Annotated in this window: 59 protein-coding genes, 1 tRNA gene, 2 riboswitches and 1 other annotated feature (1 of these 63 running past the window's edge); of the genes, 40 read left to right on the plus strand and 20 right to left on the minus strand. The window is 40.5% G+C overall.

Annotation, left to right across the window (positions count from 1 at the left end):
* The first annotated feature begins 1 nt into the window (after nt 1).
* The 6 genes from FXF70_RS14620 to tsaD all read left to right on the plus strand — a co-directional run bounded on the left by FXF70_RS14620 (nt 2) and on the right by tsaD (nt 3,962).
* Nucleotides 2–72: transfer RNA gene (locus FXF70_RS14620), tRNA-Asp, on the plus strand.
* 278 nt (nt 73–350) lie between these two features.
* Nucleotides 351–1,328 carry a thiamine-phosphate kinase gene (thiL, locus tag FXF70_RS14625; RefSeq protein ID WP_148780503.1) on the plus strand — a complete coding sequence of 326 codons (978 nt, stop codon included), beginning with the start codon at nt 351–353 and terminating at the stop codon, nt 1,326–1,328.
* 12 nt (nt 1,329–1,340) lie between these two features.
* Nucleotides 1,341–1,817 carry a tRNA (adenosine(37)-N6)-threonylcarbamoyltransferase complex ATPase subunit type 1 TsaE gene (gene tsaE / locus FXF70_RS14630; protein WP_007496038.1) on the plus strand — a complete coding sequence of 159 codons (477 nt, stop codon included), beginning with the start codon at nt 1,341–1,343 and terminating at the stop codon, nt 1,815–1,817.
* Nucleotides 1,798–2,487 carry a tRNA (adenosine(37)-N6)-threonylcarbamoyltransferase complex dimerization subunit type 1 TsaB gene (tsaB, locus tag FXF70_RS14635; protein WP_148780505.1) on the plus strand — a complete coding sequence of 230 codons (690 nt, stop codon included), beginning with the start codon at nt 1,798–1,800 and terminating at the stop codon, nt 2,485–2,487. The genes tsaE and tsaB overlap by 20 nt, the downstream gene beginning before the upstream one ends.
* A gap of 25 nt (nt 2,488–2,512) precedes the next feature.
* Nucleotides 2,513–2,941 (plus strand): ribosomal protein S18-alanine N-acetyltransferase, encoded by a 429-nt coding sequence (rimI, locus tag FXF70_RS14640; RefSeq protein ID WP_008344382.1) that lies wholly within the window; start codon nt 2,513–2,515, stop codon nt 2,939–2,941.
* Nucleotides 2,934–3,962, plus strand: coding sequence for a tRNA (adenosine(37)-N6)-threonylcarbamoyltransferase complex transferase subunit TsaD (gene tsaD, locus FXF70_RS14645; RefSeq protein ID WP_017359857.1), 1,029 nt, complete (start codon nt 2,934–2,936; stop codon nt 3,960–3,962). The genes rimI and tsaD overlap by 8 nt, the downstream gene beginning before the upstream one ends.
* A 467-nt stretch (nt 3,963–4,429) precedes the next feature.
* On the opposite strand, the gene FXF70_RS14655 is transcribed toward tsaD, so the two are convergent.
* Nucleotides 4,430–6,352, minus strand: coding sequence for an ABC-F family ATP-binding cassette domain-containing protein (locus FXF70_RS14655; RefSeq protein WP_057078387.1), 1,923 nt, complete (start codon nt 6,350–6,352; stop codon nt 4,430–4,432).
* Nucleotides 6,353–6,490: 138 nt separating this feature from the next.
* On the opposite strand from FXF70_RS14655, the gene moaC reads away from it, so the two are divergent.
* Genes moaC through tatC form a run of 4 tightly spaced genes read left to right on the plus strand, consistent with a single transcriptional unit; the run spans nt 6,491 to nt 8,629 of the window.
* The gene (moaC, locus tag FXF70_RS14660; protein ID WP_026050052.1) at nt 6,491–6,982 is read left to right on the plus strand and encodes a cyclic pyranopterin monophosphate synthase MoaC; all 492 of its coding nucleotides are present in this window, start codon (nt 6,491–6,493) and stop codon (nt 6,980–6,982) included.
* Nucleotides 6,983–6,997: 15 nt separating this feature from the next.
* On the plus strand, nt 6,998–7,651 hold the full coding sequence (locus tag FXF70_RS14665; RefSeq protein ID WP_008355687.1) for a redox-sensing transcriptional repressor Rex: 654 nt from the start codon (nt 6,998–7,000) through the stop codon (nt 7,649–7,651).
* A gap of 27 nt (nt 7,652–7,678) precedes the next feature.
* Nucleotides 7,679–7,858: a twin-arginine translocase TatA/TatE family subunit gene (locus FXF70_RS14670; protein WP_012009077.1), complete on the plus strand. Its 180-nt coding sequence runs from the start codon at nt 7,679–7,681 to the stop codon at nt 7,856–7,858.
* Between the two features lie 6 nt (nt 7,859–7,864).
* Nucleotides 7,865–8,629, plus strand: coding sequence for a twin-arginine translocase subunit TatC (tatC, locus tag FXF70_RS14675; protein ID WP_007496023.1), 765 nt, complete (start codon nt 7,865–7,867; stop codon nt 8,627–8,629).
* A gap of 39 nt (nt 8,630–8,668) precedes the next feature.
* Here the strand turns inward: tatC and FXF70_RS14680 are convergent, their stop codons facing one another.
* The 3 genes from FXF70_RS14680 to FXF70_RS14690 are packed head-to-tail and all read right to left on the minus strand — an operon-like array spanning nt 8,669 to nt 10,278.
* Nucleotides 8,669–9,295 (minus strand): NUDIX hydrolase, encoded by a 627-nt coding sequence (locus FXF70_RS14680; RefSeq protein ID WP_148780507.1) that lies wholly within the window; start codon nt 9,293–9,295, stop codon nt 8,669–8,671.
* A gap of 57 nt (nt 9,296–9,352) precedes the next feature.
* Nucleotides 9,353–9,547, minus strand: a complete 195-nt coding sequence (locus FXF70_RS14685) for a YdiK family protein (protein WP_017366710.1) — start codon at nt 9,545–9,547, stop codon at nt 9,353–9,355.
* Nucleotides 9,544–10,278, minus strand: coding sequence for a CPBP family intramembrane glutamic endopeptidase (locus FXF70_RS14690; protein ID WP_148780509.1), 735 nt, complete (start codon nt 10,276–10,278; stop codon nt 9,544–9,546). Before FXF70_RS14690 ends, FXF70_RS14685 begins: the two co-directional genes overlap by 4 nt.
* Nucleotides 10,279–10,507: 229 nt before the next feature.
* Here FXF70_RS14690 and groES point away from each other — a divergent pair, with 229 nt between their 5' ends.
* From groES to FXF70_RS14710, 4 genes are all read left to right on the plus strand, one after another.
* Complete coding sequence (groES, locus tag FXF70_RS14695; RefSeq protein ID WP_003214120.1) at nt 10,508–10,792, plus strand: co-chaperone GroES; 285 nt, start codon at nt 10,508–10,510, stop codon at nt 10,790–10,792.
* A 56-nt stretch (nt 10,793–10,848) separates the two neighbouring features.
* Entirely contained in the window at nt 10,849–12,483 is a 1,635-nt protein-coding gene (gene groL, locus FXF70_RS14700) for a chaperonin GroEL (protein ID WP_007496015.1), read from the plus strand.
* A 370-nt stretch (nt 12,484–12,853) separates the two neighbouring features.
* Nucleotides 12,854–13,306, plus strand: coding sequence for a MarR family winged helix-turn-helix transcriptional regulator (locus FXF70_RS14705; RefSeq protein ID WP_008344363.1), 453 nt, complete (start codon nt 12,854–12,856; stop codon nt 13,304–13,306).
* 22 nt (nt 13,307–13,328) lie between these two features.
* A complete protein-coding gene (locus FXF70_RS14710; RefSeq protein WP_148780511.1) occupies nt 13,329–13,940 on the plus strand; it encodes an FMN-binding negative transcriptional regulator in 612 nt (203 codons plus the stop codon).
* 35 nt (nt 13,941–13,975) lie between these two features.
* Here FXF70_RS14710 and FXF70_RS14715 read toward each other — a convergent pair whose 3' ends face one another.
* Nucleotides 13,976–14,854 (minus strand): D-alanyl-D-alanine carboxypeptidase family protein, encoded by an 879-nt coding sequence (locus FXF70_RS14715; RefSeq protein WP_148780513.1) that lies wholly within the window; start codon nt 14,852–14,854, stop codon nt 13,976–13,978.
* A gap of 204 nt (nt 14,855–15,058) precedes the next feature.
* Between FXF70_RS14715 and FXF70_RS14720 the strand changes: the two genes are divergently transcribed.
* Nucleotides 15,059–15,484 (plus strand): hypothetical protein, encoded by a 426-nt coding sequence (locus tag FXF70_RS14720; RefSeq protein ID WP_039170032.1) that lies wholly within the window; start codon nt 15,059–15,061, stop codon nt 15,482–15,484.
* A 45-nt stretch (nt 15,485–15,529) separates the two neighbouring features.
* On the opposite strand, the gene FXF70_RS14725 is transcribed toward FXF70_RS14720, so the two are convergent.
* The 3 genes from FXF70_RS14725 to FXF70_RS14735 form a co-directional block, all read right to left on the minus strand.
* Complete coding sequence (locus tag FXF70_RS14725) at nt 15,530–15,880, minus strand: DUF4064 domain-containing protein (protein ID WP_017366717.1); 351 nt, start codon at nt 15,878–15,880, stop codon at nt 15,530–15,532.
* Between the two features lie 138 nt (nt 15,881–16,018).
* Nucleotides 16,019–16,486 carry a hypothetical protein gene (locus tag FXF70_RS14730; RefSeq protein ID WP_017366718.1) on the minus strand — a complete coding sequence of 156 codons (468 nt, stop codon included), beginning with the start codon at nt 16,484–16,486 and terminating at the stop codon, nt 16,019–16,021.
* A 321-nt stretch (nt 16,487–16,807) separates the two neighbouring features.
* Entirely contained in the window at nt 16,808–17,482 is a 675-nt protein-coding gene (locus FXF70_RS14735) for a hypothetical protein (protein ID WP_035703504.1), read from the minus strand.
* A 209-nt stretch (nt 17,483–17,691) separates the two neighbouring features.
* On the opposite strand from FXF70_RS14735, the gene FXF70_RS14740 reads away from it, so the two are divergent.
* Both FXF70_RS14740 and FXF70_RS14745 read left to right on the plus strand, forming a co-directional pair.
* The gene (locus tag FXF70_RS14740) at nt 17,692–18,060 is read left to right on the plus strand and encodes an RlpA-like double-psi beta-barrel domain-containing protein (RefSeq protein ID WP_003213878.1); all 369 of its coding nucleotides are present in this window, start codon (nt 17,692–17,694) and stop codon (nt 18,058–18,060) included.
* Nucleotides 18,061–18,133: 73 nt separating this feature from the next.
* Nucleotides 18,134–19,183: a hypothetical protein gene (locus tag FXF70_RS14745; RefSeq protein ID WP_148780515.1), complete on the plus strand. Its 1,050-nt coding sequence runs from the start codon at nt 18,134–18,136 to the stop codon at nt 19,181–19,183.
* A gap of 214 nt (nt 19,184–19,397) precedes the next feature.
* Here FXF70_RS14745 and FXF70_RS14750 read toward each other — a convergent pair whose 3' ends face one another.
* From FXF70_RS14750 to gabP, 3 genes are all read right to left on the minus strand, one after another.
* Complete coding sequence (locus tag FXF70_RS14750) at nt 19,398–19,772, minus strand: carboxymuconolactone decarboxylase family protein (RefSeq protein WP_057078383.1); 375 nt, start codon at nt 19,770–19,772, stop codon at nt 19,398–19,400.
* Between the two features lie 267 nt (nt 19,773–20,039).
* Nucleotides 20,040–21,569 (minus strand): multicopper oxidase family protein, encoded by a 1,530-nt coding sequence (locus FXF70_RS14755; protein ID WP_017359847.1) that lies wholly within the window; start codon nt 21,567–21,569, stop codon nt 20,040–20,042.
* 97 nt (nt 21,570–21,666) lie between these two features.
* Entirely contained in the window at nt 21,667–23,055 is a 1,389-nt protein-coding gene (gene gabP, locus FXF70_RS14760) for a GABA permease (RefSeq protein ID WP_017359846.1), read from the minus strand.
* A gap of 482 nt (nt 23,056–23,537) precedes the next feature.
* Here gabP and FXF70_RS14765 point away from each other — a divergent pair, with 482 nt between their 5' ends.
* The 5 genes from FXF70_RS14765 (at nt 23,538) to guaA (ending at nt 30,632) form a co-directional block, all read left to right on the plus strand.
* A complete protein-coding gene (locus tag FXF70_RS14765; protein WP_008344349.1) occupies nt 23,538–24,437 on the plus strand; it encodes a cation diffusion facilitator family transporter in 900 nt (299 codons plus the stop codon).
* A 102-nt stretch (nt 24,438–24,539) separates the two neighbouring features.
* The gene (locus tag FXF70_RS14770; protein ID WP_008344348.1) at nt 24,540–25,502 is read left to right on the plus strand and encodes an AAA family ATPase; all 963 of its coding nucleotides are present in this window, start codon (nt 24,540–24,542) and stop codon (nt 25,500–25,502) included.
* Nucleotides 25,499–26,689 (plus strand): DUF58 domain-containing protein, encoded by a 1,191-nt coding sequence (locus FXF70_RS14775; protein ID WP_148780517.1) that lies wholly within the window; start codon nt 25,499–25,501, stop codon nt 26,687–26,689. The genes FXF70_RS14770 and FXF70_RS14775 overlap by 4 nt, the downstream gene beginning before the upstream one ends.
* A gap of 9 nt (nt 26,690–26,698) precedes the next feature.
* Nucleotides 26,699–28,906, plus strand: a complete 2,208-nt coding sequence (locus tag FXF70_RS14780) for a transglutaminase TgpA family protein (protein ID WP_187424775.1) — start codon at nt 26,699–26,701, stop codon at nt 28,904–28,906.
* 184 nt (nt 28,907–29,090) lie between these two features.
* Nucleotides 29,091–30,632: a glutamine-hydrolyzing GMP synthase gene (gene guaA, locus FXF70_RS14785; RefSeq protein ID WP_017359841.1), complete on the plus strand. Its 1,542-nt coding sequence runs from the start codon at nt 29,091–29,093 to the stop codon at nt 30,630–30,632.
* A 79-nt stretch (nt 30,633–30,711) separates the two neighbouring features.
* Here guaA and FXF70_RS14790 read toward each other — a convergent pair whose 3' ends face one another.
* The 8 genes from FXF70_RS14790 to FXF70_RS14825 all read right to left on the minus strand — a co-directional run bounded on the left by FXF70_RS14790 (nt 30,712) and on the right by FXF70_RS14825 (nt 39,973).
* On the minus strand, nt 30,712–31,197 hold the full coding sequence (locus tag FXF70_RS14790) for a YbaK/EbsC family protein (protein WP_148780519.1): 486 nt from the start codon (nt 31,195–31,197) through the stop codon (nt 30,712–30,714).
* A gap of 88 nt (nt 31,198–31,285) precedes the next feature.
* A complete protein-coding gene (locus FXF70_RS14795) occupies nt 31,286–32,344 on the minus strand; it encodes a helix-turn-helix domain-containing protein (RefSeq protein WP_048002249.1) in 1,059 nt (352 codons plus the stop codon).
* Entirely contained in the window at nt 32,345–34,006 is a 1,662-nt protein-coding gene (locus FXF70_RS14800) for a 2-isopropylmalate synthase (protein WP_144684796.1), read from the minus strand.
* Nucleotides 34,007–34,062: 56 nt separating this feature from the next.
* Nucleotides 34,063–34,327: a binding site (T-box leader), on the minus strand.
* Nucleotides 34,328–34,712: 385 nt separating this feature from the next.
* Nucleotides 34,713–35,789, minus strand: a complete 1,077-nt coding sequence (locus tag FXF70_RS14805; RefSeq protein WP_144684798.1) for a hypothetical protein — start codon at nt 35,787–35,789, stop codon at nt 34,713–34,715.
* A 224-nt stretch (nt 35,790–36,013) separates the two neighbouring features.
* Nucleotides 36,014–37,123, minus strand: coding sequence for an SEC-C domain-containing protein (locus FXF70_RS14810; RefSeq protein ID WP_144684800.1), 1,110 nt, complete (start codon nt 37,121–37,123; stop codon nt 36,014–36,016).
* Between the two features lie 239 nt (nt 37,124–37,362).
* On the minus strand, nt 37,363–38,766 hold the full coding sequence (locus FXF70_RS14815) for a reverse transcriptase domain-containing protein (RefSeq protein WP_144684802.1): 1,404 nt from the start codon (nt 38,764–38,766) through the stop codon (nt 37,363–37,365).
* Between the two features lie 450 nt (nt 38,767–39,216).
* A complete protein-coding gene (locus FXF70_RS14820) occupies nt 39,217–39,783 on the minus strand; it encodes a GNAT family N-acetyltransferase (RefSeq protein WP_144684804.1) in 567 nt (188 codons plus the stop codon).
* Nucleotides 39,784–39,787: 4 nt separating this feature from the next.
* Complete coding sequence (locus tag FXF70_RS14825) at nt 39,788–39,973, minus strand: hypothetical protein (RefSeq protein ID WP_003214201.1); 186 nt, start codon at nt 39,971–39,973, stop codon at nt 39,788–39,790.
* 179 nt (nt 39,974–40,152) lie between these two features.
* On the opposite strand from FXF70_RS14825, the gene FXF70_RS14830 reads away from it, so the two are divergent.
* Together FXF70_RS14830 and FXF70_RS14835 are read left to right on the plus strand one after the other, a co-directional pair.
* A complete protein-coding gene (locus FXF70_RS14830) occupies nt 40,153–40,698 on the plus strand; it encodes a sigma-70 family RNA polymerase sigma factor (RefSeq protein ID WP_148780521.1) in 546 nt (181 codons plus the stop codon).
* Nucleotides 40,667–42,097, plus strand: coding sequence for a DUF4179 domain-containing protein (locus tag FXF70_RS14835; RefSeq protein WP_148780523.1), 1,431 nt, complete (start codon nt 40,667–40,669; stop codon nt 42,095–42,097). Before FXF70_RS14830 ends, FXF70_RS14835 begins: the two co-directional genes overlap by 32 nt.
* Nucleotides 42,098–42,115: 18 nt before the next feature.
* On the opposite strand, the gene FXF70_RS14840 is transcribed toward FXF70_RS14835, so the two are convergent.
* On the minus strand, nt 42,116–43,303 hold the full coding sequence (locus tag FXF70_RS14840) for an MFS transporter (RefSeq protein WP_148780525.1): 1,188 nt from the start codon (nt 43,301–43,303) through the stop codon (nt 42,116–42,118).
* 100 nt (nt 43,304–43,403) lie between these two features.
* Here FXF70_RS14840 and FXF70_RS14845 point away from each other — a divergent pair, with 100 nt between their 5' ends.
* The 16 genes from FXF70_RS14845 to purM form a co-directional block, all read left to right on the plus strand.
* On the plus strand, nt 43,404–44,282 hold the full coding sequence (locus tag FXF70_RS14845; RefSeq protein ID WP_148780527.1) for a LysR family transcriptional regulator: 879 nt from the start codon (nt 43,404–43,406) through the stop codon (nt 44,280–44,282).
* A 126-nt stretch (nt 44,283–44,408) separates the two neighbouring features.
* Nucleotides 44,409–44,510: riboswitch (purine riboswitch) on the plus strand.
* Between the two features lie 145 nt (nt 44,511–44,655).
* Nucleotides 44,656–45,981, plus strand: coding sequence for an NCS2 family permease (locus tag FXF70_RS14850; RefSeq protein ID WP_035703624.1), 1,326 nt, complete (start codon nt 44,656–44,658; stop codon nt 45,979–45,981).
* A 206-nt stretch (nt 45,982–46,187) separates the two neighbouring features.
* A complete protein-coding gene (locus FXF70_RS19095) occupies nt 46,188–46,349 on the plus strand; it encodes a hypothetical protein (protein WP_187424776.1) in 162 nt (53 codons plus the stop codon).
* Between the two features lie 18 nt (nt 46,350–46,367).
* Nucleotides 46,368–46,550, plus strand: a complete 183-nt coding sequence (locus tag FXF70_RS14855; RefSeq protein WP_008344304.1) for a YezD family protein — start codon at nt 46,368–46,370, stop codon at nt 46,548–46,550.
* Between the two features lie 217 nt (nt 46,551–46,767).
* On the plus strand, nt 46,768–47,559 hold the full coding sequence (locus FXF70_RS14860) for a hypothetical protein (RefSeq protein ID WP_148780529.1): 792 nt from the start codon (nt 46,768–46,770) through the stop codon (nt 47,557–47,559).
* A gap of 306 nt (nt 47,560–47,865) precedes the next feature.
* A complete protein-coding gene (locus tag FXF70_RS14865; RefSeq protein WP_008344300.1) occupies nt 47,866–48,420 on the plus strand; it encodes a DUF2179 domain-containing protein in 555 nt (184 codons plus the stop codon).
* A complete protein-coding gene (locus FXF70_RS14870) occupies nt 48,417–48,617 on the plus strand; it encodes an NETI motif-containing protein (RefSeq protein ID WP_008344299.1) in 201 nt (66 codons plus the stop codon). The genes FXF70_RS14865 and FXF70_RS14870 overlap by 4 nt, the downstream gene beginning before the upstream one ends.
* Before the next feature lie 79 nt (nt 48,618–48,696).
* A riboswitch (purine riboswitch) is annotated at nt 48,697–48,798 on the plus strand.
* Nucleotides 48,799–48,967: 169 nt separating this feature from the next.
* Nucleotides 48,968–49,456 carry a 5-(carboxyamino)imidazole ribonucleotide mutase gene (gene purE / locus FXF70_RS14875; protein ID WP_017359824.1) on the plus strand — a complete coding sequence of 163 codons (489 nt, stop codon included), beginning with the start codon at nt 48,968–48,970 and terminating at the stop codon, nt 49,454–49,456.
* Nucleotides 49,449–50,591, plus strand: coding sequence for a 5-(carboxyamino)imidazole ribonucleotide synthase (gene purK, locus FXF70_RS14880; protein ID WP_148780531.1), 1,143 nt, complete (start codon nt 49,449–49,451; stop codon nt 50,589–50,591). Before purE ends, purK begins: the two co-directional genes overlap by 8 nt.
* On the plus strand, nt 50,588–51,883 hold the full coding sequence (gene purB, locus FXF70_RS14885; protein WP_148780533.1) for an adenylosuccinate lyase: 1,296 nt from the start codon (nt 50,588–50,590) through the stop codon (nt 51,881–51,883). Before purK ends, purB begins: the two co-directional genes overlap by 4 nt.
* Before the next feature lie 72 nt (nt 51,884–51,955).
* Nucleotides 51,956–52,678, plus strand: coding sequence for a phosphoribosylaminoimidazolesuccinocarboxamide synthase (purC, locus tag FXF70_RS14890; protein ID WP_007496901.1), 723 nt, complete (start codon nt 51,956–51,958; stop codon nt 52,676–52,678).
* Nucleotides 52,671–52,925, plus strand: a complete 255-nt coding sequence (gene purS, locus FXF70_RS14895) for a phosphoribosylformylglycinamidine synthase subunit PurS (RefSeq protein ID WP_003214349.1) — start codon at nt 52,671–52,673, stop codon at nt 52,923–52,925. Before purC ends, purS begins: the two co-directional genes overlap by 8 nt.
* Complete coding sequence (gene purQ / locus FXF70_RS14900) at nt 52,922–53,605, plus strand: phosphoribosylformylglycinamidine synthase subunit PurQ (RefSeq protein ID WP_008344292.1); 684 nt, start codon at nt 52,922–52,924, stop codon at nt 53,603–53,605. The genes purS and purQ overlap by 4 nt, the downstream gene beginning before the upstream one ends.
* Entirely contained in the window at nt 53,589–55,820 is a 2,232-nt protein-coding gene (gene purL, locus FXF70_RS14905; RefSeq protein ID WP_008344291.1) for a phosphoribosylformylglycinamidine synthase subunit PurL, read from the plus strand. The genes purQ and purL overlap by 17 nt, the downstream gene beginning before the upstream one ends.
* A complete protein-coding gene (gene purF / locus FXF70_RS14910) occupies nt 55,796–57,226 on the plus strand; it encodes an amidophosphoribosyltransferase (RefSeq protein WP_148780535.1) in 1,431 nt (476 codons plus the stop codon). The genes purL and purF overlap by 25 nt, the downstream gene beginning before the upstream one ends.
* A 96-nt stretch (nt 57,227–57,322) precedes the next feature.
* On the plus strand, nt 57,323–57,671 hold the 5' end (the start) of the coding sequence (gene purM / locus FXF70_RS14915) for a phosphoribosylformylglycinamidine cyclo-ligase (RefSeq protein ID WP_017366751.1). 692 nt of this gene lie beyond the right edge of the window; only the first 349 of its 1,041 coding nucleotides appear in the window; its start codon is at nt 57,323–57,325; the stop codon falls past the right edge of the window.

Below are 57,671 nucleotides of genomic sequence, written 5' to 3' on the forward strand. Positions count from 1 at the left end.
GGTAGTTCAGTTGGTTAGAATGCCTGCCTGTCACGCAGGAGGTCGCGGGTTCGAGTCCCGTCCGGACCGCCATTTTTATAACTTGTAAACGAAAACGTATAGTTTCGTTTTTTTTTATGTCTTTTTCTTTCAATAAGTATCCTAGACGCAATGAAACTCCTTGTGTTTGGCTACACTAAATGTGATAAGAAAAGATCATGACTTCAACAAACAACGCCTGGTTTTTTTATACCAGGCTTTCTTTATATCGTTTTTAGTTGGAACCGAGGCTCATATTCGCTACACTAATACTAACTGTGTCTGACATCATGTTTGCTCAATCAGTTGATTGTATGAAGGGGCTGTCTTTTATGGATGAATTTGATCTTATTCGCCGAATTACACCAAAAGAAACGCATCAGCGTTCTTTGGTCATGGGCATCGGTGATGATGCTAGTGTTTATCAACCTCATTCACATTGTGAAGAGGTCGTTTGTGTTGATACAATGGTAGAGCATGTCCATTTTCGATTTGATTTTTCCACACCCTTTGAGGTTGGATTTAAAGCGCTGGCAGTGAATATCAGTGATATTGCAGCCATGGGAGGAACCCCTAAGTATTATCTTGTATCAATCGCGATCCCGCCTCATGGGGATGAAGCAATTGTTGCAGCTTTTTACGAGGGAATGAAAGCATTGGCTGACAGATATCATATGGATTTAATCGGTGGAGATACAGTAGCCACCCGCAGTGACTTTGTCATCACAGTAACGGTCATTGGTGAGATTCCAAAGGGATCAGCCTGTTACCGTCATAGTGCTCAGACAGGAGACGTTGTCTTTGTCACAGGTGAACTAGGTTCATCAGCTGCTGGGCTATCCCTTTTAATGAATGAAGTAAATGCTGCACATTCGATTGACACTGCTTTTTTTCTAGAGCGACACAAAATGCCGCAGCCGCATATTGCTGCTGGCCTTATTTGTTCAAGCTTCCCCCGGGTGACCTTGAATGATGTGAGTGATGGATTAGCGAGTGAGTTAAACGAAATAGCGGAAGCCAGTCGTGTGACGATTGAAATTGAAGCTGATCAGCTCCCAAAACATCCACATCTTCCGTTGTTACATAAAGAGTGGCTTGAATGGGTCTTGTTCGGTGGAGAGGATTTTGTCTTAACTGGTACGATCCCTGAAACGGATTGGAAGCGATTTGAGATGAAATGTAAAAAAGAACACATTCAGATCACGCGTATTGGACAAGTCAAAGATGATCGAGCGTCCAGTGTTATTTTAAAAGACCATGATCAACAAACAATTTTAATGAAAAAAGGATATAATCATTTTAAGAAATGAGGTGACTCCACCATGAAGTTAACGTGGACAACAAAAGGTGCGGATGAGACGAAACGAATTGCTGCTGCCTTGGCTACACTTGTGATGCCCGGCGATGTCTTAACATTAGAAGGAGACTTAGGCGCAGGTAAAACGACTTTTTCAAAAGGTTTTGCAGAAGGCTTAGGTATTACCCGTATCGTCAACAGCCCTACTTTTACAATTATTAAAGAATATACGGATGGCAGACTGCCACTTTATCATATGGATGTGTATCGTATGGAAGATGCGGAAGAAGATATTGGACTGGGCGAATATTTTGAGGGGGAAGGTGTATGTTTGGTTGAATGGGCACATCTCATTGAACCTCAATTGCCTTCATCGTATTTAAAAATTGAAATGCTGAGAACAGAACGTGAAGAAGAACGTCATCTCACGTTTTATGCAAAAGGGGAGCGCTATGAGGCCCTTTGTAAGGAGATGAAAGACATTGACCATACTGGCAATTGATACGTCAAACCATACACTCGGAATAGCTCTTGTCCGTGATGACACTGTGGTTGGGGAAAGTATTACGTACTTAAAGAAGAATCATTCAGTACGTGCAATGCCGACAGTTGAAGCACTGATGAAAGAATGCGGCGTAGCACCGAACGAATTAAGCAAAATTGTTTTAGCCAAAGGACCCGGCTCTTACACTGGCGTTAGAATCGGTGTGACCATTGCAAAAACACTTGCTTGGACGCTGTCTATCCCGATAGCTGCTGTTTCAAGTTTAGAAACGCTGGCGGCAAATGCTCGATATTTTGATGGAATGATTTCTCCTATATTTGATGCAAGAAGAGGACAAGTTTATACAGGGTTATATACATTTGAAGGTGGAAAGATAAAAGAAGTGAAACCAGATCAAAATATCCTGCTCACTGATTGGCTTCAAGAGCTAAAAAAAGAAGGGAACCCTGTTTTATTTCTTGGACATGATGTGCATCTTCATCAAGAGAATATACTCTCCATACTTGGAGAAACCGCCGTTTTAGCAGACGAGGCATTTCACAACCCAAGACCTTCAGTGCTCGCATTTTTGGGGGCAGACCGCCCTGCTGAAGATGTCCATCAGCTTGTTCCTAATTATATTCGTTTGGCAGAAGCGGAAGTGAAATGGCTTGAAGGACAAAAATAATCTCAACACAGTAGAGATGCGAAGAATGACAGTAGAGGACATCCCAGAGGTATATACGATTGAAGTGCATTCATTTACAGCGCCTTGGAAAAAAGAGTCGTTTGTCTATGAAATTCTCCATAACCAATACAGCCATTATTTCCTCATTGAAGAAGATGGTCAGCCTGTTGGGTATTGCGGCGTTTGGATTGTCATGGATGATGCACAAATTACGAATATTGCGATTCTCCCTGAGCACCGGGGAAAAGGATACGGGGAAGCGCTGCTTCGGTATGTCATGGAATTTTGCAAAGAAAAAAAGACAGATCATCTTTCACTAGAAGTGCGGGTATCAAATACGCCAGCACAATCCCTTTATGAAAAGCTAGGTTTTAAACCAGCTTCTATTCGAAAGAATTATTATACGGATAACGGGGAAGATGCATTAGTCATGTGGGTGAAGATAAATGAGTGAGAAAAAAGATCGATTCATATTAGGTATAGAAACAAGCTGTGACGAAACAGCTGCGTCCATTGTGAAAAATGGGAAAGAGATCGTAGCGAATGTTGTCGCCTCACAAATAGAAAGCCATAAACGATTTGGCGGCGTGGTACCAGAAATCGCTTCAAGGCATCATGTGGAACAAATGACGATCGTATTAGAAGAAGTCATGACGCAGGCCAATATGACCTTTCAGGATTTAGACGCCATTGCTGTGACAGAAGGACCGGGCTTGGTTGGTGCACTTTTAATAGGTGTTAATGCAGCCAAAGCACTGAGTTTCGCACATCAAATTCCGCTTGTAGGTGTTCATCATATTGCTGGACACATTTATGCGAACCAGCTCGTTGGTGAACTGGTGTTTCCTTGTTTAGCTCTAGTCGTCTCTGGTGGGCATACTGAGCTTGTTTTGATGAAAGAGCATGGGTCTTTTGAGGTCATTGGTGAAACGTTGGATGATGCGGCTGGAGAAGCGTATGACAAAGTAGCTCGGACAATGGGTCTGCCATATCCAGGGGGACCTCACATTGATCGATTGGCACATGAAGGGGAGCCAACGATTAAGCTTCCTCGAGCATGGCTTGAAGAAGGGTCCTATCATTTTAGCTTCAGCGGTTTAAAATCAGCGGTCATCAACACACTACACAATGCGTCTCAAAAGGGTGAAACCATTGCGCCAGAGGATTTGGCTGCAAGTTTCCAAGAAAGCGTGATTGAGGTGTTAGTCGGAAAGACATTAAAAGCGGCTGAAGCGTATGGTGTGAAACAAGTCGTTCTAGCTGGCGGGGTTGCTGCCAATAAAGGTCTTAGAGAAGCCCTTACTTCAGCATTTGCGAAGCTACCTGAAGTGAATGTCATGATTCCGCCATTGTCTCTTTGTACAGACAATGCAGCCATGATTGCTGCTGCGGGAACCATTGCATTTGAAAAGGGAATAAGAGGCGACATGGCAATGAACGGTCAACCTGGACTGCCGCTTGTCTCCTATGAATAAGAACTCCTGTTGATACAGGAGTTTCAGCGTGTAGACAAACCCTCGCATTCTTTGTCAGTCCTGCGTGCTGGTGCTCACGAATATCAAATTCGCTCCGCGCCAGTAATCGTCTTTCCTAGACTTCAAGGGCTTTCTATCACGCTGAAAAGAAGACAAAGGGCTAAAATCAAGTTCATTTTAGCCCTTTGTCAACAATTTGGAACTCCTGTGGATATACAGGATTTTTTTCTATTGAAATGAAAGCGATTTATTCACATGTAAACGTTATATATCCACAATTGTTAGAAAATTCGTTTTAAAATGAAGAGAATGTGTATAAATGTGATTTTTTATGTGGATATGTGATTAAAATACTGTGGATAAAGTGGATAACTTTAAAATATTTAAGAATAATCAAGATGTTATTGTGGGTATCATTGTGGATAAAGATTCTCACCTTAAAAAAAGAGCACCCGTTAGGGCACTCTTTATGCATCTGATAGATCTTCCCATTCCGCAAAAAGTGATTCCATCTCTTGATTGAGCGCATCATTTTCTGTTTGAATGGCTTGTACTTTCTCGTGATCTTGGAAAATAGCAGGATCACATAGAAGCTCTTCGTTTTCACCGAGCTTGTCTTCGATGACAGCGATACGCTCTTCAATTTCTTCAATTCGGCGCTGCTTTTGTCTTTCTTTCTTTTTGAGTTCTTTCTCTTCTGCATAGGAAAGTTTTGCTGTTTCGACTGGTTTTTCTGCTTGTTTTTTATGCGTCTCCTGAGTTTGGAGTGCTTCAAGCTCTAATTGTTCGTTTTTCTTTTCAAGATAGTAGTCGTAGTCACCGAGGTATTCTTTTGTTTCATTTGGTGACAACTCGAGAACTTTTGTTGCCAGGCGATTGATAAAGTAACGGTCATGTGAAACAAACAAGATGGTGCCTGGATAATCTATTAGTGCATTCTCTAATATTTCCTTACTGTCCAAATCAAGATGGTTCGTCGGCTCATCGAGAATGAGGAAATTGGCTTTTTGGAGCATCAGCTTTGCCAGTGCAAGTCGTGCTTTTTCTCCACCACTTAAAGCATGTACAGGCTTTAAGACGTCATCACCTGAAAAAAGGAAGTTTCCTAAACAAGTCCGAATGTCTTTTTCAGTCATATGGGGATAATCATCCCAAAGTTCATTTAACACTTTCTTGGAGGATGTCAGCTTGGCTTGTTCCTGATCATAGTAGCCAATCGTCACATGAGAACCAAAGCTGATCTCGCCTTTTACTGGTTTTAACGTATCCGTTAAGGTTTTTAAAAGAGTTGATTTCCCGATACCGTTAGGGCCGATGAGTGCCACGCTATCTTCACGTTTAATATGAAAAGATAGGGAGGAGAGGAGCGGCGTTTTTTCATCGTAACTAATATCGAGATCATGCACCTTCAGCACGTCATTTCCGCTTTGCCTCATAATATCGAAATGGAAGTTTGCGGATTTTTCATCTCCTAACGGCTTATCTAAACGATCCATTCGTTCCAGCTGTTTCCGTCTACTTTGAGCACGCTTTGTGGTGGAGGCTCTTGCTAAGTTGCGATCCACGAAATCTTGAAGCTTCGAAATTTCTTCTTGTTGTTTTTCATACAGCTTCATATCACGCTCTAGCTGCTCAGCTTTTTGGTCAAGATACTTACTATAGTTCCCTGCGAACTTTTTCATCGCTGTTCTTGACACTTCATATACATGGTTCACGACTTTGTCTAAGAAGTATCGGTCATGGGAAACGATGAGGATGGCTCCTGTATAATTTTGCAAATACTGCTCAAGCCATGATAAGGTATCAATATCTAGATGGTTGGTTGGCTCATCCAAAATCAAGAGTTCTGGTTTCATTAATAATAGCTTTCCAAGCGCTAGACGTGTTTTCTGACCGCCGCTTAAGGATTGGACGGTTGTATGGTCTTCAAAATGACTAAAGCCGAGTCCGTGTAAAATGGAGCGGACATCCGCTTCATATTGGTAGCCGCCTTGATCTTTAAATGCTTGCTGCAGCCTGTCATAGGTTTTCATTAGAGAATCTAATTCTGTTCCTGTGGAAGAAGCCATTTTCTCTTCTATGGTTCTCATCTCTTGTTCCATTTCTTTTAAATGATCGAAAACGGATAGTAGTTCGTCTTTTAGCGTACGTGTAGACGTCACATCTGTATGCTGTGCGAGATATCCAATGGATAGGTCTTTCGGTTTGATAATCTCACCTTGTTCGTAAGACATTTGACCGGCAATGATTTTTAAAAGCGTGGATTTTCCTGCACCGTTACGACCAACAATGGCAATACGATCCCTCGCTTTGACTTCCAATTTTATATTCGTTAAAACGGTATCAGCGCCAAACGATTTGGACAGCTGATTCACTTGTAGAATCATCATGTAACTTCACCTCTGCTATAATATGTTAAGTGTAGCTTATCAGCAGTAAACCGGCAAATCTTACATACGGCTGCCATGGTCAAATGAAAGACAGATAGGAAAAAATAGTGTATGATTTGAGTGAGGGAGCGTTGAAAGATGAGTCAATTTAGCCACTTTAACGAACAAGGAAGAGCAAAGATGGTCGACATTAGTGACAAATCGTCTACAGTGAGAACTGCCGTTGCTGTTTCAAGCGTTCGTATGATAAAAGAAGTATTTCATCAAATACAAAAGCATGACATTGGAAAAGGGGATGTACTATCTGTCGCACAGGTAGCTGGCATTATGGCAGCAAAGCAAACGTCCAGCATCATTCCAATGTGTCATCCGCTTGCATTAAAAGGTGTCGATATCTCCTTTGATTGGGAGGAAGACGGAAATGCGTACATTCTGAACATACAAGTACAGGTGAAAACAAAAGGAAGTACGGGTGTGGAGATGGAAGCGCTCACTTCTGCCTCAGTATGTGCACTGACCGTTTATGACATGTGCAAAGCAATAGACAAAGGGATGATCATCGGCCCGACCTATCTAGTAGAAAAAACAGGCGGGAAAAACGGTGATTTTCACAGAGCATCTGATATTTAAGTTGGAGGATCTTATATGAATATAGACCAGTCAAAAATTCCACAAGCGACAGCCAAACGTTTGCCGCTTTACTACCGTTTTTTAAAAAATCTGCATGCATCAGGAAAACAAAGGGTGTCATCGGCAGAGCTTAGTGATGCAGTCAAAGTGGATTCTGCCACCATTCGCCGAGATTTTTCTTACTTTGGTGCACTTGGGAAGAAAGGGTATGGCTATAATGTCGATTACCTCTTGACCTTCTTTAGAAAGACCCTTGACCAAGATGAAATGACGAATGTCATGCTCATCGGTGTCGGGAATTTAGGGACTGCTTTTTTACACTATAATTTCATTAAAAATAATAATACAAAAATTTCAATGGCTTTTGACGTCAATGAGAGTAAAATAGGAAGTGAGATAGGCGGCGTGCCTGTCTATGATTTGGATAAGCTTGAAGAGCATGTGCAAGAGGTAGGAGATATTCCTGTTGCGATTTTGACAGTGCCTGCCGTAGCAGCTCAATCCATTACAGATCGTTTGATTGCCCTTGGCATCAAAGGAATCCTTAACTTTACGCCGGCTCGATTGAATGTGCCGGAACACATTCGAATTCATCATATAGATTTGGCGGTTGAACTTCAGTCTCTTGTGTATTTCTTAAAGCATTACTCTGTTACACAGGAGGACTGACGAAAAGGGGTAAAGGGGGTGGAGCAAATGGGTCCGATTGGTCCTGGAAGTTTGGTTCTGATTGCGATTGTTGCGCTCATTATTTTTGGGCCGAAAAAGCTTCCTCAATTAGGAAGAGCAGCAGGAGATACATTACGTGAATTTAAAAATGCCACAAAAGGTTTAGCTGATGATCAGGAAGAAAATAAGAAAAAAGAAGATCAGTAGAATAGGATGAGCTTCATGAATGTCAAAGATATGCCGCTTATGGAGCACATTGTGGAACTGCGAAAACGTTTAGTGATCATTGCGATGTTTTTTGTTGCCTTTATGGTGGCAGGTTTTTTTCTCGCTAAGCCGGTCATTGTGTATTTACAAAATACCGATGAAGCGGCCACACTGACATTGAACGCATTTAAGCTCACAGATCCACTGTACGTGTTTATGCAGTTCGCTTTTGTCATTGCTCTTGTTTTGACGTGTCCCGTAATTTTATATCAGCTTTGGGCGTTTGTGAGTCCTGGCTTATATGAAAAAGAACGAAAGGTGACACTTGCTTATATTCCGATTGCACTGCTTTTATTTTTGAGCGGTGTGGCTTTCTCTTATTTTATTTTGTTTCCATTTGTCGTCGATTTTATGATACGGATGTCAAATGATTTACATGTGGAGCAAGTGATTGGGATTCATGAGTATTTTACATTTCTGATGCAGTTAACACTTCCATTTGGCTTTTTGTTTCAGATGCCTGTCGTGTTGATGTTTCTCACAAGACTTGGCATCATCACACCGATGTTTTTATCAAAAATCCGGAAGTATGCCTATTTTGTCCTCCTTGTCATTGCCGCACTGATTACACCGCCAGAGATCGTTTCTCACCTCATGGTTACCTTGCCAATGCTCGTTTTGTATGAAGTGAGTATTGTCATTTCAAGAGTGACCTATCGCAAAATGCAGCAAACAGAGACAGAGGAGAAAGAAAATGATGTTGTCTCATAAAAAAGCATCGTGATCCTAATAGGGGTCACGATGCTTTTTCTATTGTGAAAGAAATTGATTGATTGCTTGAAAGAGATGCTCATAATAGGCAGGTTCATGCGGGACAAAATCATGTACATGGACCTCTCTCTTTTCCTCACGTCGCTTGCCGTCTGCATCCACTTCAAAGCCCTCGATATTCATTTTTTCACATTCTCTATTTAAAAGCTGCTGTGCATCCATCAGCCTTGCTCTATAAAGTCCAGCAACTTCTTCTTTCTGTAGATGGACATCCATGTGCTCTTTTTGATCCATATAAAGATACACATGGCAAAACTCACGATCGGTAAACGAAGGCAGATGGATTTCATCTTTAATGACACCAGCAAAGGTAAGGTTCTCAAACGAGATGGAGAGACCAAGCTCTTCTTCGACTTCTCTGATGCCATCAGAAGGCTGTTCATCTGCGAGAAGGTGGCCTGCTGCTGTGATATCAAATAGAGAAGGGAAATCCTTTTTGGTGGGACTCCTCAGCTGAAAATAGAGAAACACTGTGTCATCTTCCTTTTTTAAAAGCCAGAAATGAAAGGTCTCATGCCAAAGGCCCTCAGCATGGATATCAGATCGAGCGGCTGTACCAATCGTTTCATGCTGATTGTTCATGATGTTCAGTTTTTCGTGTTCCATGAAAACATGACCTCCATAAAAAAACCATTTTCCAAACGGCGGAAAATGGTTTTTTGTTTATTTTTGCTGCTGTTTTTTCATTTTGACAGAAAAAGCAAACATTTTTAACGCGATATTAATATTATAGGCCGCAAACACCATCAGCAAAATGCTGTAAAATGACCACATGTCACCTGGATTTTGAATGGCCATATAGGTGAACGCCACACCTACGGCAAAATAAATAATGCCCCATACGACAGGGTTTCTCATGAGAAAAAGCCTCCAATAATCATTTGCATTGTTTGAGATTGTTCTTCAATCATTTTTCTTACTGGCTCAATCTGCACAAGAATGACGAGCGAGTTCATCAGCATGTGTGCGCCGATTGGCACAATGATTCGTTTTGTTTTCGCATATAAAAAGGCAAAGGTAAAGCCCATTGCGGTATAGAGCAAGATATGTGGGAAATCATTGTGTACAGCAGCAAAAACCACTGAACTGACAAGTGCGCCAATGAAAAAATTCGTTTTTTCATAAACCACACCAAAAATGATTTTTCGGAAAATGATTTCTTCTAATATCGGTCCAATCAGAGCGATGACGATGACAAGCCATGGAACTGCATCCATAATGGCTAAAATGTTTTGAGTATTTTCGGATTCTCGGCTAATGCCAAATGCATATTGTTCAATCGCCCCCGCAATGGATTGTGCAAAGAGGGAAAGAAAGAAACCGCCAATGATCCAAGCGATTGCCGCGCCGACTGATGCCGGTGCTTCATTTCGGAGTGAAGCTTTTGGTACAGTCCGAAGGATGAGCAGAATAATGATTAGTCCAATACAGAAGCTGATGATTGTCCAGGTTCCTGACAATTCAGAGAGCTCTGCTTGTGTCATCGGTGTCTGAATGTAACCTAACCACTTCATGATGAACACATACGGAAACGCAGAAACCTGCACCAATATATACGTTAAGATGATGTACCAATATTGTTTTTTCAAGTAACGAAAACCCCTTTACTAAAAGAACTAGATTTATTGTAACACAAGTCTTCTTTTTCGTTGAAAAGGAAAGAATCGGTGATAAAAAAAGATCATGAAAGCGTAAAAATTTTTAAAGGTTTTTACTTGAAATTACAGAAGACATTCTTTATTATAATAAATGTGTTAGCACTCACTAGTGATGAGTGCTAAAAAAGACTACATATAATAATTGAGGAGGTTGTTTCTTATGTTAAAGCCATTAGGCGATCGCGTAATCATTGAACTCGTTGAATCTGAGGAAAAAACCGCTAGCGGTATTGTCTTACCGGATTCTGCAAAAGAAAAACCGCAAGAAGGTAAAATTGTTGCAGCAGGTTCAGGTCGTGTACTTGAAAGTGGTGAGCGCGTTGCGTTAGAAGTAAACACAGGCGACCGCATTATCTTCTCAAAATATGCAGGTACTGAAGTGAAATATGAAGGAAAAGAATATTTAATCCTTCGTGAAAGCGACATTTTAGCTGTTATTGGTTAATCACATAAACAAAGATTGAGATATATTTCTAAAAAGACTGAGGAGGTTTCGTTATTATGGCAAAAGATATTAAGTTCAGTGAAGAAGCACGTCGTGCGATGTTACGTGGTGTAGATGCACTTGCAGATGCTGTAAAAGTAACTTTAGGACCTAAAGGACGTAACGTGGTTCTTGAGAAAAAATTCGGTTCTCCACTTATCACAAATGATGGTGTAACGATTGCAAAAGAAATCGAGTTAGAAGATGCATTTGAAAACATGGGTGCAAAACTTGTGGCAGAAGTTGCAAGCAAAACAAACGATGTAGCTGGTGACGGTACTACGACTGCAACGGTTCTAGCTCAAGCGATGATCCGTGAAGGTCTTAAAAACGTAACAGCTGGTGCAAACCCTGTTGGTGTTCGTAAAGGAATCGAAGAAGCAGTGAAAGTAGCACTTGAAGGCTTGCATGAGATTTCTAAACCAATCGAAGGTAAAGAATCAATTGCTCAAGTTGCGTCTATTTCTGCAGCAGATGAAGAAGTCGGCAGCCTCATTGCTGAAGCGATGGAGCGTGTAGGAAACGACGGTGTCATCACAATTGAAGAATCTAAAGGTTTCACAACTGAGCTTGAAGTGGTTGAAGGAATGCAGTTTGACCGTGGATACGCTTCACCATACATGGTAACTGATTCTGATAAGATGGAAGCGGTTCTTGAAAATCCTTACATCTTAATCACTGATAAAAAGATCACAAACATTCAAGAAATCCTTCCTGTACTTGAGCAAGTCGTACAACAAGGAAAACCATTATTGATCATTGCTGAAGATGTAGAAGGCGAAGCACTTGCAACACTTGTTGTGAACAAACTTCGTGGAACATTCAACGCAGTGGCAGTAAAAGCACCTGGATTCGGTGACCGTCGTAAAGCAATGCTTGAAGACATCTCTGTTCTAACTGGCGGAGAATTAATCACAGAAGACCTAGGACTTGACCTGAAATCAACTGAAATTGGTCAGCTTGGCCGTGCGTCTAAAGTGGTTGTGACAAAAGAAAACACAACGATCGTAGAAGGATCAGGAGATTCTGCTCAAATCGCAGCACGTGTGAACCAAATTCGTGCACAAGTAGAAGAAACAACTTCTGAATTCGATAAAGAAAAATTACAAGAACGTCTTGCAAAACTAGCTGGCGGCGTTGCTGTCATCAAAGTTGGTGCTGCAACTGAAACAGAACTAAAAGAACGTAAACTACGCATTGAGGATGCACTGAACTCAACTCGTGCAGCAGTTGAAGAAGGTATCGTATCCGGTGGTGGTACAGCACTTGTGAATGTATACAACAAAGTCGCTTCCATCGAAGCTGATGGTGACGTTCAAACAGGTGTGAACATCGTTCTACGTTCTCTTGAAGAGCCAATTCGTCAAATCGCTCACAACGCAGGTCTTGAAGGATCAGTCATCGTTGAGCGCTTGAAAAACGAAGAAATTGGCGTAGGCTTTAACGCAGCAACAAACGAATGGGTAAACATGATCGAAAAAGGAATCGTTGACCCAACAAAAGTCACTCGCTCTGCACTTCAAAACGCAGCTTCTGTAGCAGCTATGCTTCTTACAACTGAAGCAGTCGTAGCAGACAAACCAGAAGAAGGCGGCTCAGGCGGCGGAATGCCGGATATGGGCGGCATGGGCGGAATGGGTGGCATGATGTAAACACCCCCGAAAACCCCTTGAAATATAGGGGTTTTTGTTTTGTCTATTTTTTGGTTAAGAGCGTTAAATGAATTGAAACTTTCACCGCTTTACATCCGTTAACTAAAGAGACAGTGATTTTTTGGTTTTATCTAACATAAAGAGATGATTTTCAAAAGAAAAGCGGTGATCATATGGGCTTTACGACTTGGGTGGCGATTATTGTTGCACTGGCTGTCGTGTTTGGATTGTTTGGATCGAAGAGGCGTGATAAATAAGAGGTTGAACCCACTTCCAGAGAGGAAGTGGGCTTTTTATTGCATATACAATATTCATGAGCTATACTAATTTTTAAAATTTATGTAAATACAATAAAAAAGAGGCGTGATAAATGAGAGAAATTTTGCGGGAGATTGGCGTGATTGCTCGGGCGCTTGATTCCATTAGTAATATTGAATTTAAAGAGTATGATTTAACGAAGGGGCAGTATTTGTATCTTGTGCGTATTTGTGAGGAGCCTGGCATCATTCAGGAAAAACTAGCGGAGATGATCAAGGTAGACCGAACAACGGCGGCCCGGGCTATTCAAAAATTAGAGCTGCATGGTTTTATTGAGAAAAAAGATGACACAGTGAATAGGAAAATCAAGAAGCTGTTTCCAACTGAGAAAGGAAAAGCCGTCTATCCAATGATCAAACGAGAACATGATCATTCAAATCGGGTAGCGCTGGATGGATTTTCTGAAGAGGAAGCGGAACAGATTTATGAGTATCTTCTAAGGGTGCGAAAGAATATCGAAAAAGATTGGGAAGATGTGAAAAAAGGCAAAAAGAGAAGCTACTAATTAAATAAGGGGGGAAGGGAACATGCATGTACCATCATTTTTTCAAGTGAAAGATATGGAGAAAATCAAATCATTGATTCAATCTCATTCATTTGCTACAGTTGTGACGACAACGAATGAAAAGCCCATTGCGACACATATTCCAGTGAGTTTTCATCAAATTGGCGATTCGTATGTGATCTCAGGGCATATGGCGATTGGAAATCCTCAGTGGAAAACGTTTGAAGAAAATGAGAAGGTGCTCGTCATTTTTCAAGGGCCGCATGCCTACATATCCTCTTCATGGTATGAGAAAGAAGCCGTACCGACGTGGAATTATCAAGCTGTACATGTATATGGAAAGGCCGCACTGCTCGAAAAATCAGAACTGGTCAAGGAATTAACAGCGATGCTGGAGACATATGAAAGTCATAGAGATCAGCCAGTGTTATGGGATACGTTGTCTGATGAACTGTTAGAGAAACAAATGAAAGGGATTGTGGGCTTCAAAATCATCATTAATGAAGTTCAAGCTGCTTTTAAGTTAAGCCAAAATCGCCATGAAAGAGATTATGCTCGCATTATTGAACAGCTGGAAGCAGAGGGTGAGGTGGAAATGGCGGCTGCGATGAAAAAGAGAGAAGAGAATATATGAAAAAAGCACTCTGAAGAAAAAGAGTGCTTTTGTTGTTATCCTTTTATGTTCAAATATTCTTCGATGGTTTTGCCGCTCTTTTTCACTTTTTTCGCATTGGTTGATCCGAGGTATCTGAGGTGCCATGGTTCATATTGATAGCCTGTCACTTTTTCTTTACCTTTCGGATAGCGGATGATAAAACCAAATTCATGGGCATGTTTGGTCAGCCATTTCGCTTCTTTTGTATTGGCAAAAGAATCTTCAGCCCAATGTTTTGAATTGGCACCGCCTATATCAAAAGCAAGGCCGGTTTGATGTTCGGAATAGCCTGGTCTTGCGCTAAATCGATCTGCTTGTTTTTTGCCATGAGAGGCGACGTAATTGTTGTACAAGACACGCTGACGGTCGTATGAACGGAAGGTGCTAAAAGCGGTGAGTCGGATGTTTGCTTTTTTTGCTTTTGCTGTCATAGCATTTACAGCTTTTCTCGCTTGTTTGTTTTCTCCTGGATTGTATGAAGATGGGAGTCTATGTTTCTTATTCACAACCAATATCCCTTTTACATACGTACCTGGCGTTTTAGTGGAAGGAGCAGCATATGAAGCTGGTGAGCTTTTGCCTGCTTTTTTGATATATTGAAAGCTGACGTAACCCGTCTTTCCTTTATATTTTGTTTGAATCCATGAACCATTCTTTTTAAGATAAGGAATCCTTTTCCCTTTTGGAATGGTCAATATCACTGAATATTTTGTTCCAGGTCCCTTGCGAAGATGAACATTCGCTGTTGTCACGTATTTCGGTGCGGCTGCTTTTGCGACTGGTGTCACATGAGTCATGTGTAAAAAGGGCAGCTGGACAGGAAAAATTCCAAGCCCAAGAACGAGAACCACACTGACAATAATTCCTTTGATCCACGGGTGTTTCATCTTCATTTCTCTCATCCCTTTCAATCTACTAACATACATATATTGAGATAGATTGAAATAAAGTGCAATGGTTTTTTTATGCCAATTGAGATTGAATCATATTATAGGTTCTTTTTTTGTTTAAAATTACATAAAAAAATCCACTATTTCCATAAAAAATCAGGTGAATTCCTTATAATAAAAGTATCTGAGAACGGGGAGTGAGTCGAGATGGACCAAAACGTGCTGCAAATGGATCAAGACAGATCAGAGAATGAATTCGCGGTTCTTAATATATCTTCTAAAGAGATTGGTGCTCTATCAAAGGGAGCAGCGGAGCAGATTTTACAAACGGGAGATACGGACCGTATTCATCAGCTGATGTACGTTCCGATTGAAAAGAAAGAAGATTTGAATTGGCTGATCCAATGTGTTGGGGAGGCGCTAAAGAATGAAGTTGGTGATGACGTTGCACTAGAAGTAGCTGATTTGCTCTATTTCTTTGTCATTCCGTATTATGGGAAGTATATGTTGAAAGATCGTCATTTGTATGAGGATATCGATCATTTGCTGGTACGATTAGCATCTAGAGCTCACTCGGATATTGACACGCTGATTGATATCATAAGAGAAGATTTAAATGAAAATATACAATAAAAGAAGCTTGTAGAGCGACCCTCTACAAGCTTTTTTATATCAACTTTATTCAGCAGGAACTGTTTTGACAGGCTCTTTTCTAAACACACCCATGCATCCTGCGATGATGATTAATACAGCTGGAAGGATAAAGAACACAAAAATAGAAATAATACCGCCTACAGCAGAAACTAATAATAAAATGCCACCAAGCTTTGCTTTTTTCTTCACGATAACAGATGCCACAATCGCAAGAATAGAGAAAAGCATCGCTGACCAGCCTAATCCTGTGAATTGACTCGTACCTGATTCATTAAATGCGGCATCTAGTCCTCCAAAAGCAAGTGCAAACATTGCACCGAAAAATCCCAAAATACCTCCAATTAAGCCTAAAACAAATTCTGTCGTTCTTTTCATGATACTTTCCTCCGATATGTAAATAAGAATTATTGGTACTTAAGAACCAACACAATCTTACTCATCGGCATTCTTTTCACAATATTAATAGTTTTGTTAAAAAAAACAAGAAAATCCATAAAGGATTTTCTTGTCCAATTACTGGGCTCTCTCCCAGGTAATCTTTGTTTCGTTTGTTGTTTTCTTTCCTTTTGCCAGTACTTTTCCGTTTTCCTGTTTCACGGTAATGTTTAGGTCATAAAAGGAGTAGAGGGCGCCGAGGCTGTCATTTTCCGGTTTATGCAGGTTGTTTTCCTTTTCAGTGGATGCACCAATAGCTAGTGTTTTGGCAAAGTTCAAACCAATGACTTCAGCGTAATCACTATTGGTCTCAGATGAAGCCGTCACGTTTAAAGAAATGACTTTTTTCTTTTGATCAACGGTGATCGCTGTGTCTTTTACGAGCTTAGACTGCTCCATGACCTCTTTCGTTTCATTTTGAATGCGTTCATTAATCGTTGGAAGTGCCGTAGATTCTGTTTTTTCTTCTTTTGCCGTATTTGAGCAAGCTGCTAGGATAGAGAAGGTTGCAACAAGACTCATGAAAACAAGTAGACTTTTTCTCACGTTCTTTCTCCTTTGTTCTTCAAAGTATGTATGCTTATGTTACCACGAATTGATGTTTTGATTAAAAGAGAAGTGTTGATAAGCTGTGAACAATCAAAAGCACCCAAAGTTGGGTGCTCCAGCGTGTAGACAAACCCTCGCATTCGGTGTCAGGCCTGCGCGCCGGTGCTCACGAATGTCAAATTCGCTCCGCGCCGGTGCTCGCCCTTCCTAGACTGCAAAGGTTTTCTTGCACGCTGAAAAGAAGACAAAGAGCTAAAATAAAATCATTTTAGCTCTTTGTCAGCAATTTTGAAGCACCCAAAGTTGGGTGCTCGTGTTTTATTGTGCTGAAAGGGTTGTACTAAGTGGGATAGACGAAATGACCGTGAATTTTGGAGTCGGAGCACCTGATTCTAGATTTTTGCGTAAAAGGGATGATTTGATGGTGCTGTCCCATTTTTTATAGACACTTCCAGATGTATTTGCACGAAGCTGTACATTAGAGAAACTTGCTTGCGAGTAGCTGTTTGTTCCATTATCTTGTACGCCATGTACCATTTTGACGACATCGAGGTCTTTCAGACGACTAGGATTGAAAACAGGCTGTTTATAACGCAGTTTTCCGTTGACGTATAGTGACACTGTGCCATCACCGTTGTTGATGAGCTTTAAGTTGACACGTGCACCATCTTTAATACTTGAATCGTATTCACTGTTCCAATATTGACTGCCGCCTTGGGAGCCGCTGCCTAAAAAGACCTTATAGCCAGAAGATGTTTTTGAAATTCCGCTTTCAACAACGGCAGAACCGAGACCAAGATACCAGTCGGCATAGCCATTTTTAATGGTGGCTGTTTTTGGCAGCACAATATCAGCCGAGATACCTGACCATTTGGCTTCATCCGTTTGTGTCACGATGGCGCCGTGACGAGGACCAGCCGCAGAGGCGGGAATACTTGAAAGCATCAAAACGAAGGTCAAACTTACACTCAAAACGATGAACCACTTTTTCATGAAAATTCCTCCTTATCTTTGATTCATTTCTATTATATAAAACGAAAGGGGAGGTCTACTTACGATGTTCTGGCTGTTTTTGGTGAAATTTATGAACAAAATCGGTCATTAAGTGGTCAACTTGTATTCGAATTGTAATGTGACTGTAAAATAACTGGGTGCATCTTCATGTATAATAGGGTCAGAAACCAAATACGGAGGATTTTTTAATGAATAAAAAGCTTATCGCGACAATCGTAACAGTAGCTAGTTTATTTTTAGCGTTTAGTTTCTCACATGGAGCAAGTGCAAAAAAAGTAAGCGGCAATATTACTTGGTATAATGGTGTCGGTAAAAAAGGCGCAGATGGAAAAAAACTCGGTCATTGGGATGCAGCAACAAAAATGGGATTTGACGTACCGAAAAAAGGTACAAAACTAAGAGTGACAACAAAAGCGAAACCACATAAAGTGATTACAGTATATAAATATGATGTAGGTAGAATGCCAAACGCAGTATTAGACGTAAGTCCGAAAGCATTCAAAGCACTTGGGTATAAAACGAGTAAAGGTGTCGTCAAAGGGCATTACACTTATTAATACATAGGCATGCAAAGAAGCGGGAAAAGTTCATTTTCTGGCTTCTTTTCTTGTGGAGAGGGTCTGAAAATTAATGAAAAAATCAACATGGTGGATCGTCACAGTGATTGTAGTCGCAGCAATTGCGGCCGTCATCTTCTTCATGATGAAGCCGGGGCAAGAGGCAAAACAGGCAGGAAAAGTGAAAACAAATCAAGATGCAAAAGACGAATTGCTTGTTTCATTTACGGATCAAAAGTTAAACAATACTTATTACTTGCATGACAAGGCGCTTCATACAGAGAAACTGACAGCATATCCTTCAATTGCTTATGATCAGGCAAAACAGCTTTTATACTACACGTATACAGATGAAGACACACAAAAAGTAAGTATACGGGAATTGAATGTGAAAACGGATAAAGAAAAAACGCTCTTTACGAGTGACGATTCAATCGACAGTATGAGACTTTCTGGTGACGGAAAACAGTTATATTTAAGGTATAACAAGGATTCAGGTGAGCAATTTTATGTAGCGTCTTTTGATTTGAAAACACAGAAAGTGAAAGTGTTATATCCAGAAAAAAGTGATGATGATACGGTGAGTTCTTTTGCTTATGATCCAGCATCAAATCTGTTGGCCATTCAGCATTATTCGTTAAAAGAGGATTATAAAAAGACGGATGAGGCAAATGAAAAAGGAATGGATCCTGAACCAACGACCATGAAGATTACCCTACAAACAGGTGAGAAGGGAAAGCGAATTGCACGTATTTCTCAAACCATCAATGATATTTCTTTTTCACCAGATCATAAAAAACTCATTTATACAGAAGTGAAGGTTCGAAATGAAAAAGAAGTATCATCTATTAAGGTGATGGATGTAGATACAGGAAAAACAAAGACACTTGTTAAAAACAGCCAAGATGTGCGTATTTTAAGTGCTGCCCAGCCGCAATTTTCTGCGGATGGTACATCTGTTTATTTCTTAGGTGTTGCAAAGAACGCAAAGGAATTAAAGGATGACACAGGACGAAAGGCGAAGGTCAGAACCATTTTTGAATATGATATTAAGAAGAAAACAGTAGAAACCGCTTGGGAGAAAGAAGGCGGGATTGTTAACAATTTCACTGTCAATCGGTAAAAGGTGCGCGTTCAGTTAATTTATATAACTGGACGTTTTTTTATTTTGTCATGGGATGTGTCGGTGAAAAATGCGGATTTGTGAAATGAACATCACTTTTTAAGCAAGGAAATGAGTGGTATTTTGATATTTTGCTACTGTGACAGAATCAGCGTAAGAGAGTAAAGTAAGTGGAAATAAAAAAACGAGAGGACAGAAGACTTCTCGTTTTCTCTTATTTATTGTTTTCATCTAGTAAGTTTTGAAAAATAAACAAGGCATTAATGGAATGAGGGAATCCTGCAACCTTTGTACAGTGTTTAATGATCTCCATAATCTCTATAACAGAGAGCCCGATATGTAATGCTTGTACAAAATGAGCTTTTAACTCTTCATCACAATCACCTTTTGCAATGAGAGCCGATAATGTGCTGATGGCCTTCTGTTTTTCATCTAATATGAAGTGATTGAATTCTTTTTGTTCACCGAGTTCAATTGTTAGTTGTTCAATGTTTGATCGAATGCTCTCGTTTTCATGAATTGAAAGCTTCTCCCTGTTACCTGCCACTGTTTCTTGCTTGAACTGGCAAGTCTCTTTTTCTTCATTCAAATTGAACTCCTCCGTTTTTTATGACGATTTTCTATTTGTTCGTGCTTGGTTTCTTAAGTGCCTTTTGATAGAGGTAATGGGTATATAGTAGTATTATCGGTTTACTTCGTCAACTTTTTAAGTGTGGAATGTTCAAAAAAATGCCATTCATGCGATACATTGTTCGTTTTTTCTCATGGAGATTGAAAAGAAAATAGAGGGCTAATATATAGAAGCTGTTAGCCCTTTTCATATTACGCAATTAAGAGAGAGGAGGTTTCATATTTACTAAATGATATCCATCGGCCGCATCATGTCATAATCCTCGTGTTCTAAAATGTGACAATGCCACACATATCGTCCGCTATATGGGACAAACCGAGCGATGATGCGAATGACTTCACCGGCATGCGCCTGAATTGTATCCTTGTAGCCTTGTTCATGCAAAGGAGGCGCCTCATTTGGTCCTGTGTACACGATTTCACCTGTTGATTGATAGATGTCTGTATCGAATGGTCTTCTATCAATCACTCGAAATTGAACAAGATGTAAATGAATAGGGTGTGTACCTCTTGTTGGATTGACGATGTTCCACACCTCTACACTGCCAAGTCGAGGATTTTCCGTAACAGGATCATTCCAAAACTGGTTATCTAGTAATAAAATAGGGCGCCCATATTTATCTTGTGTGCCAGTAAGGGTCAGCGTTCGCTCGTTATCAGCTCGGCTCGGCCGGAGCGGTGGCAGTGGTTTGAAGATCGGACGTAATGTTTTAGCTGCTCTTCCTTTGAGCGGACGAGTGACTTTAAATTGCATAATGTTCGCATCTGTTTCTGGATTGACATCCTGACCGCAGCCTGCCGTATTTTTTAAAACAATCGTTTTGTTTTCGTAAGCTGAGAAGTCGATGATGACATCAAAACGTTCAGCAGGTGCAATGCTAAAAGATTGGTGATGAACAGGTCTTGGCAAAAAGCCGCCATCAGATCCAATTTGTAAGATTGTGGCGTCGTTATCTAGATGAAGCTCGTAAGTTCTTGTATTGGACGCGTTTAAGATACGAAAACGATATTTTCGAGGCTCTACTTCTAAATATGGCCATACTTTTCCATTGACTAAAATCGTTTCCCCGCAAAAAAATGGCACGATAGAGGGATCTGGAAGGTCACTATCTTCTGGTGTGTTATTTGGTCTACTTGGATAAAATAGTGCGCCATCCTCCTGGAATGTCCGGTCCATGATCATTAAAGGGATATCATATTCATCTTTCGGTAATTCGAGTGATTTTTCAAACGCATCTGAGATCAAATAAAAGCCAGCTAATCCGGCGTATACATTTAATCGTGTTAATGCCATGGCATGATCGTGATACCACAATGTGCATGCTTGCTGGTGATTAGGGTATTCGTAAACCTCTCGTTCAAAGAAGGGGCCGGTCGCTTCAAAGTCTCGCGAAAACCAAGCCTCTGGATAACCATCGCTGCTTGCAGGTGTCACGCCCCCATGCAGGTGAACGACTGTTTTGACTTCGGGTTCATCATGGTGTCCAGCGTGAATGGTATGATCGACAGGCAGGAAGTGTTTCAGCGGCAATTTGTTCATCCATTTCACTTTGACCTTTTCATTTCGATTCGCTTTAATGGTTGGACCAGGCAAACTGCCATTATAGGTCCATAACTTGGTTGGGGGCAGATCTCTATGAACTTTTAGGAACACCTCCTCCATAGCGATTTCATAATACGTTTGTCTTGGGTTTTTTTTGACGGGCTCTGCGACTTCTGGAATTGGCAGCTCGTCAACAAACTTTTCTAGGTTCATGTTGACTAATCCTCACTTAAAATCAATTTGATACATTATAAGTGCGGACATCCAAATAGGTGAATAAAATAAAAAAACCCGCTTTTCAGCGGGAGAATTAAGGGTGTTTATTTTCAAGCGCTGCACTTGCAGGCACTTTTTTGTTCGGTTTAAAGATGAAGTAGGCGGCTAGTACACTGATGGTAATGATGCTTGTCAGTATGAGCTGAGGTCTCATTGATTCGATAAACAGCATAGAGGCCAAGATGGCGCAGATGACCAAAATGGTAAAGTACGTAAGGTATGGGAACAGCCACATTTTGATTTTGAGTTGTTCTGGATTTTCTTTTTCGATTTTACGACGCATTCTTAATTGTGAAACGGCAATGACCAAGTAGACAAGAAGTGCAATGGCACCAGAGGCATTGACTAGAAATAGAAAGATGGTTTCAGGGTAAAAGTAGTTCATCATGACGGCAATATAGGAAAAGAAGGTACCTGCGACTGTCGCTGCTACAGGGACACCGCGTTTGCTGATTTTCATAAAACGTTTTGGTGCTTCGCCTCTTTCTGCTAATGAATAAAGCATTCTGGACGTTGTGTATAGGCCGGAGTTTAAACAAGAAAGAACGGCTGTTAAAACAATGACGTTCATGACTTGAGCGGCTGATGGGACACCGATGTATTCTAATACTGCAACGAACGGGCTTGTTAAAATATTCGCTGAATTCCATGGGAGTAACGTGACAACGACGGCGATCGACCCGACGTAGAACACAATAATACGCCATACAACTGAACGGGTAGCTGTTGTCACAGATTTGACAGGGTCTGCTGATTCACCTGCGGCAATTGCTACAATCTCTGTTCCCATGAAGGAAAAGATGACAACGACAATCCCGAGGAGCACAGAGCCAAATCCGTTTGGAAGGAAACCGCCATTCCCCGTTAAATTGGCAAGACCTGCAGTATGATGACCGCCAAAACCAAAGATAAATGCAAAACCAATGAGTAGGAAGAGAATAATGCTGACGACTTTAATCAATGAAAACCAATATTCAAATTCGCCAAAAGATTTAACAGAAAAGATATTTGTCAAAGTTAAGAGGATTGTGAGGATAAGACTTGTGAGCCAAACAGGTGCATCTCCATACCAATATTGAATAATGGCAGCACCGGCAATGGCTTCAATGGCGATGACGATGACCCAGAAGAACCAGTAAAGCCAGCCGATTGTAAACCCGGCCCACGGGCCGATGGCGTCACTCGCATATTGTGAGAAAGAGCCGCTTGTCGGATAGGCACAGGCCATTTCTCCAAGCATTCTCATAATAAAGATGACCAGAAGTCCGGCAAATGAATAGGAAAGAATCGATCCAGGCCCTGCAGAATGAATGACAGCACCACTACCAACAAATAGCCCTGCCCCAATGACCCCGGCAATGGAGATCATTGAAATATGTCTTGTCTTAAGGTTTTTTTGAAGACCGTTTGTCATGTTGGACATTTCTTTACCTCCAAACATTTCTCTTTTATTCGAGAGTTTGTTTTTAGAATATTTTAAATTTTATCATACTGAATTGTCATTCAGCATTGGACAGGTTATCAAACTGACATTTCAAACCTCTTAACATGATGTTAAAAAGTATAAAGGATTTGAGAGATTATGTTCCCTTATTTTCCTCTGCCCATTCTTAAAAATAGCATAAGAAGGAAGAAAGAAAAGTTGTGTTTTAAAATAAAACTATTCTGACAATTGCATAGTAGAGTGATTTTGTTCTTTTTCATTTTTCGGGGTGGTTTTGAAAAACGTTGATGGGAGTAGGTCTTGAGGTCAATTGACCTTATAAAAATAAGTTTGCTTAGGTCAACACATTTCTATGTATCCTATTTTGCTGATTCAAGCGAATCATGTTGCTGTAGACCCACACGGGCTTGGCTTTGTAAGATAAATATAGAAAAGTAATGTGTGAGGAGGCGCTGTTCGGTATGGAGCGCTACAACGAATTAAGACAAGGTGAAACAGGTGCTTGGGTCAGCATTATAGCCTATGTGATCTTATCTGCTGTCAAACTGATCATTGGGTATGTGTTTCATTCAGAAGCCCTTTCCGCAGATGGCTTGAATAATACGACTGATATCATTGCTTCGCTTGCCGTATTAATTGGGCTGCGTATTTCTCAGAAGCCACCTGATGAGGATCATCCATACGGTCATTTTAGAGCTGAAAATATTGCGTCACTTGTGGCTTCCTTTATTATGATGCTTGTCGGGCTTCAGGTTTTGCTGAGCGCAGGCCAGTCGCTTTTCTCATCAGAGCATCAAACGCCTGATATGATTGCGGCTTGGACGGCAGCAGGAAGTGCTGTTGTGATGTATGGCGTGTATATGTATAACCGTAAACTTTCTAAACGAATTAATAGCCAGGCGCTATATGCGGCAGCGGCTGATAATAAATCAGATGCTTATGTGAGTATCGGGACGTTTGTCGGAATTATCGCCTCTCAATTTCAGCTGGCGTGGGTTGATACGCTTGCTGCGTTTGTGATTGGCTTAATTATCTGTAAAACGGCGTGGGAGATTTTCAGAGATGCGTCTCATTCGTTAACGGACGGTTTTCATATAAAAGATATGTCTAAATATAAAGAGACGATTGAAGCGACACCAGGAGTGGGCGATTTGAAAGACATTAAAGCTCGTTATCTTGGAAGCACCGTCCATGTGGATGTGGTCGTTGAAGTAGAACCGCATTTAAACATCGCAGAAAGCCATGATATTGCAGATGAAATTGAACGCAGAATGAAGCAGGAACATGATATTCTACACTCTCATGTTCATATGGAACCAGCAAGTGAGCCTAAAGAGGAGCAGAAGTCTTTTCCATCGTGAGAAGGCTTCTTTTTTCTACGTGTTGATGTTTCATGCAAATGCGTGTTGTATGGTAAAGTTAGACTATATGAAAATTGACGGAAACGTGATAGGAGGATCAGGATGGCATTTGATGAACCGATGCATTCAGATTTACAAAAAATCGTAGATAACATCAATAAAGTAATGGTAGGGAAAAAAGATATTGCGATATTAAGCCTTGTTGCGATTTTGGCGAAGGGGCATGTGCTATTAGAGGATGTGCCTGGCGTTGGGAAGACCATGATGGTTCGTGCTCTGGCAAAATCCATTGGGTGTGAGTTTAAGAGAATCCAATTTACGCCTGACCTTTTGCCTTCAGATGTAACAGGTGTGTCGATTTATAATAAAAAGACAAATGAGTTTGAATTTAGACAAGGACCGATTATGGGGCAGATTATTTTGGCTGATGAAATCAACCGAACCTCTCCTAAAACACAATCAGCCCTTCTTGAAGCGATGGAAGAAGGCAGTGTCACAGTGGACGGAGAAACGATGCCACTGGCAGATCCTTTCTTTGTGATGGCTACGCAAAATCCAGTGGAGTATGAGGGAACCTATCCACTTCCAGAAGCGCAAATGGACCGCTTCTTATTTAAGCTGCAGATGGGGTATCCAACCATGCTGGAGGAGCTTGAGGTGCTGAATTTGCAGGAGAAGCAAACGCCAATTGACACGCTTCAGGCAGTCATGACAAAAGATCATATCCATGCTTTGCAGCAAGCGGTTCAGACCGTACATGTGGATGCGTCGATTAAAGAATATATTGTCGAAATTGCCCAAGCGACGCGAAATCATCCGTCTGTCTATTTAGGCGTGAGCCCAAGGGGTTCAATTGCATTGATGAAAGCGGCTCAGGCGTATGCGCTGTTGAACAGGCGGGATTATGTGATTCCTGATGATGTACAGTATTTGGCGCCTTACACATTGCCGCATCGCATGATTTTGACATCAGAAGCAACGTATGAAGGGAAGAAGGCGGAGACACTGTTGCGACAGATGATTGAGCATATTGGCGTACCAGTTCAAAAGTCGATGACTCAATGAAGTCACGTGACCGTTTCGCTTTTTCACTATGGTTACGGGTGTTTATGCTCCTTCTCCTCACGGCAGCAGTCTTTTGCTATGCCATGTTTCAGGGCGGCTTTGTGAGCTGGTTCCTTTTTTATGCATTTTCACCATATGCTTTGTATGCTTTGCTGTTTGCCCTTGTTCCACTTCGTGCAACAGCCAAAAGGACATTACAGCATACCCGGTTAAAGGCAGGGGATGTGCTGTCTGTTGACCTTGAAATCAAGCGGACGAATCTATTTCCGTACGTGTACGTCATACTTGAGGATGACCCGCCGGATACCTTCCATTTACAGGAACAGATTGAAATGAAACGAATGATCTTTCCATGGTTTCGGAAAACGTGGCGATTTTCGTATCAATTCAATGACATCATGCGGGGAGAGCATCAATTGACGGCGGTTAGAATCAAAACGGGTGATATGTTTGGGTTTGTTGAAAAAGAAGTGATTCTTCCACTAGAGAAAAAATTGCTTGTGTATCCTAAAATGTTGGATATTCCTGTTGAATCTGCTGCATCGGTGAATGAAAATGGAGGCAAAGCGGTGCACTCTTGGTTAAATGAACCGACAAATGTGACGACAGGTGTGCGTGAATACCAGCAAGGAGACCGTTTCGCTTGGGTGGACTGGAAGACAACAGCTAGAAGAGGTCAGCTTATGACGAAGGAGTTTGAACAGAATCAGACAAAGGATCTGGTGGTGTTTGCTGATTTTACAGATGAAGCCGCTTTTGAAACGATTGTGTCTATGGCCGCATCGGTTCTGCAAACGGCTGTGAAAAAAGGGGTGCCGGTAGGCCTTGTCCCGCTTGGGTATCAGCACTTATTTCGAGTGGATCAAGGAGAGAGGCATTTACAGGACATGCTCTACTATTTAACAAAGGTGCAGTATCAGCCTTCTCGTGCACCTGATTATCAATCATTAACAGCGAGTGAGCACCAGCAGACAGGAAAGTATGTGGTGACAGGTCATCTGCAAGAAGAGCTTGCTGTCATTTTACTTGGGAATCGAAACAGAAAGAACATCACCGTTCTTTTAGTGAAGAGAGCCGTTGATCGATTGACGGCAAAAGAAAAACAGCTTGTGGACCGGCTTAAAGCTTCTGGGATACACACGACCCTTTTATTTGAGGACCGGCTGCACGAAAGAACTGTGAGGTGACAAACATTTATGCTGCATATGCATCAGCGGCAAAGCCGTTTTGAGTTGTTCATCTATTATGCTGTCGCATTTCTGCTGCTTTGGGAGTGGCTTCGTCCGCTTCAAGATTTTACAGAGACGAGTCATACGTCTTATTTCATCATTTTTATAGGGCTTACGTGTTTGTTTACGTTCTTTCGATTGAAGTGGTATGTGACGTTTCCTATTTGTGCTGGATTGATCTTGCTCGCATTATATTTGATTTTTTATCAATCAGAGCCAAGTTATTTGCCTGCGCTGTTTGCTGATATTCAAGATAATATTTCTTTGATGAGCATGGGCATGTGGAGTGACATGTATCCGTCTTTCCGCACATTGTTGTTTTATATTTTGCTTTGGCTACTTGTTTATTTGCTTCATTATTGGGTTGTGTATCAGCAGCGTATCTTTTTCTTTTTACTGATGACGATTGTATATGTCACGATTCTTGATACGTTTACGCCTTATGATGCGACTTTTGCGATCATTCGAATTATGGTATTTGGCTTTTGTTTACTTGGCCTGCTCTATTTCGACAGGCTTCGTTCGGCTGAAGGTGTGCGGGTGTCACAGAAAGCGCGTCTCAATTGGTTCTTACCCATGCTTGCGCTTGTTCTTGTATCAGCATCACTCGGTGCGTCTTTGCCAAAATCTGATCCGAAATGGCCTGACCCTGTCCCGTTTTTTAAAGCGGTCACGAATCAAGATGGTTCTGCCGGGCAGAATAAGGTGGGATATAGTGCGGATGATTCGTCGCTTGGGGGACCGTTTAGTGAGGACCGTACACCGGTATTTAAATGGAGCGGAAAAGAGCCGTCTTATTTTCGTGTAGAAACAAAAAGTATTTACACGGGGAAAGGCTGGGAGGATGCTTCAAATGATACGAAACCTACTCGGTTAAAAGGGAATGAAGTGCCGAACCGGTGGTTTACCAATCGCGTGAAAACAGAGGAGCATGAAACAAGAGTCGATATGGAATCAAATTATCGATTTAATCATGCTGTTTATCCGATTGGTACGGTTATGCTGACGCCAATGGAAAACATTCCACTGCAAATGATGGGCAAAACGGAGAAAATTGTGCCGTCTACTCAAAACCCGCCCAAAAATTTAGGGAACTATCGAGTCAGCTTCTTATCACCTACATTTATCCTAGAGGATTTACAGCGGATCAAAGTACCGACCAAGCAGCAAGTGAACCAGCAGGTCGGACGTGAATACTTGCAGCTCCCATCCTCGTTGCCAGAGCGTGTGAAAACATTGGCGAACAGCTTAACGGAAACGAAGGATAATATGTATGATAAAGCAAAAGCGATTGAGGATTATTTAGGATCTGCGAAGTTTTCATATGAAACCCAAAATGTCGCTGTGCCTGGGCGTGACGAAGACTATGTGGATCAGTTCTTATTTGATACGATGATTGGCTATTGTGATAACTTTTCAACCTCGATGATTGTCATGCTTCGCTCAATTGGAATTCCGGCGAGATGGGTGAAAGGATATACGTCTGGTCAGTTATATGAAACACAGATGGATGGAAACAATGTGTATGAAGTGACCAATAACAATGCTCATTCATGGGTAGAGGTGTATTTTCCAAACCGTGGTTGGGTGACTTTTGAACCGACAAAAGGGTTCACGAACCCAGAGACATTTACGAATGAAACCACGGCTAACAACGACCACACAGATGATCAACAGGATGAAAAAGATCAGCCCGCATCTGATCAACAAGAAAACGAGCAGACACAACAGCCGCAGCAACAAGAAACAGAACAGCCGGCCAAACAAGAGGAAAAAGCAGCTAAAGCGAAGCCAAGTATGGTTCATGTTGGTTCAATCTTGGGCTACGCAGCAGGTGTGATTGTCTTTCTTGGTTTCATAGGCTGGATGCTTTACCGGTTCAGAGCAAGGTGGCTGCCAATCTTTATTGTGAGAAAGGTAAAACGTCTGCCAGATGAGGAAGCTTTTTTCTACGCGTATGCTGCTCTATTAAAACAGCTAAGGCGCAGAGGGATCGAGAAAAAGCCAGGCATGACGCTAAGAGAATTTGCTTCTTTGATCGATGACAAGGAAGGGAATCATCACATGTCTGAACTAACGCAGTTCTATGAGCGGGCGCTCTACAGGCGAGAAGATGCGTCGGCGCTTTGGCGGCAGTCGGTGAAGTTATGGGAAAATTTAATAAACAGGAGATAGTCTTGACCCCGTACCTTCCTGTTGTTAGAATAGGTGAATATTAAAACCTTCTAAAATACATGAAATTGAAGCGTTCGGATGTGAGTCTGGGCGCTTCAAAAGCGTGATTTACACTGAGAGAGGTTTTCTCCTCTCATTTTTTCTGTGCGTTTATAAAAACTATATTGGACATAGAGGTGACACCATGACAAATTTAGTAAATGAAATGATTTTGGTTCTCGATTTCGGTAGTCAGTACAATCAGCTGATCACTCGCCGTATTCGTGAATTTGGTGTGTACAGTGAGCTTCATCCGCACACTTTAACTGCTGAAGAAATTAAAGAAATGGCGCCGAAAGGAATCATCCTTTCTGGTGGACCAAACAGTGTATATGATGAAGGATCTTTCCGTTGTGACGAAAAGATTTTTGATCTAGGCATTCCAGTTCTAGGCATTTGCTACGGCATGCAGCTGATGACTCACTATTTAGGTGGGAAAGTAGAAGCGGCAAGCCAGCGTGAATATGGAAAAGCAGACATTCATATTAACGGAACACCTGCTCTATTCAAAGACCTTCCAACGGATCAAGTCGTTTGGATGAGCCATGGTGACCTTGTCGTTGAAGTACCAGAAGGCTTTACAGTTGATGCAACAAGTGCACATTGTCCAAACTCAGCGATGAGCTTAGCTGAGAAGAATTTCTATGGCGTTCAGTTCCACCCAGAGGTACGTCACTCTGAGTACGGAAATGATCTATTGAAGAACTTTGTCTTCGGCGTATGTGAGTGCGATGGCAAATGGTCAATGGAGAACTTCATTGAAATCGAAATGCAGAAAATCCGTGAAACAGTAGGCGACAAACAAGTATTGTGCGCACTAAGCGGCGGTGTAGATTCATCTGTTGTGGCGGTATTGATCCACAAAGCCATCGGCGATCAGCTGACATGTATTTTCGTTGACCACGGTCTTCTTCGCAAAGGCGAAGCAGAAGGGGTAATGAAAACATTTAGCGAAGGTTTCAACATGAACGTGATTAAAGTAGATGCGAAAGATCGCTTCTTAAACAAGCTAAAAGGTGTGTCTGATCCTGAGCAAAAACGTAAAATCATCGGTAACGAATTCATCTATGTATTCGATGACGAGGCGGACAAGCTAAAAGGAATCGACTACTTAGCACAAGGAACGCTTTACACTGACATCATTGAGAGTGGTACAGCAACGGCACAAACAATCAAATCTCACCACAACGTTGGCGGTCTTCCAGAAGACATGCAGTTTGAATTGATTGAGCCACTTAATACGCTATTCAAGGATGAAGTCCGTGCTCTAGGGTCAGAGCTAGGTATTCCAGACGACATCGTATGGAGACAGCCATTCCCAGGTCCAGGACTAGGAATCCGTGTACTAGGTGAAATTTCTGAAGAAAAACTAGAAATCGTCCGTGAATCGGATGCGATTCTACGCGAAGAAATTGCCAACTTCGGCCTTGAGCGCGACATCTGGCAATACTTCACGGTTCTCCCAGACATCCGCAGCGTAGGTGTCATGGGTGACGCAAGAACATACGACTACACAATCGGTATCCGTGCTGTTACGTCTATTGACGGTATGACGAGTGATTGGGCAAGAATCCCTTGGGATGTACTTGAAAAGATCTCGACTCGTATCGTGAATGAAGTGAAGCATATTAACCGCGTGGTGTATGATATTACGAGTAAGCCGCCTGCTACGATTGAGTGGGAGTAGTTATAATAGAGCTAGAAACCTTTGTATATCAAGGGTTTCTAGCTCTTTTTTATGTTTAATTGCACTTGTTCCTTCCATTTTATTGTGTGAATTCATCATTCCATCCCTTACACACATCAATCCATTGTGTATAACCGGAGTGTTTTTCTAGTTGTTTGATTGTGAGTTCAATAGCACTGTTACTGCTCCCGCAGGCTGGATAGACTGTCTCAAAACGTTTGAGTGACATATCTAAATAAACAGAAACACCATTCTTTATAGCAAAAGGACATACTCCGCCAATTTCATGACCGACCAAGTCAACGACCTCTTGAGGAGGCAGCATTTTCTCTTTTGTTTTAAAATATTCTTTGAATTTTTTGTTATCAACTTTTGCATCGCCAGAGGTCACAACTAAAATAGCTCGTCCATTTACTAGAAAGGAGAGTGTTTTTGCGATTCTTTCAGGTTCGCAGCCCAATGCAGAAGCAGCTAAGTCTACGGTTGCACTAGATACTGAAAATTCCTGAATTCGAGTATCCATTTCATATTGTTTAAAATAATCTTTTACTTGCTTGATTGACATGATGATGTCTCCTTTTTATTCGTATTGATTTGACATTTTCTTGATTTTAAAATTTTACTTTAAAGATAAGTGTCATACATTCTGCTCATTATGTTCTATTATTTAAACGATATTGATGTGGTGTTAGGTGATACTTTTTCTTAAATAAACGAATGAAATGCTCTACATTTTGATAACCAACGGCTCCCGAAATATGATCCACTTGTAAATTACTCCCGGTTAGCATTTCGCAGGCTTTGTCCAATCTTATTTCTTGTCGAATCTCACGAAATGATTTGCCGAGTTTACGAGCTATATATTTTGACAGATAAGATTGTGAAAGGTTAAATTTCTCTGCCATCTTCTGGAGTGTTATATGCTCACAACATTGCTGAATATATTGAAGCATTTGAATCATACGTATATCACTATATTGTTTGACCTGAATGACGTTCATATGACTTGGTTTGAATCTTAATAAGAGACATAATAATATCTCAAACAAATTATTCATAATCAACTGGTAACTAGGAAATCGATTGTGATTTTCTATAAATAGTTGAAGAGAGCAGTCTAGCAAATTTTTATCCAAGTGACTATGGAAAATAAGAATATGTTTATTTTCTCTTATATACAATGCATTCAAAAAGAACTCTGAAATGACATGATTTCCTTTTAACATTTTAAAAAACACTTTTTGAAAAGTACTTTTACGGATCATGATTTGTATTGCGATTGTATTCTCCATTACAAGTGGCTTGTGTATTGTGTCAGGTGGAATAAAGGCAATATCTCCTGATTTTAAAACGATTTTTTTATCTTCCACTTCTACATACATCTCATTTTCCAGAACATAGATCATCTCAAAGAAATCATGGATAGCCGACAATTGAGGCATAAAACGGCTATACTTTCTCACTTCGATATCTTTCTCCTGACCTAACCACATGGTATCCTCTTTTTCAAATTCGTTCTGCCCTTTTAGCAAAAATTCTTCTATATATATTTGCTTTTGCATGAAATTGTTTTGATCATAATCCTTCAAAAATAATTGCAATGATTGATTGTCATGCTTCTTCTGTTGGTATTGTTGATAAAAGATTTCTTGTTCGTTATATTCTCTTAAATATTGCATCGCTTCATGTTTTTCAAGTTTATCTGTTTCCATCTACATCCAAACCTCTAGTTTATTTACTGCAACCACCAGGGCCTTTACTGTTGCTTCTATAATATCTTTATCGATTCCAGCACCCCAATGCATTTTTCCTTGATTTGAAATACCAATCTGTGCACAGGCTTTTGCTTGAGAATCGTTGCCCAAAGAATTCTGTTCATAGACTTCCAAATCATACTCGAGATGAAAATGTGCTTTTAACGCATTACTGATTGCATCTAAACTTCCAGTGCCAGTTCCTTGTATGTCAATTTGTTGATGATCTCTCAGCAAAGTTAAGGTGACTTCTTGCTTCTCTCCTTTATGAAATTGATAATCAAGCAGCTGGAAATGAGGGTGAAAATCAACATACTGTTCTTCAAAAACATGATATATTTCTTCGACAGACAATTCCCTATTTGTCTGATCAGATACTTTCTTCGCTGCATATCCCATGGCTTCATTCATTTGATAAGGAAGTTGAATGCCATAATTTGTTTCTAATATATAGCCTATGCCGCCTTTTCCAGACTGGCTATTGATTCGAATCACATCCGTTTGATAATTCCTCCCCAAGTCAACTGGATCTATTGGGATATACGGAACGTCCCATTTATCAACATGATGTTCCTTTCTATATTTCATCCCTTTAGATATCGCATCTTGATGTGACCCAGAGAATGCGGTGAAAACCATCTCACCAGAATATGGCTGCCGCTCATGAACAGTGATTCTTGTTAGTTTTTCATATTTTTTACGAATCGCTTCTAAGTTATTGAAATTTAATTGTGGATCATAGCCTTGTGAATACATATTCATCGCCAAAGTAATCAAGTCTACGTTCCCTGTACGTTCACCGATACCAAATAATGTCCCTTCGACTCTTTCTGCGCCAGCTAGCACACCAAATTCTGCATCACTCACCCCAGAGCCACGGTCATTATGTGGATGAACAGATAATGTCACACTGTCTCGGTAAGACAGATTTTTGTGCATATACTCAATCTGACTTGCAAAGATATGAGGCATTGAATATTCAACTGTTGTCGGAATATTGATGATCGCTTTATGATGTGGTGTCGGTTTCCAAATATCTAAAACACTATTACAAATATCTAATGCATAATCCACTTCTGTTCCTGGAAAGCTTTCAGGACTATATTGAAAATAAATATCACTTTCTGTATTTTCGGCCAGTTCTTTTACTAAAATAGCTCCATCAATGGCAATTTGTTTAATTTCATCTTTTGTTTTCTGAAATACTTGTCTGCGCTGCGCTTCTGAAGTCGAATTATATAAATGAACAATCGCTTTCGGTACCCCCTTAATGGCTTCGAAGGTTCGGCGGATAATATGCTCTCTCGCTTGCGTGATCACCATAATCGTGACATCGTCTGGAATCATATGATGATCAATCAGTGTCCGTAATAGCTTAAACTCCGTATCATTAGCAGCTGGAAATGCGATTTCAATTTCTTTAAAACCTATCTCTACTAGTAACTGAAACATTTCCAATTTCTCTTCTAAGTTCATAGGAATAGGTAATGCTTGATTTCCATCCCGTAAGTCCACACTGCACCATATCGGAGCACGTTCTAATGTTTCTTTTTTCACCCAATCATAAGTAAGGTTCGGTGGCAAAAAGTATTTCTTTTCGTATTTTTTGTGGTTAAACATCATCGATTCCTCCTGTAATTGGAATATAAAAAAAGCCTATCATCTCCAAGATTGAACTTGGAGACGAAAGACTTCTTCTTACGCGGTACCACCCCTGTTTCATGATAACGTTACATTATCATGCCCTTATTCGAATACAGATTGTTATATCTTATATCCTTCCCATATAACGGTGGGGTGCCGACCTTAACTACATCAATCCTTTTCATTTCACTAAGGCTACTCTAAGGTGAGTTCCCTGCCTTTTTGTTATTGCTTCTCATCAACCAGCAACTTTCTGAAAACATTTCGGCAAGTACTATTCCTTATCATCGCATTCTCATTTTTCTGATTTTTTCTATTATACCAAGATGACAGAAAAGAGATAGTGGTAGGGATGTCTTTTTCAATTGATTTTTTTTGTCCTGTGGGTGCTTATCTTTATTTTCATTGAGCCTCTAACCAATCTATATTTGTCATTTTGTTATTATGAGGCATTAAAATAAACAATCTTGTATTTATTTTTATTCAACTCTAATAATCATGGAGTGGGAATAATTTTAATAAGGATAAAAACTCTTTTTCAATAAGAAAACCGAACTATTTAGGAACCACTTCAAAGTGTTCCCAATAGTTCGGATTCTTTTTTACATTTCTATGCTCATTTCAAATTTCTTTGATTTTATAATTTATAAATTAGTAAAGAATTATGATTTTGGATTAAAGGTTATTTAAAAATTTTCCTCTTGATCCATTTCAAAAATGATTCGTCATGAAGTTTATTTAAATTGTTCTTGAGGATATCATTTTCTTTTTTAAGATTTTCAATTTGTTGCTCTTTTTGTTTCAATTTTAATACCAAATCATTATTTCTTTGAGAAGCCAATAGTAATTCTTGATTAACTTCAACTTTTTCTTTGAGAGAGTATAAGTCTTTGTTTAGCTTATGAATAATTTTAGATAAATGTAACTTATATTCTTCAGATTTTTGTATTTCTTCAGATAATTCTCTTTTCTTTTTTTTGTATTTATCTAGTTCAATTTCAGCTTGGGATAACAATAGATAATTCTCCTTATTTTCATCTTCTACTTTAGAGTTTACAATAAAGTCTCCAAATAAAGTCCAACTGTTTTTGCTATAAATTTTAGTTAGTTTGTCAATTTCTCTTTGTCTAAGCATTTTATTCTTTAATATTTCGTGAGCCTTTGGAATCAATTTTTTAATAACATTAGGAACAGGTGCTTCGTAAGTTGAAATATTATTATCGCGTAATATGCGCCTTTTCTTTGGATCAACAGCGTGGGTTACTTTAACTTCAATTGCCAACTTTTTATTCCATAGATACTTATAAGAGTATGGATCCGTTTGTTTGATGTGCAATAAGATATCAATTAATATACCTTTTTTATCATTATATTTAATATAAGATTCTATTTCTGCTGATTCAATAGCTACTCTAATTTCCTTTTTTTCTTTGTCTTCAATTTTGAATTGATTAAGTTGTGAAAACATCATTTGAAAAAGGAAATGAGCAGTTGTCATTTTTTTTGAATAAAGAATCTGTTTCATGTCTTCTTTATGATAATATCGGTAAAATGCGTCTTTAATCTTTTTTTCTCCACTGAAAGTAGGGGAAACTGGTAATACTCCGCTTCGAATAGAGGGGTTCTTGAAATCAAAAAAGGCAGGGTTTTCTCGATTCATTTCAATTATACCTTGATTTCTCAGCCAAAGTGCTTCCAAGACATGTATTTGTCTATCCTGTACTGGGAAATAAGCAAACTTTTTTGTTTGTTCATTCATATGCAACCACCTAATAATCAATATTCTTATTTATTTTTTTTAAAAGTAAAGTAGCGCTCTTTTATTGTTACTCTTAGACAAGGCAAAAAGTCTATTCATACAGTCACCTTCTTCTCTTTAATATGAATTTAGCAAAAATCACTAAATGAAATTTACAAATGGACTTAATCAATTTTTAAATCCTGTTTTTCGTTTCGCCTACTAATGTTAGTGTTTTTTATAGTCTATAAATGATATTGAAATAAATTCAATTTAAACATACTCTTCATGCTTCTATATCTAATTTCAAGAGTTGGGCTCGCTACTCCTAAAAAAGCGCTTAATATTAGTTTTTTATCTACCTCAGCTAATTGATTATCAACTAAATCAGGTGAGAAATAGATATTTTCGCTATATTCAGCTAAGCAATGAGTTAGGTAAGAAAATAGAAGGTCATCATTTGTACAAGCATCTAAAGAACTAATGAGATTTTTATAACATTTGTCCTCTTTAAATCTTGAAACGATAATAATTGATTCATTATCTTTCGGAAGCACAGATATATAGATACTTGGAACAAATAGTTTTTCATCATAGTTATAAATATCGATAGTAGGGTTACCTTGAATATCTACATTTACTGCAACAGCTGTCGTAGCAGTGAATCCAATTTTAAAAGGGAGTATCTTAACGAAACTTTCTAATCTGTTAAATTGTCCTTTTTCATAAATTTCTCTAAATCTAGAATAATCAGTTTCCGTATCTCTTATTGATAACTCATTAACTCTATAATTAGCCGCAATTTGTTTATTTCTTGTTGCATGAGGACGTTGTTTAAAAAGATTAGAATAACTTTTCTTTAAACGATATTTTCTATGCGCCTCAAAACAATGTGCTCTAAATGCAAGCCAATAATTTTGTTCAGGAGTATTATTGTATGGCTTATCTTCGATGATATTGAAATATACTTCATCATGATGTTTGCAAAAGCCTTTAAATGTGCTTGCTTGATTTTTTCCGATTTTTTTGAATTGTAGTTTTGGGAGTAACGATTTTTCGTGAAAGACCATATCTAATGAATAGACATGATTCTCATGGGCAATTAAACTTAATACACCATTATTTTGTAGAGAATGTGCCTCGATAAAGCCATTCTCACATTTTTCATCGAAGCCGAAACAAACCTTAAAGTCAGTTTCCCTAAAAAGTTTGTGAGATTCAAAATACAATCTTTTAGCATTAAAGTGAGTGGCACCACTATAGACTTCCTTGCTTTTTTTATAGCAACAAAATTTATAATTAGCATTACTACCACAAGGGCAAGGTTTATATGGTTCAAAGACATAGGATATCATTCTGAAAGCTTCTTCCTTTTCTTTTTGTTGTGTGATCGCCTATTATAAGGTTTTTTTAATTCTCTTGATTAGATTCTATTGAATTTAATAATTAATTTCACCGTTTAATAAAAAATATAAGAAAATGCTACGGTTGTTTTTTGAACGTTGTATACGTGCCACGACGTGTGTGAGCTGCTTTTGGTTGATTTGACATGAAATAAAAGTTACTTTTTCTTTAGGTAATGAATCTATTAACATTAATCCATTAGAGTATTTAAAGACTTCTGGATTTTTTTGTTGATTTTCTTTTGGTGGTTTTTAATTTGTTCTTTCATTAAATTTGTAGTAAGTGGCGAAATCTCATTAAATATTTTATTACACTTATTTGCGTATGTGATAAATGTTCCGAATTCTCTTTTCCTATAGTTATATTTTATGTCAGTTCTTTCTCCTAACTGATGATAATGTTGATATATTTTTCTTTTATAAGTTAAGCGTATTCGTTCTTTAGTAAAGCCCTTTTTTCTTGAAACAATTTCTCCTTTCTTTATTAACTTATAAACAGTTCTATAGTATTTATAAATGCTTTTTTCTCTTATTCTAACTTCATTACCATCAAAAATGAATCCTAGATAATCAATTTTAGAAAGGCTTTGAGATTTAATATCGAAAATTTTTCTTCCGTCAAAAGTTAAGGTTTGCGTTTTTTGGGGATGAATTAATAATTTGTATTTTTTGATTTGATTCTCTATTTGATTTTTAATAGTGTGAAATTTTTTTTCGTTTATATTAGTTAAAACCAATATGAAATCATCAGAATATCTTCTATATAAACCTCCTATGCTATCTAATAAATTAGTAATATATTCATCGATCTTTATCATATATATATTAGAATAAATAGCACTCATAGCTGTTCCTTGAGGAATACCTTTTATATCCGTATTTACTTTTAGAATTTTGCTGTTATCATTTGTAATTGAGCTTCTCCCATTTTTGAATTTTCTAAACTCTTTAAATGAAGTGAAATAACAGGTTTGGTTCGTTCTAAATATTTCTTTATCTTCACCCAATCTTAAATTTATCTCTTTTTTATTAATGTATGAATATTTAGTGAGACTCTTGAAGATTTTATATTGATGTGTTGGCATTTTACTTCCGTAAATCAAGTTAATCATTTCTTTAAGTAATTTATGATCTAAAGTGTCGAAAAAATTTTGGTAATCTCCTATGTATATATAGCAATCTGGATTCTTCGCAATGAAGTTAATTACTTCAGCTGCGAAATGTATATTGTTTTGTCTTTTTTTGTTGTTTCTATAGGCAGTAACAGATTCATCAATTTGTTTATCTTTAGCATACCTATTATATAAGTCATTTAACTCTAGACTGTAATGTTTGTATATAAAGTTATCAATATGAGCAGCATACATAATCGGTCTTTTTTTTTCTTTAATAGGTACTAATTGACCGTTTCTCTTCATAGCAGTTTCATCTTTAATATCGTTAAACTTCTCAAAGGTTAACTCACTAAAAATTAAAGGTAGAAAACTATGTGATGAGTTTTGTTTAAAACCCAGGACGTAGTTTTCTACCTTTTTATTAAAAGATGCAATTTTATCAAAATGCAAGTAAGGTTTAGATGGATATTTATGTACCATTTAAAACTCACATCCCTTTTTTATTGTTGGAGCAAGTACAGACCTAGTCCCGCTACTATATTTCTTCTGACTTGCACTCTGCCTAAAGCGCCGCGATCCTTAGGCTCTACTATACCACGCGGCATATTATATGGTATGGCGGGGTGAGTTTAATACTCACAAATACAAATAATGTATAATATAACAAGAAGACAAGTTCTGATGGTGAGGTGTTCTATGATGATAGATATAACTTTGGTAAGCTACTTATCTAGTATGCTGATCTTAAGATTAGCATACGGTATACAAGTTTCAGCTTTCACAGTAATATCTCTTGACATTGTTATACAACATACCTAGTACTCTAATAAATGATAATAGTACTAGCGATTTAATATTAACATAAATTACTTCGGAAGGAAAACAATAACTTTTTTGGTCCATTAACTTGTAATTAAAAAAAGTAATAGTCTATTTTTTCTCGTAATCCCTCTTCAAAATCGCATACATAAACACATCATCAAACCCGTTCTGACCAAGATCATACTCCCTCAATAAACCCTCTCGCACAAAATCAAAGTTCTCCAATAATTGAACAGAGGACGTATTTGCTGGATCAATGATCGCTTCAATTCGATTCACGTTCATTTCCTGAAATCCATATCGTAACACCGCAGCAATCGCTTCACTCATAATGCCTTTTCTCCAATGGTGGTGATGTAATTCATAGCCAATTTCCGTGCGGCAGTGCTGTTTTTCCAAGTTAAGAAATCCACAGCTGCCGATGATCGCAGGATCATCTTTTAAAGAAATGCCCCACCGGATGCCTGTTTGTTCTTTGAAGATGTTGTCATACCACTTGATTTCTCCTTTTGTGTCTTCGATGGATTCATGAGCATCAATTCCCATGTAGCGGCACACAATTTCATTGGATAAATAGATGTGCATATCCTCAGCGTCTTCGATCGTCGCTTGTTTTAAGATTAGTCTTTCGGTATGTATGGTTGGAAATGTTTGTGGAAAGTTGATTTTTTTCATTTGATTATCCTCCATGCGATGTCTTTTGTTCTGTACATGCCTGACAATAAAAAACCCCTTCATTCCTTAGCCAAGCCTTCACTTCTGTCATTCCTCGTCTTTTTGGATAGACCAGCTTGACGTACACTTCTTCGTTTCCTTCTATTTTTTTCTGACAGCTAGCACACGTGGGTTCTTCGAATCGAAACAATTGACATACTCCTTTTTGAAGATATTTCTTCCATTATATCAAATATTCAACTTGTTCTTTCGACTCTATTCTTCACTTTCTCTATTTTTATCCGACATATGCTAAGTAAAAGAAATTTCCATTTGTTGAAACCGTTTGAGAGAAAGCTTGCTCTAACAGGTGTAGGAGGTGTGGATGAGATGAAGCAAGTGCGTCTAATTAAAAAAGCACAAAAAGGGAATGTCCCGGCATTTGAGACATTAATGCTGATGTATCAGGAGCGTTTATATAAAACGGCTTTTCTCTACACAAGAAATAAAGAGGATTCGTTAGATGCTGTTCAAGAGACGGTCATTAAAGCGTTTAAGCATCTATCTGGATTAAAAGAACCGGCTTATTTTTCTAGCTGGCTGACGAGAATTTTGATTCATACAATTTTTGCGATGAAGAAAAAGCAGCAAGATGTTGTTCCGTTTGAACAGCATCATGAGAGCGTTGAGCGCCATGATTTTTTGGAAGACAAGCTCGATTTAAAAAATGCACTTGATGTGTTAGATGAGCAATATCAGCTCGTGATTCAGCTATTTTATTTTCAAGATTATTCGATTTCAATGATTTCTGAACAGATGGGTGTGCCCGAAGGAACTGTCAAAACTCATTTGTATCGAGCAAGAAAGTTATTAAAGCAAACATTGGAGAAGGAGGAGAGTGTCGATGGAACGAAAAGAAATGAAGAAGCTTTATGATGAGATTGATGTACCAAAGGTTGAAGTGACCTCTGCGGTTCGCCAAGCAATAGGAGATGTGAAAGCGGAACAGAAAAGACGTTGGTTCACATGGAATTGGAGAACGCCAATCTATTCAGTTATCGCCCTTGTTGTCCTTTACTTTTCATCAGGCTTCATTTTTCCTTCTCTTAATACAGCGATGGCTCGAGTACCGTTTGTTGGACAGTTATATATGATGTTTCACGATAAAGTAGGAATGTCTCTTTTTCAGAGTGAGTTGGTGAAGCATGTCAATGAGGGGGCTGAATCAAGAGGGGTTACTGTGAAAGTGAACAGTGTGTACTATGATGCCGGGCGGCTTGTTTATACGTTTACTGTGGAGAATTTGAATACAAAGGAAGATGTTGTCCCTTTCATAGTCAACTTAGATCCAGTAAATCAAGCTTCCCAATCGAGTTCCTACAATCATGAATTGAAAAAATTAAAAGATGGCCATTATGTTGGGCAGGTGACAGTCTATACAAATGGTCAAACGATCAAACAAGGTCAACAAGTGCCACTTGTCATTTCGAAAATTGGGGATATTGTAGGGAATTGGCGCTTCAAGGTACCAGCGGTCAAGCAAAAAACCACTTTATTAGCTGGACAAAAAGACGTGTCTATTTTAAATGGACGTTATCACTTAAGAAATATAAAGGTAGAAAATGGGGTGAAAAGCTCTGTTATTCAATATACCATTGATTACAATGGTTTTGCTAAAGACGATATAGTTAGTATAGAAAGAATGAAGGATAATCTAGGGAATGATTATCAGCTCGAAATTGGAACAGTTTTAGGAGAAAAACAACTGACTTCTGACAAAACTAGAAAAAATCATTTGACCATTTTAGATCAGTCGATTGATCCAGAGGCAACTGAATTAACATTTTACACGGGTGTGACAGACGAACAAGAAGAAAGCAAAATCATTCCTCTTCAGACAAAGCTACCTGTTCAGTTCAAAACAAAGCATCATGGAATAGGGATCAAAATCAATAAAATAGAGCAAAAGGGGCACTCTGTGACAGTTTATTATCAATTTACTGGAGTAGATCAGAAAGAATTAGATGAGGATGTTATGGAGAATGTCGGTGAATGGATAGGATTAGGTGATGTTAAAAAATTGAAATCGTGGTCAGATCCTGAAGCAAATGATGAAAACGGATATTACTTGGAGAGAAACGATGCGAAGGTGACCAATTTCAAGACAGCCTCTATGCAATCCACCTTTGAATTTGATGTGAAGAAGTTAGACACATTTTCTTTTAAGGATTATGGGCTTTATCTTGATTTGTCAGATCTAAACCGATTGGCACCACAGGAAGATATACCCGTAACCATTCCAGTCAAAAAAGAAACATCAAAAGCTAATCGATAAATAAATGAGCGAACATGATTACACATGTTCGCTTTTTATCTGTTGATGCGCCAGTCGATTGCGATTGAACGAGTACCGAATCAACATCAATGCAACAAAACTGGCTAGCCCGCCGATCCAACTTAAATTCGTTACATTTGTATATTGAATAATCAGACCACCCATTGACGAGCCGAGCATCATGCCGATATTCATAATCGCTGTATTAAAGCTCAGCACGGTTTCCGATGTTTCGGGTTTTAGGGAGATGAGATAAAATTGCTTCGCTGGTGTTGTTGTCCATGTGGCGGTGCCCCAAATGGCGAGCGTGATGAAGACGCCAACTACCGAAAATTGTGTAAAGGATAATGCAAAGAGCATGAGCATCTGAACCGTGATGCTGATTGAAATGGTTCGGTTTGGCCCCCAATGATCGACAGCGTATCCACCAAAGCGTGAGCCAATAAAAGCAGAAATCCCTAAGACAAGCAAGGCAATGCTTGTCATTTCGAGCGTAAATCCGGATGTCTGTCGCAATAATGGCGAAATGTAAGCAAATACCATCGTGTACCCTAAAATCCAAAAGGCAGTCGTGGCTAAGCCGCTTAACACCCTACGGTCTTGAAGAATTTGCATTTGCTGTTTGAATGGCACATGGGAATGTCCCTCCATAGGCGGTAATAATCGATACAGAAGAAACAAGAGACAAGCGGTTCCTATTGCAATGATGAGAAAAATGGCATGCCAATCTACATATCCTGCTAAAAATGTTCCAATCGGTACACCGAGTACTAGTGAAACTGTAAATCCAGTGATTACTGTTGCCATCGCACTCCCCTTTTTTTCTGGCGGGGCGAGCTGCGCTGCGTAATTTGTTGCGAGCACAATATATAAGCCGCCACTCATGGCCATGATGACCCGTGAGAGCATGAGCAGCATAAAGTGATGGCTAAAAAAGGCGAGTACATTCCCTGCTATAAACATGGAAATCGCCGATAAAAGAACCTTTTTTCGATTCAATTTCGATGTGGCCATGACTAAAAAGAGGGCACCCACGGCATAAAAAAGAGAATAGATGGTGATGAGCTGTCCCGCAACCGGGATGGAGATGCGCAGATCGTCAGAAATGATGTCCAGTATGCCTGATACGACGAATTCTGAAGTACCTGTGACGAAAGAACCGACGGCTAAAAGAAATATGAGCAATGGATAAGATGTACTTTTCATTTTGAACCCTTCCTTTATGTTGAAACGTTGTATTCATTTTAAATTCCGTGCTAACATAAGTAAAATTGATGTTTTTCATGAAAGGGATGAGTGAATACTCATGAGCTTTGTTCGATTCGAGACAATGGCTAAGGTGGTCGAGCTAGGCAGTTTTACCGCTGCAGCTGAAGCATTAAATATGACACAGTCTGCCGTGAGTCATGCGGTGGCAAGTTTAGAGACGGAGTGGGGCGTGTCTTTATTCGTACGTGACCGAAAAAAGGGCATCACGCTGACAGATACCGGTGAAACCCTTCTTCCGCATATAAGAGAAGTGCTAAATCGAGTAGAGAAAATTCAGCAGGAAATTGCGCTCACCAAAAATATTGAATCTGGCTTGATTCGGATTGGAACATTTGCCAGTGCATCCGCTTGTTTGTTGCCAAAACTGCTTGTGAGCTATCAGAGAAAGCATCCAAAGATTGAATTTAAATTCTATGAGGGGACATATGAAGAAATATTGGAGTGGCTCGATTCTGGCATTATTGATGTTGGGTTTGTTGTAAAAGGTAAAGCGGATGAAGCGTTTGATCTATTGCCACTTATGAAAGATAAAATGGTGGTCGCCTATCACGAAAATCATCGTTTTAAGCAGCAGCCAATTGTAGACATGGAAGAATTAGCAGATGAACCATTTATTATGCCAACTGGCATGTATCAATCCCATGTAGAGGATATTTTTTCAGAGGCACAAATCAAGCCGTCTATTTTATTTGAAGTGCATGATTGTACGACCATTGCCCGCATGATTGGGGAAGGACTTGGTGTGACGATAGGTCCTGAGTTATTCCTAAAAACGCAGCAACTTGTGCAGATCAGTCATCTGAATGTATCGCATCATCGTGAGGTGGCGCTTGCCTGTCCATCGCTCACGCAAGCTTCTCCTGCTGTGAAGGCATTTTTCGATGTAGCAGAAACTGTTTTTGCCAGAATTCAGTGATGGGTGTATAAAGAACTAGATGTGATTTTCCAAATTCGTGTAATAAGACGAATGAAGCGGACATTTCTTTGAAAAATGTTCGCTTTTCGTATTGTGTTTTAAAAATGAAGTTGGTACAATAGACACAGAAATCAAATAGATAGAAGTCGTATAATGGCGGGGATATGGCCCGCAAGTTTCTACCAAGCTACCGTAAATGGCTTGACTACGTCAATTCACACTCGTTTGATATAAATCATGCATTGTTCTTGTTTGATGTCACGGTCTGAATTCACATTGTAGTCAAGCGTCCCAAAAACTGTTGGGGCGTTTTTTATTTGACTTGTGAATGGGGCAGACTAAAGCAAAAGGACATGAAGGGAGTCAGTTGGCTTTGAAACAGTTTTTTCAGTTTGATGAGTTAGGTACGAATTATCGCAGAGAGATCATCGGCGGTTTAACGACATTTTTGTCGATGGCTTACATCTTGTTTGTCAATCCGATCACACTTGCTTTAGTAGCAGTACCGGATTTTCCAGATAAATTACGAATTGATCAGGGGGCTGTCTTTACAGCTACAGCGTTAGCTTCTGCGGCAGGTTGTTTCCTGATGGGATTGATCGCCAGGTACCCGATTGCGATTGCACCAGGTATGGGGCTGAATGCGTTCTTCGCTTTCTCAGTTGTTCTTGGTATGGGGATTTCATGGCAGGCAGCACTTTCCGGTGTGTTTGTTTCAGGATTGATTTTCGTTGCCCTTTCTTTAACAGGTTTCCGTGAAAAAATCATCAATGCTATTCCGAGTGAGCTGAAGCTGGCTGTTGGTGCAGGGATTGGTTTGTTCATTACATTTGTAGGGCTTCAAGGCTCCGGTATTATTGCCAATAACGATAATACGCTCGTTTCGATTGGAAACATTCATAGTGGTCCTGTATTGTTGACGGTATTTGGAATCGTTGTGACTGTCATTTTAATGGTTCTTCGAGTGAATGCAGGTGTCTTCATTGGGATGCTTGTGACAGCTATTGCTGGGATGATCCTTGGTCTTGTGCCAGTTCCATCTCAAATTGTAGATAGCATTCCAAGCTTGTCTCCAACTTTTGGTCAAGCCTTGATTCACTTGCCAGACATCTTCTCCATTCAAATGCTTGTGGTCATTTTAACGTTCCTATTCGTTGGGTTCTTTGATACAGCTGGTACACTTGTGGCTGTGGCAACGCAGGCTGGTTTAATGAAAAATAATGAGCTGCCGCGTGCAGGAAAAGCGCTTCTGGCGGATTCTTCTTCTATCGTCGTCGGTTCTGTTCTTGGTACATCAACGACGACGTCTTATGTTGAATCTAGTTCAGGTGTTGCTGCGGGTGCTCGCTCTGGGTTTGCAGCTGTCGTGACAGGTATTTTCTTCTTACTTGCGATGTTCTTCTCGCCGCTTTTATCTGTCGTGACACCGAATGTAACGGCACCTGCTTTAATCATTGTCGGTGCACTGATGGTTGCACCTCTTGCAAAGATCGCATGGGATCGTTTTGAAATTGCGGTACCGGCCTTCTTAACCATGATTATGATGCCACTCACATATAGTATTGCGACAGGGATTGCAATTGGTTTCATTTTCTACCCGATCACCATGATCTTTAAAGGAAAAGCAAAAGAAGTGCATCCAATTATGTACGGCCTGTTTGTCATCTTTATTCTATATTTTGCTTTCTTAAATCATTAATGGTTTGTCTGAAACAGCAGCTCATGGAGGCTGCTGTTTTTTGTAGGGAAATTTTAAAAACATAGTTGACTTATAGGAATTATATGTTTATGATAAAAAGACATAATTCGCTGATTGGATCACCAAAGGCGCTTTGATTTCCTTTTTCTATAGAAGGGTTCAGAGTGCCTTTTTTCTTGCATTCATCATGAAGGGGAGGGGATGACTTGTCACGCTGGCTTAGGCAGGTGATTGAGAGGAAAAAGCAGGTATTGATTGAGGAACTCCTTTTATGGGGGCATGAAGAAAAACATGAAGCGCTCATGCATTATACGATTCATGAGCTGGAAAATGAGGTTCTCTATTTAAAAGAGCGAAAGCAAAATTAGTGGGATGGGGGATGAGCGATGGATGAACAAAAGCTGAATTTTATTTTATCTGCCTTAAAAGGGATTGAATACGGGTCGGTGGTGATCACCATTCATAATGGACAAATTACACAAGTCGATACGACAGAAAAGACTCGTTTCCCCGCACACCAGGAGAATCTTCGGATTCAGAAAGCAAAGCAGGGGCGCTATCGTTCATGAAAAGTGATGAAAGATGATGAAAAGCTGATCCACTCATCAGCTTTTTTGTTTTGGCTTATTTTCTCACCATTTAAAACCTCTTCATTCTTTTATCCGTCTATTCGTATGAACGTCAAGGAATCTTGACTGAATAGAGAGACTCCGCTACTTTAATAGGAGTCATCCGGACAGGTCACCTGAGCCTGTGCGGATTGTCTGAGATAGGAGTTGATATGGGATGTTAGAGAAAGATCAAGAGCAGGTCACATCTGAAACGAAAAACGAAGAGCCATCAATAGATCAAGAAACAAGGCAGTCTCGCCTCAGCCGCAGTGCTGCAAAACGAGGAAGAACGGCTAAGCCAACTGATGAAGAGCGTTCAGCCATTCAGCGCATTGCAAGAGGTGTAGGCGGTGCGTTTAAGCGCTATGGCTCATATGGGCTCGCGATGTTAAAATCACCGAGCCGTGCGATCCATCAAGCGGACACTTTACGCATGAAGTACGCCTGGATTTCAATTGTGTTATTCAGTGTGTTTTTTGCTTTAGGCAACTACGTTCAATTAAAGGCGTCAAAGACCCGTTTATTAGGTTTTGGTATTCATTATTCTTTTGGTGACGCCTTTTTGAAGGTAGCGGTCTTTACACTCATTTTGTTGACACTGATGATGCTGACGGTTTGGGTGCTCGGTAAGTACATGCTGAAAGGGAACATCTCGCTGAAAGAAGTGATCATGAAGTTCGGTGCCATGCTTGTGCCGGTTTTGGTTTTATCTATCCTTTGGCTTGTATTTGCCATGCTGAATATTCCATATGTAACGGTGATTTTATCCGTCATGATGTTTTTCGGTCTTCAGCTGATTGCCATTGTGCTCTTCCGCTCCATTCAATCAGATCAAGAAGCTGTGCGGGGAGACTTGATGTATGCCGGCTGGGTCTTTTTGTTGATTGAGCTCGTCATCATTGCCCTTTTATGGGGCATTGTCGGAGAGTATTTGATCCCATCACTTGTTCCAGTTCGGTTTGGATAAAAACACGTTTCAGCGTGTACTCGGTCTTTTTAAAATTCAAAGGTTTTCTATCACGCTGAAAAGAAGACAAAGGGTTAAAATACAGTATATTTTAGCCCTTTATCAACCATCTAAAGCCTCCTTTTGAAAAAGGAGGTTTTTCATGTTGAGAAGAGGAAAAAACGGGTAAACTCTTGGTAACAAAGACCACCCCTTGTTGTCGAAAGATATATGTGTTTTTCTCGCGCAAATTTGATTGTATCAAGGTTTGTTCTCTAGTAGAATATGGGGTGCTTTATTTGATTTTTAGTGCAGGGGGTTCGAATCGTGCTTCAACAACTTTTATCCAATGCGTTCACCATGGTTTTGATTATTTTAGTGATTAACATTGTTTATGTCTCTTTTTCCACTATGCGTTTAATTTTAACAATGAAAGGCAGAAGGTATGCAGCCGCTTTTGCTGGTACTGTCGAGATGCTGATTTATGTCATTGGTTTGAGTATCGTATTAGATAACTTAGATCAAGTACAAAATGTCATTGCGTATGCGCTAGGTTATGGGATTGGAATCATTGTCGGGATGAAAATTGAAGAGAAGCTGGCACTAGGCTACATTACTGTGAACGTGATTACAAAAGAAATCGATCTAGATCTCCCAAAACAATTGAGAGAAAAAGGATATGGCGTCACCAACTGGGTAGTAGGAGGTCTTGAAGGAGACCGGTCAGCGATGCAAATTTTAACACCGAGAAAATATGAACTGCAATTATATGAAACGATTAAAACGCTTGATTCAAAGGCGTTTATCATTTCGTATGAGCCCAAAACGATTCATGGCGGCTTCTGGGTGAAGGCTGTGAAGAAAAGGAGAATTAAAGAATGACCGCAAAACCAAAGAAAAAGAAATTCTACGTGGAAGACAACATGACGATTGATCAAGTGTTGTCCCAGATGGCGGAGGAAGGCTACTCACCTGTCCGACGAATGGAGGAACCGATCTTTCAGGAAAAGAAGGAAAATGGGTCGATTCAGATCATTCCGATTGGGAAAAAAATCGTATTTGAGGGAAAAATACTCTAAATCCGAACATTAAAACGACGACTTCATAGATTGTTCGATAAATCCGTTGACATCATGAACATCCGTTGTTAAGATAAACATGAAATCAAAACACGAGCCTCATATAATCTTGGGAATATGGCCCATAAGTTTCTACCCAGTTACCGTAAATGACTGGACTATGCAGGATAGTGAACAAAACTGACATGGCGTTTTAAAAGCGAACAGCGCTTACCATGGCCCGGTTTGTGTTGCTTCCTAACAATGCAATACAAACCGGGCCTTTTTGTTCGGCGTTTGACAAGCTGCTTAGGTTTGGGAAGCGTGTCAAACGATACAAAATCGAATAATAGCTTAAAGGTGGGGACAAAATGAAGCCGCTTGTAGGTGTCATCATGGGAAGTACATCTGATTGGGAAACAATGAAACATGCGTGCGATATCTTAGAGGAATTAAACATTCCGTATGAAAAACAGGTTGTATCCGCACATCGGACACCTGATTTGATGTTTGAATATGCGACTGAAGCAAGAGGTAAAGGACTCAAGGTCATTATTGCCGGTGCTGGAGGCGCAGCACATTTACCGGGGATGGTCGCAGCAAAAACGACACTGCCGGTCATTGGTGTGCCCGTACAATCAAAAGCATTAAACGGGCTGGATTCCTTATTATCCATTGTTCAAATGCCAGGCGGTGTACCTGTTGCCACAGTGGCAATCGGCAAAGCCGGTGCAACAAATGCAGGCCTTTTAGCTGCACAAATGATTTCAGCATTCGATGAAGCCGTTGCAGCACGCCTTGAAGAAAGAAGAGAGCAAACAAAACAAACTGTATTAGAAAGCAGTGATCAGCTTGGCTAAGCAGACCATTTTTCCAAACGCAACCATTGGTATCATCGGCGGCGGACAGCTTGGCAGATACATGGCCGTCAGTGCAAAGCAAATGGGCTACCGGGCAGCAGTCCTTGACCCAGTCACACTTTCTCCTTGTGGACAGGTTGCTGATACAGAAATCACAGCCGCATACAGTGACCTTGAAGCAATAAGGCAGCTGGCGGACATCAGTGATGTGGTCACATATGAATTTGAAAACATTGATTATGATGCACTCAACCAACTGAAGGAAGAGGCGTATTTACCGCAAGGAAGCGAACTCCTTCTTTTAACCCAAAACCGTGAAACGGAGAAAAAAGGGATTGTAGATGCAGGCTGTGAAGTCGCCCCTTATCGCATCGTTCATGATGAGAAGGAGCTGGAAGACGCAGTAAATGCGCTTGGTTTGCCAGCTGTGCTGAAAACATGCAGAGGTGGTTACGACGGTAAAGGACAGTACGTGATCAAAGAGAAGGATCAGCTTCATGAAGCGGCTGCACTTCTCACTCATGGGACATGTATTTTAGAAAGCTGGGTTCCTTTCCAAATGGAACTGTCCGTGATTGTGACGCGGTCTGTTCATGGGGAAATTGCGACATTCCCAGTCGCTGAGAACATTCATAAGCACAATATTTTATTCCAAAGCATCGTGCCTGCACGGGTAGATGGCAGCATTCAGGAGAAAGCAAAAGAGCTGGCAACAACGCTTGCTGAAAAGCTAGGGCTGGTCGGTACGCTTGCTGTTGAACTGTTCCTGACAAATGAAGCGAAGCTGCTCGTCAATGAACTGGCACCGCGCCCGCATAACTCTGGACATTACACATTGGATTTATGTGAGACGAGTCAGTTTGAACAGCACATTCGCGCCATATGCGGTTTGCCGCTTGGCGGAACAGCTCTTTTATCAGAGGGTGTGATGGTGAATTTGCTGGGCGATGAAGTGGACATCCCAAAAGAACATCCTGAGCTTTTAAAGGAAGCGAAGCTTTATCTATATGGCAAACATGAAGTAAAAGCCGGCCGCAAAATGGGGCATATGACATTTATGAAACAGCTTGATGATGAATGGATGGCAAACATCACAAAGATATGGACTGAAAGAGATGGAGGAAACGGGAAATGATCGAACGTTACGCACGACCAGAAATGTCAGCAATCTGGACAGAGGAAAACAAATTTAATGCATGGCTTGAAGTAGAAATTCTCGCTTGTGAAGCTTGGGCAGAACTTGGTGTCATTCCGAAAGAAGACGTTGTGACTATGCGTAAGAATGCAAGCTTTGATATTGATCGTATTCTAGAGATTGAACAAGACACGCGCCACGACGTGGTTGCCTTTACGCGTGCTGTATCTGAATCTCTAGGAGAAGAAAGAAAGTGGGTTCATTACGGGTTAACATCGACAGACGTAGTGGATACGGCGCTTTCATATCTATTAAAACAGGCGAACGATATTTTGCTCAAGGACATTGAGAGATTTGTTGACATACTAAAAGAAAAAGCAAAAGAGCACAAATATACCGTCATGATGGGCCGTACACACGGTGTACACGCTGAACCGACAACATTTGGCCTAAAGCTTGGTCTTTGGTACGAGGAAATGAAGCGTAACTTAGAACGTTTTAAACAAGCAAAAGCCGGCATCGAATACGGCAAAATCTCTGGTGCTGTTGGCACATATGCGAACATCGACCCGTTTGTTGAGCAATATGTATGTGAGAAACTTGGCATCAAAGCTGCACCAATTTCAACCCAAACCTTGCAGCGTGACCGTCATGCAGATTACATGGCAACCCTTGCTTTAGTTGCAACAAGCATTGAGAAATTTGCTGTTGAAATTCGTGGTCTTCAAAAGAGTGAAACACGTGAAGTAGAAGAGTTCTTTGCAAAAGGACAAAAAGGATCATCAGCGATGCCTCATAAACGAAACCCAATCGGTTCTGAAAATATGACGGGAATTGCCCGCGTCATCCGTGGTTATATGCTGACTGCTTATGAAAATGTACCGCTTTGGCATGAACGTGATATTTCTCATTCATCTGCTGAACGCATCATTTTACCAGATGCAACGATTGCCCTGAACTACATGCTCAACCGTTTCTCAAACATCGTGAAAAACTTAACGGTTTTCCCTGAAAACATGAAGCGCAACATGGACCGCACACTCGGCTTAATTTACTCACAGCGTGTTCTGCTTGCACTCATTGATACAGGTATGGCACGTGAAGAAGCATATGACACAGTTCAGCCAAAAGCGATGGAAGCTTGGGAAAAACAAGTACCATTCCGTACATTAGTAGAAGCAGAAGAGAAAATCACTTCACGCTTAACACCTGAACAAATCGCTGACTGCTTCGATTACAACTATCACTTGAAAAATGTCGATATGATTTTCGAACGTCTAGGTCTTGCGTAAGAAATGGGCCGCCTGCTAGTCAGGCGCCTAATCCTGAAAATTGCCAACATTCAAATTAGGAGGCCAATCTGAATGACTGTGAAACAAGAACTTCTCTACGAAGGCAAAGCGAAAAGAATCTATCAGACCGATGACGAGCATATTTTATATGTTGAATATAAAGACTCAGCTACAGCATTTAACGGTGAAAAGAAAGCGGAAATTGAAGGCAAAGGCAGACTGAATAACGAAATTTCCAGCTTGATTTTTCAAATGCTACATGAGAAAGGAATCAACAATCACTTTGTGAAACGCCTATCTGAAACAGAACAGCTCATTCAAAAGGTAGACATCGTACCGCTTGAAGTCGTTGTGCGAAACGTGGTGGCAGGCAGTATGTCAAAACGTCTTGGGATTCCAGAGGGAACGAAACTGGACACACCTTTGATCGAGTTTTACTACAAAGATGATGCACTCGGCGATCCGCTCATTACAGAAGATCATATTCGCATTTTACATGCAGCGACACCTGAACAGGTCGAGGAAATGAAACAAATCACAAGACAAGTGAATGAAGAATTGAAGCAAATCTTCTCAGATTGCCATGTGAATTTAATTGATTTCAAGCTTGAATTCGGAATAGATCACGAGAATCGTATTTTGCTAGCTGATGAGATTTCACCTGATACGTGCAGGCTTTGGGACAAAGACACAAACGAAAAGCTTGATAAAGACGTGTTCAGACGAAACCTGGGCGGCTTAACAAATGCATACGAAGAAATTTTCAAAAGACTTGGAGGCCATAAACATGTATAAAGTGAAAATTTTTGTCAGCTTAAAAGAGAGCGTTCTTGATCCACAAGGAAGTGCCGTGCAGCACGCTTTGCACAGCATGTCTTATCAGGAAGTAAAGGATGTCCGTATCGGGAAATATATGGAGCTAGTCATTGAGAAATCAGATCGTGACTTAGATACAGTGGTCAAAGAAATGTGTGAAAAATTGCTTGCCAACACGGTGATTGAAGATTACCGCTATGAGGTGGAGGAGGTTGTCGCACAGTGAAGTTTGCAGTGATCGTCTTGCCTGGCTCTAACTGTGATATCGATATGTATCATGCGATTCAAGATGAGTTAGGTGAACAAGTTGAATATGTATGGCACGACGAAACGAGTCTTGATGGTTTTGACGGTGTACTCGTACCAGGCGGTTTTTCTTATGGGGATTACTTAAGATGCGGTGCGATTGCTCGTTTTTCTAACATCATGCCGGCTGTGAAAAAAGCAGCTGCGGAAGGAAAACCTGTTCTTGGTGTTTGTAACGGGTTCCAAATTCTTCAGGAGCTTGGCATTTTGCCAGGTGCAATGAGACGGAATAAAGATCTAAAATTTATCTGTCGTCCAGTTGAACTCATTGTAGAGAACAACGAAACGCAATTTACAAGCGGTTATCAAAAAGGTGAATCGATTACGATTCCTGTAGCACACGGTGAAGGTAACTTCTACTGTGACGAAGACACGTTAGCGAAGCTGATTGAACGAGGCCAAATCGCTTTCACTTACGGTGACGATATTAACGGCAGTGTCAATCGAATTGCAGGTGTAACGAATGAACAGGGCAATGTACTCGGCATGATGCCGCACCCTGAGCGCGCGGTTGACTCATTACTAGGCAGCGCAGACGGACTTAAATTGTTTCAATCTATCGTGAAAAATTGGAGGGACACTCATGTCACTACTGCTTGAACCAAGTCACAAGCAAATTAAAGAAGAGAAATTGTATCAGCAAATGGGATTGAGTGATGAAGAATTCGCTTTAATCGAATCCATTATTGGCAGGCTGCCAAACTACACAGAAACGGGTATCTTTTCTGTCATGTGGTCAGAGCATTGCAGTTATAAAAACTCAAAGCCTGTTTTAAGCAAATTCCCGACAAAAGGAGAGCATGTTCTTCAAGGTCCTGGGGAAGGCGCTGGAATCGTTGATATTGGAGACAACCAAGCGGTTGTATTTAAAATCGAATCACATAACCATCCATCTGCAATTGAACCGTATCAAGGAGCAGCAACAGGTGTTGGCGGAATCATCCGTGATGTATTCTCCATGGGTGCTCGTCCAATTGCGGTATTAAACTCTCTTCGTTTTGGTGAACTGACTTCACCGCGCGTGAAGTACTTGTTTGAAGAAGTAGTGGCAGGGATTGCAGGCTATGGAAACTGTATCGGTATTCCAACAGTCGGCGGAGAAGTTCATTTTGATCAAAGCTATGAAGGCAACCCGCTCGTTAACGCGATGTGTGTAGGGTTAATCAACCACGAAGACATCAAGAAAGGGCAGGCAAAAGGTGTTGGCAATACGGTCATGTACGTTGGTGCTAAAACGGGACGTGACGGGATTCACGGTGCAACATTTGCGTCTGAAGAATTTTCTGATGAATCAGAAGAAAAACGTTCAGCGGTTCAAGTCGGCGATCCGTTCATGGAAAAGCTTTTGCTTGAAGCATGTCTTGAAGTCATCAAAAATGATGCGCTTGTGGGCATTCAAGATATGGGAGCGGCTGGCTTAACTAGCTCAAGTGCAGAGATGGCAAGTAAAGCCGGTTCAGGTATCGAAATGAACCTAGACCTGATCCCTCAGCGTGAAACAGGCATGTCAGCGTATGAAATGATGCTGTCTGAATCCCAAGAGAGAATGCTGTTGGTCATTGAAAAAGGCCGTGAGCAAGAAATCATTGATATTTTTGAAAAATACGACCTTGAAGCAGTCTCAGTCGGTCATGTGACAGACGATAAAATGCTTCGTTTACTCCATCAAGGAGAAGTAGTGTGTGAGCTTCCAGTTGACGCACTTGCAGAAGAAGCACCGGTTTATCACAAGCCGTCAAGTGAGCCTGCATACTATCGCGAGTTTTTAGAAACAAAAGTGGAAGCTCCAGCGATCACAGATGCAGCAGATACGTTGAAACAGCTGTTAAAACAGCCAACGATTGCGAGTAAAGAATGGGTTTACGATCAATACGACTATATGGTTCGTACAAACACAGTCGTTGCACCCGGCTCTGATGCGGGCGTGCTCAGAATCCGTGGGACGAAAAAAGCTCTTGCGATGACAACAGATTGTAACGCACGTTATCTCTACCTTGATCCAGAGGTTGGCGGGAAAATCGCCGTTGCAGAAGCCGCACGTAACATTGTCTGCTCAGGCGCTCGTCCGCTTGCAGTAACAGATAACTTGAACTTCGGTAACCCGGAGAAACCAGAAATCTTCTGGCAGATTGAAAAATCTGCTGACGGCATTAGCGAAGCTTGCCGTACTTTAAGTACACCGGTCATCGGCGGTAACGTCTCTTTATATAACGAGTCAAATGGAACAGCCATTTACCCAACGCCAGTTATTGGCATGGTTGGTTTGATTGAAGATACAGCTCATATTACGACTCAATCGTTCCAGCAGGCAGGCGATGTGATTTTCGTCATTGGTGAAACGAAGGAAGAATTCGCAGGCAGTGAGCTTCAAAAAATGACTGAAGGCCGTATCTACGGAAAAGCACCAGAAATTGATTTGGATGTAGAGCTGGCGCGTCAAGAAGCCCTTTTAGCAGCAATTCAAAACGGACTTGTTCAGTCAGCACATGATGTGTCTGAAGGCGGTCTTGGTGTAGCTCTAGCTGAAAGTACATTTGGAACAGATGGTCTTGGCGCTGATATCCAGATCGATCTAAACAGCGCAGCATCACTATTCAGTGAATCACAGTCACGTTTTGTCGTCACAGTGAAACCAGAAAACCGCGAAGCGTTTGCTGCGGCTGTGCAAGATGCAAAAGAAGTCGGAACGGTCACAAATGATGGTGTATTCACTGTCAAAAATCAAGAAGGACAACAATGGATTCATGCGGCAGTCAACGAGCTTGAACGCGCATGGAAAGGAGCGATCCCATGCTTGCTGAAATCAGAGGCTTAAACGAAGAATGTGGCGTCTTTGGGGTTTGGGGACACGAAGAAGCCCCGCAAATCACATATTACGGATTGCATAGCCTTCAGCACCGAGGACAAGAAGGTGCGGGAATTATTGCAACAGACGGTGAAAACCTGACGTCACACAAAGGCCTTGGACTGATTACGGAAGTGTTCCAAAATGGTGAGCTTAAGGATTTAAAGGGAAAAGGTGCGATCGGACACGTTCGGTATGCGACAGCAGGCGGAGGCGGCTTTGAGAATGTGCAGCCCCTCTTCTTCCGCTCGCAAAACAATGGCAGTCTTGCCCTTGCTCATAATGGAAACTTGGTCAATGCAACGCAATTAAAGCAGCAGCTAGAGAACCAAGGAAGTATTTTTCAAACGTCTTCTGATACCGAAGTGCTCGCTCACTTAATTAAGCGCAGCGGATATATGGATTTGAAGGATCAAATCAAAAATGCTCTGTCCATGTTAAAAGGAGCATATGCTTTCTTAATCATGACGGAAACAGAAATGATCGTAGCCCTTGATCCGAACGGGTTACGCCCACTTTCACTTGGTATGCTTGGAGATGCTTATGTTGTCGCTTCTGAAACATGTGCCTTTGATGTCGTTGGTGCTACGTATTTACGTGATGTAGAGCCTGGCGAAATGCTGATCATTAATGATGAAGGCTTAAAATCTGAGCGCTTCTCAATGAACATTAACCGCAGCATGTGCAGCATGGAATACATTTATTTCTCAAGACCGGACAGCAATATCAATGGCATCAACGTGCATAGTGCGAGAAAGAATCTTGGCAAGAAGCTTGCAGAAGAAGCACATGTCGAAGCAGATGTCGTGACAGGTGTGCCAGACTCCAGTATTTCTGTAGCGATTGGTTATGCCGAAGCAACAGGTATTCCATATGAGCTAGGTTTAATTAAAAACCGATATGTCGGCCGGACATTTATTCAGCCGTCTCAAGCATTGCGTGAGCAGGGCGTGCGAATGAAGCTGTCTGCTGTGCGCGGGGTGGTCGAAGGCAAACGTGTCGTCATGGTGGATGATTCCATCGTACGTGGAACAACAAGCCGCCGAATTGTGACGATGCTAAGAGAAGCAGGTGCGACGGAAGTGCATGTACGCATTAGTTCACCGCCAATCGCTCATCCGTGTTTTTATGGAATTGATACGTCTACACACGAAGAGCTGATTGCGTCATCTCATTCAGTGGAAGAAATTAGACAGGAAATCGGTGCAGACTCCATTGCATTTTTATCTGTAGACGGTTTAATGGACGGGATTGGCAGAAAGTATGATGATCCGCAGCGCGGTCAGTGTTTAGCATGCTTTACTGGAAAATACCCGACCGAAATTTATGAAGATACTGTCCTTCCTCATGTGAAGGAAACAGTCCTGACGAAATAATCGAATAATGGAGCAGCAGTCAACGTGATTTGATATGCTGCTCTTTCATTCTGCCGAAAATACATGAAAGACAAGCAGATAAAAGGAGTGAATGGGATGTCAGAAGCATATAAAAACGCCGGTGTCGACATCGAAGCAGGATACGAAGCCGTTAAACGAATGAAAACACACGTAGAACGTACAAAAAGAGCAGGTGTCATGGGGGCTCTAGGCGGATTTGGCGGGATGTTTGATTTATCTGAACTGCCATACAAAAAGCCCGTTCTTGTCTCAGGAACAGATGGTGTTGGTACGAAATTAAAGCTGGCATTTTTAATGGATCAGCACGATACGATCGGTGTAGATGCTGTCGCTATGTGTGTGAACGATGTGCTTGCACAAGGGGCAGAGCCGCTCTTTTTCTTAGATTACTTAGCAGTTGGAAAAGCAGATCCTTTGAAAATTG

Source organism: Bacillus sp. Y3 (assembly GCF_008123875.1).
GTDB classification, from domain to species: Bacteria; Bacillota; Bacilli; order Bacillales; family Bacillaceae; genus Bacillus; species Bacillus altitudinis.

Excerpts from the sequence above, each read along its gene's own strand:
- thiL (WP_148780503.1), top strand. The coding sequence starts at position 351 with ATGGATGAATTTGATCTTATTCGCCGAATTACACCAAAAGAAACGCAT.
- tsaE (WP_007496038.1), top strand. The coding sequence starts at position 1,341 with ATGAAGTTAACGTGGACAACAAAAGGTGCGGATGAGACGAAACGAATT.
- rimI (WP_008344382.1), top strand. The coding sequence starts at position 2,513 with ATGACAGTAGAGGACATCCCAGAGGTATATACGATTGAAGTGCATTCA.
- tsaD (WP_017359857.1), top strand. The coding sequence starts at position 2,934 with ATGAGTGAGAAAAAAGATCGATTCATATTAGGTATAGAAACAAGCTGT.
- FXF70_RS14655 (WP_057078387.1), bottom strand. The coding sequence starts at position 6,352 with ATGATGATTCTACAAGTGAATCAGCTGTCCAAATCGTTTGGCGCTGAT.
- moaC (WP_026050052.1), top strand. The coding sequence starts at position 6,491 with ATGAGTCAATTTAGCCACTTTAACGAACAAGGAAGAGCAAAGATGGTC.
- FXF70_RS14665 (WP_008355687.1), top strand. The coding sequence starts at position 6,998 with ATGAATATAGACCAGTCAAAAATTCCACAAGCGACAGCCAAACGTTTG.
- FXF70_RS14670 (WP_012009077.1), top strand. The coding sequence starts at position 7,679 with ATGGGTCCGATTGGTCCTGGAAGTTTGGTTCTGATTGCGATTGTTGCG.
- tatC (WP_007496023.1), top strand. The coding sequence starts at position 7,865 with ATGAGCTTCATGAATGTCAAAGATATGCCGCTTATGGAGCACATTGTG.
- FXF70_RS14680 (WP_148780507.1), bottom strand. The coding sequence starts at position 9,295 with ATGGAACACGAAAAACTGAACATCATGAACAATCAGCATGAAACGATT.
- FXF70_RS14685 (WP_017366710.1), bottom strand. The coding sequence starts at position 9,547 with ATGAGAAACCCTGTCGTATGGGGCATTATTTATTTTGCCGTAGGTGTG.
- groES (WP_003214120.1), top strand. The coding sequence starts at position 10,508 with ATGTTAAAGCCATTAGGCGATCGCGTAATCATTGAACTCGTTGAATCT.
- groL (WP_007496015.1), top strand. The coding sequence starts at position 10,849 with ATGGCAAAAGATATTAAGTTCAGTGAAGAAGCACGTCGTGCGATGTTA.
- FXF70_RS14705 (WP_008344363.1), top strand. The coding sequence starts at position 12,854 with ATGAGAGAAATTTTGCGGGAGATTGGCGTGATTGCTCGGGCGCTTGAT.
- FXF70_RS14710 (WP_148780511.1), top strand. The coding sequence starts at position 13,329 with ATGCATGTACCATCATTTTTTCAAGTGAAAGATATGGAGAAAATCAAA.
- FXF70_RS14715 (WP_148780513.1), bottom strand. The coding sequence starts at position 14,854 with ATGAAGATGAAACACCCGTGGATCAAAGGAATTATTGTCAGTGTGGTT.
- FXF70_RS14720 (WP_039170032.1), top strand. The coding sequence starts at position 15,059 with ATGGACCAAAACGTGCTGCAAATGGATCAAGACAGATCAGAGAATGAA.
- FXF70_RS14725 (WP_017366717.1), bottom strand. The coding sequence starts at position 15,880 with ATGAAAAGAACGACAGAATTTGTTTTAGGCTTAATTGGAGGTATTTTG.
- FXF70_RS14735 (WP_035703504.1), bottom strand. The coding sequence starts at position 17,482 with ATGAAAAAGTGGTTCATCGTTTTGAGTGTAAGTTTGACCTTCGTTTTG.
- FXF70_RS14740 (WP_003213878.1), top strand. The coding sequence starts at position 17,692 with ATGAATAAAAAGCTTATCGCGACAATCGTAACAGTAGCTAGTTTATTT.
- FXF70_RS14745 (WP_148780515.1), top strand. The coding sequence starts at position 18,134 with ATGAAAAAATCAACATGGTGGATCGTCACAGTGATTGTAGTCGCAGCA.
- FXF70_RS14755 (WP_017359847.1), bottom strand. The coding sequence starts at position 21,569 with ATGAACCTAGAAAAGTTTGTTGACGAGCTGCCAATTCCAGAAGTCGCA.
- gabP (WP_017359846.1), bottom strand. The coding sequence starts at position 23,055 with ATGTCCAACATGACAAACGGTCTTCAAAAAAACCTTAAGACAAGACAT.
- FXF70_RS14765 (WP_008344349.1), top strand. The coding sequence starts at position 23,538 with ATGGAGCGCTACAACGAATTAAGACAAGGTGAAACAGGTGCTTGGGTC.
- FXF70_RS14770 (WP_008344348.1), top strand. The coding sequence starts at position 24,540 with ATGGCATTTGATGAACCGATGCATTCAGATTTACAAAAAATCGTAGAT.
- FXF70_RS14775 (WP_148780517.1), top strand. The coding sequence starts at position 25,499 with ATGAAGTCACGTGACCGTTTCGCTTTTTCACTATGGTTACGGGTGTTT.
- FXF70_RS14780 (WP_187424775.1), top strand. The coding sequence starts at position 26,699 with ATGCTGCATATGCATCAGCGGCAAAGCCGTTTTGAGTTGTTCATCTAT.
- guaA (WP_017359841.1), top strand. The coding sequence starts at position 29,091 with ATGACAAATTTAGTAAATGAAATGATTTTGGTTCTCGATTTCGGTAGT.
- FXF70_RS14790 (WP_148780519.1), bottom strand. The coding sequence starts at position 31,197 with ATGTCAATCAAGCAAGTAAAAGATTATTTTAAACAATATGAAATGGAT.
- FXF70_RS14795 (WP_048002249.1), bottom strand. The coding sequence starts at position 32,344 with ATGGAAACAGATAAACTTGAAAAACATGAAGCGATGCAATATTTAAGA.
- FXF70_RS14800 (WP_144684796.1), bottom strand. The coding sequence starts at position 34,006 with ATGTTTAACCACAAAAAATACGAAAAGAAATACTTTTTGCCACCGAAC.
- FXF70_RS14805 (WP_144684798.1), bottom strand. The coding sequence starts at position 35,789 with ATGAATGAACAAACAAAAAAGTTTGCTTATTTCCCAGTACAGGATAGA.
- FXF70_RS14810 (WP_144684800.1), bottom strand. The coding sequence starts at position 37,123 with ATGATATCCTATGTCTTTGAACCATATAAACCTTGCCCTTGTGGTAGT.
- FXF70_RS14815 (WP_144684802.1), bottom strand. The coding sequence starts at position 38,766 with ATGGTACATAAATATCCATCTAAACCTTACTTGCATTTTGATAAAATT.
- FXF70_RS14820 (WP_144684804.1), bottom strand. The coding sequence starts at position 39,783 with ATGAAAAAAATCAACTTTCCACAAACATTTCCAACCATACATACCGAA.
- FXF70_RS14830 (WP_148780521.1), top strand. The coding sequence starts at position 40,153 with ATGAAGCAAGTGCGTCTAATTAAAAAAGCACAAAAAGGGAATGTCCCG.
- FXF70_RS14835 (WP_148780523.1), top strand. The coding sequence starts at position 40,667 with ATGGAACGAAAAGAAATGAAGAAGCTTTATGATGAGATTGATGTACCA.
- FXF70_RS14840 (WP_148780525.1), bottom strand. The coding sequence starts at position 43,303 with ATGAAAAGTACATCTTATCCATTGCTCATATTTCTTTTAGCCGTCGGT.
- FXF70_RS14845 (WP_148780527.1), top strand. The coding sequence starts at position 43,404 with ATGAGCTTTGTTCGATTCGAGACAATGGCTAAGGTGGTCGAGCTAGGC.
- FXF70_RS14855 (WP_008344304.1), top strand. The coding sequence starts at position 46,368 with ATGGATGAACAAAAGCTGAATTTTATTTTATCTGCCTTAAAAGGGATT.
- FXF70_RS14860 (WP_148780529.1), top strand. The coding sequence starts at position 46,768 with ATGTTAGAGAAAGATCAAGAGCAGGTCACATCTGAAACGAAAAACGAA.
- FXF70_RS14870 (WP_008344299.1), top strand. The coding sequence starts at position 48,417 with ATGACCGCAAAACCAAAGAAAAAGAAATTCTACGTGGAAGACAACATG.
- purE (WP_017359824.1), top strand. The coding sequence starts at position 48,968 with ATGAAGCCGCTTGTAGGTGTCATCATGGGAAGTACATCTGATTGGGAA.
- purB (WP_148780533.1), top strand. The coding sequence starts at position 50,588 with ATGATCGAACGTTACGCACGACCAGAAATGTCAGCAATCTGGACAGAG.
- purC (WP_007496901.1), top strand. The coding sequence starts at position 51,956 with ATGACTGTGAAACAAGAACTTCTCTACGAAGGCAAAGCGAAAAGAATC.
- purS (WP_003214349.1), top strand. The coding sequence starts at position 52,671 with ATGTATAAAGTGAAAATTTTTGTCAGCTTAAAAGAGAGCGTTCTTGAT.
- purL (WP_008344291.1), top strand. The coding sequence starts at position 53,589 with ATGTCACTACTGCTTGAACCAAGTCACAAGCAAATTAAAGAAGAGAAA.
- purF (WP_148780535.1), top strand. The coding sequence starts at position 55,796 with ATGCTTGCTGAAATCAGAGGCTTAAACGAAGAATGTGGCGTCTTTGGG.